This window comes from Psychrobacter sp. PP-21, from assembly GCF_033790785.1.
Lineage (GTDB): Bacteria > Pseudomonadota > Gammaproteobacteria > Pseudomonadales > Moraxellaceae > Psychrobacter.
Map to the genome: position 1 here is coordinate 1 of NZ_JAMYEB010000002.1, position 57,671 is coordinate 57,671.

General features: G+C 44.2%; 48 protein-coding genes and 1 pseudogene. 21 read left to right on the top strand and 28 right to left on the bottom strand.

Annotation, left to right across the window (positions count from 1 at the left end; translation table 11 throughout):
• Window positions 1–235: 235 nt before the first annotated feature.
• The 3 genes from NJD71_RS02865 (at window position 236) to NJD71_RS02875 (ending at window position 2,403) form a co-directional block, all read left to right on the top strand.
• Window positions 236–1,309 (top strand): HNH endonuclease domain-containing protein, encoded by a 1,074-nt coding sequence (locus NJD71_RS02865; RefSeq protein WP_319050446.1) that lies wholly within the window; start codon window positions 236–238, stop codon window positions 1,307–1,309.
• A 23-nt stretch (window positions 1,310–1,332) separates the two neighbouring features.
• Complete coding sequence (locus tag NJD71_RS02870; RefSeq protein ID WP_319050447.1) at window positions 1,333–1,962, top strand: class I SAM-dependent methyltransferase; 630 nt, start codon at window positions 1,333–1,335, stop codon at window positions 1,960–1,962.
• A gap of 129 nt (window positions 1,963–2,091) precedes the next feature.
• Complete coding sequence (locus tag NJD71_RS02875; RefSeq protein WP_319050448.1) at window positions 2,092–2,403, top strand: DUF1244 domain-containing protein; 312 nt, start codon at window positions 2,092–2,094, stop codon at window positions 2,401–2,403.
• A 75-nt stretch (window positions 2,404–2,478) separates the two neighbouring features.
• Here NJD71_RS02875 and NJD71_RS02880 read toward each other — a convergent pair whose 3' ends face one another.
• A complete protein-coding gene (locus NJD71_RS02880; RefSeq protein WP_319050449.1) occupies window positions 2,479–2,922 on the bottom strand; it encodes an SRPBCC family protein in 444 nt (147 codons plus the stop codon).
• A 69-nt stretch (window positions 2,923–2,991) separates the two neighbouring features.
• Complete coding sequence (gene rluF, locus NJD71_RS02885) at window positions 2,992–3,987, bottom strand: 23S rRNA pseudouridine(2604) synthase RluF (protein WP_319050450.1); 996 nt, start codon at window positions 3,985–3,987, stop codon at window positions 2,992–2,994.
• A 444-nt stretch (window positions 3,988–4,431) separates the two neighbouring features.
• On the opposite strand from rluF, the gene NJD71_RS02890 reads away from it, so the two are divergent.
• Window positions 4,432–5,232, top strand: a complete 801-nt coding sequence (locus tag NJD71_RS02890; RefSeq protein ID WP_319050451.1) for an alpha/beta fold hydrolase — start codon at window positions 4,432–4,434, stop codon at window positions 5,230–5,232.
• Between the two features lie 113 nt (window positions 5,233–5,345).
• Here the strand turns inward: NJD71_RS02890 and NJD71_RS02895 are convergent, their stop codons facing one another.
• The 5 genes from NJD71_RS02895 to NJD71_RS02915 form a co-directional block, all read right to left on the bottom strand.
• Window positions 5,346–6,050, bottom strand: a complete 705-nt coding sequence (locus tag NJD71_RS02895; protein ID WP_319050452.1) for a hypothetical protein — start codon at window positions 6,048–6,050, stop codon at window positions 5,346–5,348.
• A gap of 299 nt (window positions 6,051–6,349) precedes the next feature.
• A complete protein-coding gene (locus NJD71_RS02900; RefSeq protein WP_319050453.1) occupies window positions 6,350–7,522 on the bottom strand; it encodes a CaiB/BaiF CoA transferase family protein in 1,173 nt (390 codons plus the stop codon).
• Window positions 7,515–9,716, bottom strand: a complete 2,202-nt coding sequence (locus NJD71_RS02905) for a 3-hydroxyacyl-CoA dehydrogenase NAD-binding domain-containing protein (protein ID WP_319050454.1) — start codon at window positions 9,714–9,716, stop codon at window positions 7,515–7,517. The genes NJD71_RS02900 and NJD71_RS02905 overlap by 8 nt, the downstream gene beginning before the upstream one ends.
• Window positions 9,717–9,787: 71 nt before the next feature.
• Complete coding sequence (locus NJD71_RS02910) at window positions 9,788–10,996, bottom strand: acetyl-CoA C-acetyltransferase (protein ID WP_319050455.1); 1,209 nt, start codon at window positions 10,994–10,996, stop codon at window positions 9,788–9,790.
• 56 nt (window positions 10,997–11,052) lie between these two features.
• Window positions 11,053–12,204, bottom strand: coding sequence for an acyl-CoA dehydrogenase family protein (locus NJD71_RS02915; RefSeq protein ID WP_319050456.1), 1,152 nt, complete (start codon window positions 12,202–12,204; stop codon window positions 11,053–11,055).
• A gap of 355 nt (window positions 12,205–12,559) precedes the next feature.
• On the opposite strand from NJD71_RS02915, the gene NJD71_RS02920 reads away from it, so the two are divergent.
• Complete coding sequence (locus tag NJD71_RS02920) at window positions 12,560–13,198, top strand: TetR/AcrR family transcriptional regulator (protein ID WP_319050457.1); 639 nt, start codon at window positions 12,560–12,562, stop codon at window positions 13,196–13,198.
• Window positions 13,199–13,419: 221 nt separating this feature from the next.
• Here NJD71_RS02920 and NJD71_RS02925 read toward each other — a convergent pair whose 3' ends face one another.
• The 3 genes from NJD71_RS02925 to NJD71_RS02935 all read right to left on the bottom strand — a co-directional run bounded on the left by NJD71_RS02925 (window position 13,420) and on the right by NJD71_RS02935 (window position 15,926).
• On the bottom strand, window positions 13,420–14,055 hold the full coding sequence (locus NJD71_RS02925) for a hypothetical protein (RefSeq protein ID WP_319050458.1): 636 nt from the start codon (window positions 14,053–14,055) through the stop codon (window positions 13,420–13,422).
• A 314-nt stretch (window positions 14,056–14,369) separates the two neighbouring features.
• Complete coding sequence (locus tag NJD71_RS02930; RefSeq protein WP_319050459.1) at window positions 14,370–14,954, bottom strand: alpha/beta hydrolase; 585 nt, start codon at window positions 14,952–14,954, stop codon at window positions 14,370–14,372.
• A 57-nt stretch (window positions 14,955–15,011) separates the two neighbouring features.
• Complete coding sequence (locus tag NJD71_RS02935) at window positions 15,012–15,926, bottom strand: hypothetical protein (protein WP_319050460.1); 915 nt, start codon at window positions 15,924–15,926, stop codon at window positions 15,012–15,014.
• A 749-nt stretch (window positions 15,927–16,675) separates the two neighbouring features.
• Here NJD71_RS02935 and NJD71_RS02940 point away from each other — a divergent pair.
• From NJD71_RS02940 to NJD71_RS02955, 4 genes are all read left to right on the top strand, one after another.
• Window positions 16,676–17,875 (top strand): sugar transporter, encoded by a 1,200-nt coding sequence (locus NJD71_RS02940; protein WP_319050461.1) that lies wholly within the window; start codon window positions 16,676–16,678, stop codon window positions 17,873–17,875.
• A 330-nt stretch (window positions 17,876–18,205) separates the two neighbouring features.
• Entirely contained in the window at window positions 18,206–18,901 is a 696-nt protein-coding gene (locus tag NJD71_RS02945) for an MFS transporter (RefSeq protein ID WP_319050462.1), read from the top strand.
• A gap of 11 nt (window positions 18,902–18,912) precedes the next feature.
• Window positions 18,913–19,467: an MFS transporter gene (locus NJD71_RS02950; RefSeq protein WP_319050661.1), complete on the top strand. Its 555-nt coding sequence runs from the start codon at window positions 18,913–18,915 to the stop codon at window positions 19,465–19,467.
• A gap of 366 nt (window positions 19,468–19,833) precedes the next feature.
• Window positions 19,834–21,717, top strand: a complete 1,884-nt coding sequence (locus NJD71_RS02955) for an autotransporter domain-containing protein (RefSeq protein WP_319050463.1) — start codon at window positions 19,834–19,836, stop codon at window positions 21,715–21,717.
• 170 nt (window positions 21,718–21,887) lie between these two features.
• On the opposite strand, the gene arfB is transcribed toward NJD71_RS02955, so the two are convergent.
• The 6 genes from arfB to NJD71_RS02985 all read right to left on the bottom strand — a co-directional run bounded on the left by arfB (window position 21,888) and on the right by NJD71_RS02985 (window position 28,172).
• On the bottom strand, window positions 21,888–22,301 hold the full coding sequence (gene arfB, locus NJD71_RS02960; protein WP_319050464.1) for an alternative ribosome rescue aminoacyl-tRNA hydrolase ArfB: 414 nt from the start codon (window positions 22,299–22,301) through the stop codon (window positions 21,888–21,890).
• A gap of 61 nt (window positions 22,302–22,362) precedes the next feature.
• The gene (locus NJD71_RS02965) at window positions 22,363–23,217 is read right to left on the bottom strand and encodes an HpcH/HpaI aldolase/citrate lyase family protein (protein WP_319050465.1); all 855 of its coding nucleotides are present in this window, start codon (window positions 23,215–23,217) and stop codon (window positions 22,363–22,365) included.
• A gap of 342 nt (window positions 23,218–23,559) precedes the next feature.
• Complete coding sequence (locus tag NJD71_RS02970) at window positions 23,560–24,324, bottom strand: SDR family oxidoreductase (RefSeq protein ID WP_319050466.1); 765 nt, start codon at window positions 24,322–24,324, stop codon at window positions 23,560–23,562.
• A 214-nt stretch (window positions 24,325–24,538) separates the two neighbouring features.
• Window positions 24,539–25,333, bottom strand: a complete 795-nt coding sequence (locus tag NJD71_RS02975) for an SDR family NAD(P)-dependent oxidoreductase (protein WP_319050467.1) — start codon at window positions 25,331–25,333, stop codon at window positions 24,539–24,541.
• 3 nt (window positions 25,334–25,336) lie between these two features.
• Entirely contained in the window at window positions 25,337–26,344 is a 1,008-nt protein-coding gene (locus tag NJD71_RS02980; RefSeq protein ID WP_319050468.1) for an NADP-dependent oxidoreductase, read from the bottom strand.
• Window positions 26,345–26,366: 22 nt separating this feature from the next.
• Window positions 26,367–28,172 (bottom strand): acyl-CoA dehydrogenase, encoded by a 1,806-nt coding sequence (locus NJD71_RS02985; protein ID WP_319050469.1) that lies wholly within the window; start codon window positions 28,170–28,172, stop codon window positions 26,367–26,369.
• A 182-nt stretch (window positions 28,173–28,354) separates the two neighbouring features.
• On the opposite strand from NJD71_RS02985, the gene NJD71_RS02990 reads away from it, so the two are divergent.
• Window positions 28,355–29,377, top strand: a complete 1,023-nt coding sequence (locus tag NJD71_RS02990) for a GlxA family transcriptional regulator (protein ID WP_319050470.1) — start codon at window positions 28,355–28,357, stop codon at window positions 29,375–29,377.
• Window positions 29,378–29,493: 116 nt separating this feature from the next.
• Here the strand turns inward: NJD71_RS02990 and NJD71_RS02995 are convergent, their stop codons facing one another.
• Window positions 29,494–30,768: an LD-carboxypeptidase gene (locus NJD71_RS02995; RefSeq protein ID WP_319050471.1), complete on the bottom strand. Its 1,275-nt coding sequence runs from the start codon at window positions 30,766–30,768 to the stop codon at window positions 29,494–29,496.
• Window positions 30,769–31,031: 263 nt separating this feature from the next.
• Here NJD71_RS02995 and NJD71_RS03000 point away from each other — a divergent pair, with 263 nt between their 5' ends.
• Window positions 31,032–31,544, top strand: coding sequence for a YkvA family protein (locus NJD71_RS03000; RefSeq protein ID WP_319050472.1), 513 nt, complete (start codon window positions 31,032–31,034; stop codon window positions 31,542–31,544).
• A 155-nt stretch (window positions 31,545–31,699) separates the two neighbouring features.
• Here NJD71_RS03000 and NJD71_RS03005 read toward each other — a convergent pair whose 3' ends face one another.
• Window positions 31,700–32,005 (bottom strand): hypothetical protein, encoded by a 306-nt coding sequence (locus NJD71_RS03005; protein ID WP_319050473.1) that lies wholly within the window; start codon window positions 32,003–32,005, stop codon window positions 31,700–31,702.
• A 100-nt stretch (window positions 32,006–32,105) separates the two neighbouring features.
• On the bottom strand, window positions 32,106–32,651 hold the full coding sequence (locus tag NJD71_RS03010) for a hypothetical protein (RefSeq protein ID WP_319050474.1): 546 nt from the start codon (window positions 32,649–32,651) through the stop codon (window positions 32,106–32,108).
• A 405-nt stretch (window positions 32,652–33,056) separates the two neighbouring features.
• Here NJD71_RS03010 and dnaQ point away from each other — a divergent pair, with 405 nt between their 5' ends.
• From dnaQ to nudC, 3 genes are all read left to right on the top strand, one after another.
• Window positions 33,057–34,667: a DNA polymerase III subunit epsilon gene (gene dnaQ, locus NJD71_RS03015; RefSeq protein ID WP_319050475.1), complete on the top strand. Its 1,611-nt coding sequence runs from the start codon at window positions 33,057–33,059 to the stop codon at window positions 34,665–34,667.
• A 259-nt stretch (window positions 34,668–34,926) separates the two neighbouring features.
• The gene (locus tag NJD71_RS03020) at window positions 34,927–36,609 is read left to right on the top strand and encodes a hypothetical protein (protein WP_319050476.1); all 1,683 of its coding nucleotides are present in this window, start codon (window positions 34,927–34,929) and stop codon (window positions 36,607–36,609) included.
• 136 nt (window positions 36,610–36,745) lie between these two features.
• The gene (gene nudC, locus NJD71_RS03025) at window positions 36,746–37,666 is read left to right on the top strand and encodes an NAD(+) diphosphatase (protein ID WP_319050477.1); all 921 of its coding nucleotides are present in this window, start codon (window positions 36,746–36,748) and stop codon (window positions 37,664–37,666) included.
• Window positions 37,667–37,718: 52 nt separating this feature from the next.
• Here nudC and NJD71_RS03030 read toward each other — a convergent pair whose 3' ends face one another.
• Entirely contained in the window at window positions 37,719–38,648 is a 930-nt protein-coding gene (locus NJD71_RS03030) for a DMT family transporter (RefSeq protein ID WP_319050478.1), read from the bottom strand.
• Between the two features lie 93 nt (window positions 38,649–38,741).
• On the opposite strand from NJD71_RS03030, the gene NJD71_RS03035 reads away from it, so the two are divergent.
• The 7 genes from NJD71_RS03035 (at window position 38,742) to NJD71_RS03065 (ending at window position 44,786) form a co-directional block, all read left to right on the top strand.
• The gene (locus NJD71_RS03035; RefSeq protein WP_319050479.1) at window positions 38,742–39,632 is read left to right on the top strand and encodes a LysR family transcriptional regulator; all 891 of its coding nucleotides are present in this window, start codon (window positions 38,742–38,744) and stop codon (window positions 39,630–39,632) included.
• A gap of 408 nt (window positions 39,633–40,040) precedes the next feature.
• A complete protein-coding gene (locus tag NJD71_RS03040) occupies window positions 40,041–40,928 on the top strand; it encodes an RnfABCDGE type electron transport complex subunit B (protein ID WP_319050480.1) in 888 nt (295 codons plus the stop codon).
• Window positions 40,929–41,019: 91 nt separating this feature from the next.
• Complete coding sequence (gene nth / locus NJD71_RS03045) at window positions 41,020–41,715, top strand: endonuclease III (RefSeq protein ID WP_319050481.1); 696 nt, start codon at window positions 41,020–41,022, stop codon at window positions 41,713–41,715.
• Window positions 41,716–41,869: 154 nt separating this feature from the next.
• Window positions 41,870–42,466: a DJ-1/PfpI family protein gene (locus tag NJD71_RS03050; RefSeq protein ID WP_319050482.1), complete on the top strand. Its 597-nt coding sequence runs from the start codon at window positions 41,870–41,872 to the stop codon at window positions 42,464–42,466.
• Window positions 42,467–42,628: 162 nt separating this feature from the next.
• On the top strand, window positions 42,629–43,795 hold the full coding sequence (gene metK, locus NJD71_RS03055; RefSeq protein ID WP_319050483.1) for a methionine adenosyltransferase: 1,167 nt from the start codon (window positions 42,629–42,631) through the stop codon (window positions 43,793–43,795).
• A 75-nt stretch (window positions 43,796–43,870) separates the two neighbouring features.
• Window positions 43,871–44,230, top strand: coding sequence for a DUF3144 domain-containing protein (locus NJD71_RS03060; RefSeq protein WP_319050484.1), 360 nt, complete (start codon window positions 43,871–43,873; stop codon window positions 44,228–44,230).
• Window positions 44,231–44,441: 211 nt separating this feature from the next.
• Entirely contained in the window at window positions 44,442–44,786 is a 345-nt protein-coding gene (locus NJD71_RS03065) for a hypothetical protein (RefSeq protein WP_319050485.1), read from the top strand.
• Window positions 44,787–44,914: 128 nt separating this feature from the next.
• Here the strand turns inward: NJD71_RS03065 and NJD71_RS03070 are convergent.
• The 8 genes and pseudogenes from NJD71_RS03070 to NJD71_RS03105 all read right to left on the bottom strand — a co-directional run bounded on the left by NJD71_RS03070 (window position 44,915) and on the right by NJD71_RS03105 (window position 57,650).
• Window positions 44,915–46,567, bottom strand: a pseudogene (locus NJD71_RS03070) (BCCT family transporter).
• A 228-nt stretch (window positions 46,568–46,795) separates the two neighbouring features.
• On the bottom strand, window positions 46,796–48,439 hold the full coding sequence (locus tag NJD71_RS03075; protein WP_319050486.1) for a BCCT family transporter: 1,644 nt from the start codon (window positions 48,437–48,439) through the stop codon (window positions 46,796–46,798).
• A 166-nt stretch (window positions 48,440–48,605) separates the two neighbouring features.
• The gene (locus NJD71_RS03080) at window positions 48,606–49,871 is read right to left on the bottom strand and encodes a PQQ-dependent sugar dehydrogenase (protein WP_319050487.1); all 1,266 of its coding nucleotides are present in this window, start codon (window positions 49,869–49,871) and stop codon (window positions 48,606–48,608) included.
• A gap of 203 nt (window positions 49,872–50,074) precedes the next feature.
• On the bottom strand, window positions 50,075–52,672 hold the full coding sequence (gene clpB / locus NJD71_RS03085; RefSeq protein WP_319050488.1) for an ATP-dependent chaperone ClpB: 2,598 nt from the start codon (window positions 52,670–52,672) through the stop codon (window positions 50,075–50,077).
• Between the two features lie 215 nt (window positions 52,673–52,887).
• Window positions 52,888–53,469, bottom strand: a complete 582-nt coding sequence (locus tag NJD71_RS03090; RefSeq protein ID WP_319050489.1) for a L,D-transpeptidase family protein — start codon at window positions 53,467–53,469, stop codon at window positions 52,888–52,890.
• A 111-nt stretch (window positions 53,470–53,580) separates the two neighbouring features.
• Complete coding sequence (locus NJD71_RS03095) at window positions 53,581–54,387, bottom strand: SDR family NAD(P)-dependent oxidoreductase (protein ID WP_319050490.1); 807 nt, start codon at window positions 54,385–54,387, stop codon at window positions 53,581–53,583.
• A 71-nt stretch (window positions 54,388–54,458) separates the two neighbouring features.
• Window positions 54,459–56,174 (bottom strand): AMP-binding protein, encoded by a 1,716-nt coding sequence (locus NJD71_RS03100; RefSeq protein ID WP_319050492.1) that lies wholly within the window; start codon window positions 56,172–56,174, stop codon window positions 54,459–54,461.
• Between the two features lie 345 nt (window positions 56,175–56,519).
• Entirely contained in the window at window positions 56,520–57,650 is a 1,131-nt protein-coding gene (locus NJD71_RS03105) for a DNA topoisomerase IB (protein WP_319050493.1), read from the bottom strand.
• Between the last annotated feature and the right edge of the window lie 21 nt (window positions 57,651–57,671).

Genomic DNA, 57,671 nt, shown 5'->3' on the forward strand with positions numbered 1-57,671 from the left:
GGCTTGTTTTAGGATGTTGACGATTTGGTTGTCGCTAAAGCGTGTCTTTTTCATAGGATTCTCCTGCTGGTGTATTTTAGCAGTTAATCTCTATTTGTAAGTGTTCTTATTTATTGGGGGGATTACCAATCTAACCCTCTAGAGCTAAAAATTCATTTCAACTGTCAAAGTTATAGTACTATTAGAGTTGACTAGGATTACTATCTACTCTAACTAATGACAGATTGAGCCATTCATGAACTTTATAGACGTTGAGCCTACGCTAGAAAATTACTGGCGAGCTATTATTCTGTTTGGTAGAAATACAGCTTCTTATAAATTTGCGCTTGCCAAGACTCTAATCGAGGTCAGCTTAGAAAGAAACTCTGACTTCATTTCACTAGAAGATTTAGCACTTCCCTACGCGATGCATCTGTGTGAACATCTTAAACACAGTCCCAAACAAAGCACCTCTCGTAACGGTAAGTTTATTAATGCTTGTATTCAGTTCAATCAGCAGCAGATTAGCGAAGATAATCTCATTAATGTTACGAATAAAGAAGGTTTTAAATACGTTTTGGACGCTTTCCATGTGGTTAACACCAGAGCAGTACAAGAACGTTTTTATGATGTCATTGATAAAGATTTTTTTATTGATGAGCGCAGACACAACAAAGGAATACGCTTAACGGATAACTTATTCAAGTTATTTAATGTGTTTGATAACTCAGCAGAAAGTTTAAATATTGAGACGGAATCACGCTGGAATTTGGTAGAAAAAGCTTGGGAGCTCAATATTAGCAAAAGTTTAATTGCAGTTGAATTTGACCAAAATACTCATCAGTTATTTACTAAAGACACCAAACATCGCCGCATTGATATCACCAGCTCAAGAGGTGCATTAAACGGTTACCAAAAGAGCAGATGCTTTTACTGCTTTACAGAAATCAGCATAACTCATAATCACTCAATGCTAGCAGATATTGACCATTTTTTTCCGCATACCCTTAAATCTCAAGTAGCGACTGCTGATTGCTGTAGACCTGTCAATGTCGATGGGGTTTGGAACTTAGTACTCGCTTGCTCTGATTGCAACCGCGGTATTGATGGCAAATCTGCTCAAGTACCCAATATCGAATTATTAAAAAGACTGCATACACGCAATGAATATTTGATTGGCAGTCATCACCCATTACGCGAAACCTTAATCAATCAAACCGGTAAAAATGAAAAGTCACGCCAGAATTTTTTGCAAAAGTCTTTCAACTTTTCAAAAGAGCATTTGATTCATGTCTGGCAACCTAGACAACAAGGAAACAGTCTTTTCTAATAATAATCGGCAATATATAATCCATGACAAATCAATTGAAGACCTTAGCCTTCTACAATAGCAACGCAAACTCATTCGTAGAGCAAACTATTGGTGTGGATATGCATCAGCTATATCATCCTTTTATAGCAACCCTACCTGCTAGATCACCAAACCAACAACACATATTAGACTTAGGCTGCGGCTCTGGTCGTGACAGTATCTACTTTGCCACCTTAGGTTTCAATGTTACTGCTATTGATGGTAGCCAAGTACTAATCGACCTTGCACAATCAAAATCTGCTGCCAAGCAAGATACGATTGAGTGGTATTGTGCTACGTTTGAGGATATTGTCCAAGAAAACTGGCAACATAAATTCACTGCTATCTGGTCCTGCGCTTCACTACTCCATGTACCTTATAGAGAGCTGCCTGAGCTAATAGAGAAATTACTACACATGCTGACAGAAGACGGAGGGTTGTACGCTTCATTTAAATATGGCGATAGTGAGCGTATAAAAGATGGTCGCTTTTTCAACGATATGAATGAAGTGCGCTGGGCAGCCACAAAGCAAAAAATTACTTGCGACTGTAAAGAAGAAACTTGGCTCACACTTGACCAGAGAGCAGATAGAAATGAAGCATGGTTTAATATTATGATTAGGAGGGTTTAAGCTGATAAACGGCTGCTATGATTGAGTTTATTTTGCGCGTTTTTGATACACCAACACAGGTTGCGCAATGTTTATATCATTAGTATCATCTAGCTTTAAAATAGCTCAACGACAATTAGGGAAAATCTTATGGCAAAACTAGAATCAAATATCGAATTAGAAGCTGCGGCATTTCGTCGCTTATTGGCGCATTTGGATGAGCGTAAAGATGTACAGAATATCGAGCTGATGAATCTTGCTGATTTTTGTCGTAACTGCTTGTCTAAATGGTATAAAGCTGCAGGTGAAGAGCGTGGTATTGACATCGACTACGAAGATGCGCGCGAGCTCGTTTATGGGATGCCTTACGCTGAGTGGAAAGAGAAGTATCAACAAAAAGCCACGCCAGAGCAGTTAGCGCGCTTTAATGAGATTGAAGCTGCCAAGAACAAAACCAATTAAAGCCAACGGGTAGCGGCTATTTTATTTACTCCACTACCCGTTGGTTACATCAGATGAGCCCATATGGCTACTCGATTAGCGATTTTCTATAGATTTGAGTATGCTACTAAATCCTATGGTTCCTTGTTTTTGCATTTGACGGTCGAATAAGCGACCGACCAATGGCAATGTTACAATCAATCGACCCTCAGATATCCACGTCACATGTGTGGTGCCATCGCCCAAGTCTTTTAAGTCAATAACGCCTTTGTCGTGTCGCATTTTGATAGGTTTAGATTTTTCGATTTTATATTGCATATGAGTAGGACGCTCAAACGCTGTAATTCGCTCCCAAAACTTAACAGGGCCCGTCTTAATGGTGCGTAGAGCGCCAACGCCATTGCGCTCTTCATCACCTTCAGTGACTAACTTAGCTACTCCTACCGCTTTAAATGATCCATAGCTCGCATGGTCACTCAAGGCTTCAAAAACGTCATCAATTGGTTTTTTGACAATGCGCTCTACTTTTATTTTAAACATAATAGTGTCTCGTTAAGGTTAGAACTATTTAGCTTACTGGCATTTCAAAATAAGTAAAGCAATCAGATGTTAACGTGAAGAGCGCTTAGCCCCGCGACCTTTTAAGGGACGCTTACCGTTTGTAGTGGGCTTACCATTGCCGCCAGCATTCTTGCCGCGACCAGTGGGACGTCCATCTCTGCCTTTAGACCCTGCGGGCTTTCTGGCATCATCCTTGGCATGTTTATTACGCCCTTTTGAAGCGCCCGCCGATTTTGAAGATGGTTTTGGCTTGGATGAGGTATCGTTATAAGGCTTTTTTCTTGGTGCTTTACGAGATTTTTTGCCTGAATGATTATCTTGTGACGAAGAGTTTGCTACAGCCTTAAGCAAATCAGTTAACTCCTTTGGCGTGAGGTCTCGCCAATCGCCTACAGGGAGTCCTTTCAGGCTGACATTCATAACTCGTGTACGTTCAAGCTTGACGACGTCATAACCAAAATGCTCACACATACGGCGAATTTGGCGGTTCAGACCTTGAATGAGTGTGATATTGAATATGTTGGGCGCAACCTTAGTTACGGGGCATTTTTTCGTCATTTTGCCTAGCATCGGCACGCCACCTGCTAGCCCTTCAATAAAGCTGTCCGTTATCGGCTTATTGACCGTGACCAGATACTCTTTTTCGTGGTTGTTACCAGCACGCAATACTTTATTGACCAGATCGCCATTATTGGTCAAAAAGATCAGTCCTTGAGAGTCTTTGTCCAGTCGACCAATCGGGAAAATACGAACCCCATGTCTAACAAAATCGACAATATTGTTTTTCTCAGAGCTTTCTGTCGTGCTCACGATACCCACGGGCTTATTCAAAGCGATAAATACAAAATCATCAGGCTCTCGCGGCTCAATCAACTGTCCGTTTACTTTTACGGTATCACCAGCGACCACTTGATCGCCCACCGCAGCACGCTTGCCATTGATGTATACGTTACCCTGCTCCACAAAGCGGTCAGCGTCACGCCGTGAGCAAATACCACTTTCACTGATATATTTATTTAGACGAGTCGAGGAAGCGTTAAACATAAAGCACCGTTTTACCTGATAAGAAGTCTTTTTACTAAAAAAGTCTACATTGAATGGGACGTCTATAACGAGACTGCTGACATTATATAGGAAATCCAGTAACCCTTTGAGCAGAGATGGGCAAAAACCTAGAAATATATACAGAGTCGTGTAATCGTAAATAGCGGTAAGGCGACTTGTTGATGGTAGCGACTCTCAGACAGGCGTATACGGAGTCATTCGTAGTATACCTTTTATAATGACAATGGTACTGATACAACCCATCAACTTTGATGCTTACTTCAGTAAAAGACTTTCTCACCATTCAGTGCTTTCAATGACCAAAGAACTCTGATACAAATAATAAGGTTAAAGGATTAACACAGATATCACACAACGTAGATATGACGCTCTATTTATTGTGCGTGTTATCAGACTCAATAGTGTTCACACAAGGAAAAGATCATGCCAAACATTAATGTCAACGGAACCACCCTATTTTATAACGATGATGGTCCCAAAGATGCGCCAGTATTGGTACTAAGTCACTCGCTATTTTTTGATCACAAAATGTTTGTTCATCAGATAGAACAATTATCTAAAACCATTCGCATTATAAGTTATGACGATCGAGATCAAGGTCGAAGTGCGCGTTCAGAGCTTGTAAGCGTTGATATGGATACCCACACCAACGATGCTATCGCCTTGATTGAAGCACTTGAGCTAGGACCTTGTTTCTTCGCTGGTAACTCTATGGGCGGATTTATTGCGCTACGATTAGCCGCTCGCCGTCCAGATTTATTAAAGGGTTGTATTGTACTTGGATCTAGCGGAGAGCTTGAGTACAAACTAGCCGATTTTTCACCTTTGGTAGAAGGATTAAGTGCACAAGGTACTGAGCCATTTATAGACACACTTATGTACATAATGTTTGGCGATGATTACTTGGCAAATGCCTCTCGAGCAAGCGAGCGTGAGTACTGGCGCGAACATATGCTAAAGCTAGAACCAGACATTGCGCGTAGTGCCGATGGCGTTATTCATCGTACGGGTATACTAGATGAGATTGAGGGCTGTCAGGTACCTATGCTGGTATTGGCAGGTGAGCAAGACCATGCGTATGAAGTACCCCTGTCAGAAAACATTGTTAAAAAGGTAGCAGACGGCAAAATGTTTGTCATTCCAAAGGCCGGTCACTCCGTAGCACTTGAGCAGCCAAAAATCGTCAATAATTTTATTGCCGATTTTATCTCAGCACATTCGTAATGATATGAGAGGCGCTTAGCCATAGCAATCAAAGGGCGCTTTAGATCTATAATCTAGAGAGCCTTTTTATGGTGTGCCAAATGACTACTCATCTTACAAGATAGTGCTTTACCCTACTCGGCATCATCTAAAAGCCTATTTAACTCATCTACCATGGCATCGTCTATGATACTGTTTTCTACATAGCTGACCATTTCATCTATAGTTGTCAGGTCCATTTCTCGAATACCTAACTCAGCCAGTTGCTTGTTGATAGACGCTAAGCTGTCGTTGTCTTCAGCATCATCTAATAAGTCTTCTTCGAATCGACCTCTAACGAACCAGTACATTTTTTCTAGTACCGTGTCTTTTTTGGTCAATGTAGAGTAACCATCGCCGTAGATAAACAGATTGAAATGATAAGCTATCTCTATATCATTAATAAAAAATTTACGCTGGCACTCTAACGTGTAGGCTTGGATCTCTTCACCTTCCACACTATCCACGCTTGTATTGTCTTCGTCGTATTCAATCGCTTCCTCTACCAATCCGCCCAGCAGTTGATAGTCGCCTACTTTGATTTTGTGATTATAAATAATAGCAGAGTCTGCGATTGCATCGAAAATAATAGCACTGACATCTAACGTATGATTATCAATATCATAAAATGCTTTGAGCGCTGGCAGAAACTCTGTCAGCTTATCTTCAGGTACTTGAATAAGGAACTGCTGCTCGTATATTTTGATCATATCTTCAGGAGCATAGGTATTGGCAGTATCGTTCTCATTTCTACCAGTAGGCTGCAAGGGTAGGAAATTATATGGGTTATTTGTGGTCATTCAGAACGGCCTTTTTGCTTGAGTTAATGTGTTAAATAGCGGTAAATATCGAACTGGCTAAACCTTTAAACACGTGATTGTTGAATATCACGGTACCTTAGGTTCTATATGTATATTGTCTCTTATTCAGACGATTTTAGATAGACGATTATCAATTTACACGTTTGATCACTTCACTTTAGACAGGCAGTCTAAATGGCACAGACTAAAGAGACGATACTAGCCAGCAGCGGCTTGGTATCGCCTTCAAGCGCTAATCCAACTTTCACTTTTCGCTAAAGCTACTTACATACTAGTCGTTAATTGATTTGCTGCCATCCAGACGTTGTATGATGCTCGTCTTGATGTGCAAATAATGGGTGCGCTTTAGCTTCATGTAGATTCAAAACAGGGGTCACACAGACATCCGTTGCTGCAAATACGCCCTGCCAATGCTCAAGCGTCTGACTGGCGAATGTCTTCGCCATTGTTCTAGTCGCTGTTTGACTTTCAGGCGTAGTTGGCATGACCCCAAGCTGCCAATGTATGTTTTTAAGGGCAGGCAAATCCAAAACCTCGCATAAACCTTGCCAAAATTTTAGCTCCAATGCACCAATGGCCATATAGCGTAGATCAGCGGTTTGGTACAGTCGGTAACATGGCAATGCGCCACCTAAAAAATCGTGCTGCGGCATAGGCGGCGTTGCTGAAGTATCACCTGACAAACGATTGATTAACTTGCCGGTTACCTTTGGCATGACCATATGATTATAAAGGCTATGCGTCATACTAATAGCAATATGTCGTCCTTTGCCGGTACGATGGGCGGCAAACACAGCAGCCAGTAGCGCAATCACTGCTGTATCACTACCACCTGCCAAGTCCGCAAACTGGATATTGGGCATGGCCTGCCCGCCTGCTGCTGTTTTTAACTGATCAAGCACACCGCTCATAGCCATGAAATTGATATCGTGACCGGCCTTGTCAGACCAATGATGAATTACTTGAGAGTTATCTTTTAAGTGGGCGTCTTCTAAGTAAGCACCTTCTAAGTGCACACCTTCTTTTCCGTGAGATTCTTCTTTTTTGTCATTGCCTGCGACGCCATAGCCAGTGATCGACACCATGACTAGTTTTGGGTTAATAGTATGGAGCGTCTTGGCATCTAGTCCGATGTCCGCAAGGATACCTGGACGAAAGCTGTCTAGCATCATGTCAGCATTTTTAAGGTGCGCTTTTATACTGTCTATCGCTTTAGGATCATGAAAGTCATACTGTTCAGTTGTCTTACCATGGTTTAAAGCCGCAAACAGTTTCCCAAACACGCGCGCAGGATCGCCTTGTTTGGGTTCTATTTTGAGGACGTCTGCCCCTAGATCTGCAAGCAGACGCGTGGCAAAGGGCCCTGGTAGGTTACGAGTCAAATCGACGACTCGTAACCCTTGTAAACAATCTGCCATTTGACCATGATTTGATACATATACATCAGTCATCAGAGAACGCCTCGCCTTTGGCTGCCATGTCTAACAATATCTTGGCAGGCTCGAACCGTTCACCATATTTTGCCGCCAGCTCGCGACTACGCTTGACGAACTCATCGACGCCCATCGCATTGATAAACTGTAGCGTGCCGCCGTGCTGCGGGGCAAATCCCCAGCCAAAGATAGACCCTATATTGGTATCGGCGACCGAGCGCACGACGTTTTCTTCATAGCATCTCGCAGATTCATTAGCTTGAATAAACATTAAGCGATCAACTAGGTCCTGCTGTGAGGGTTGCTCTGACTGTGGTGGATACAAGTTGATAAGCTCAGGCCATAAATGCTTATTACCGTCTCCTGGATAATCATAGAACCCTTTGCCATTTTTCTTGCCTTCGCGCCCATGCTCATTGACCAGCGTCTTTAGTATCTCGTAAGAAGAGCGCACAGCAATAGACTTGCCTTCGGCTGCCATATCCACCTGCTGCTGCTCGCTGACATGTAACGCTAGACTCAGTGACACTTCATCTTGCAATGCCAGGGGCGGCATAGGCATGCCCGTTTTTAATCCAGCAACTTCGATACTACGCGGATGGACACCTTCGCCCAGCATCGCGATGCCCTCTGATACATAGGTGCCAAATACTCTGGAGGTATAAAATCCATGGCTGTCATTTACGACGATAGGCGTTTTGCCGATTTGCAAAACATAATCGAACGCTTTGGCGAGCGTCACATCGTCGGTTTGCGCGCCTACGATGATTTCGACCAGTGGCATCTTGTCTACTGGTGAGAAAAAGTGCAGACCAATAAATTGATTTGGACGAGTGCTGGCTTTTGCCAGTCCTGTAATAGGTAAGGTTGAGGTGTTGGACGCATAAATAGCCGTGCTTGGAATCACTGCCTCACTCTGCTGGGTACACTTGGCTTTGATTTCTCGGTTTTCAAATACTGCTTCGATGATGAGATCACAATCAGCCAAATCATCGTAAGATACGGTTGGCGTGATACGTGTTAAGAGGGTTTGCTTTTTCTCTTCGGTAGCGCGCTTTCGGCTGATGGCTTTATCCAAAATGTTAGCAGAATACGCTTTGCCTTTTTCAGCATTCGCAATATCTGTATCCAATAGCACGACATCTATACCTGCTTTAGCAGTGACATAAGCGATGCCTGCGCCCATCATACCAGCCCCTAAGATACCGACTTTTTTGGTCGGTGTCCGCTCAAACCCTTGAGGGCGAGACTGACCTTTCTTGATATTATTCAGCTGCGTCCATAGGGTGTTGATCATGTTTTTTGATTCAGTCGACAGCACACAAGCGGCAAAATAACGCGACTCAATTTCAAGTCCCGTATCGATATCTACCAAACAGCCCTCAAACACACAAGACATAATATGAGTAATCGCTGGATAGTTGCCGTGAGATTTTTGATTGGCCATGGCTGGGGCGATGGAGAATATAGGCACCACTTTGGGGTGTTTGCTATCACCACCAGGGATTTTAAAGCCTTTCTTATCCCATGGCTGCTGCACGCTTAGATTATTTTGAATCCAGTCCTTAGCCTGCACCAGCATATCTGCATGATCGATAGCTGTCGCATCAATCAGACCGATGTCTTTCGCCGCAGCGACGCGCAACTCTTTGCCTTGCGTCATCAGCTCTAGTGCCACTTGAATACCGACCAATCGCGGCAAGCGCTGCGTACCGCCGCCGCCCGGCAGCAAGCCCAATTTCACCTCAGGTAGACCAAGCTTAGTCTTCGGCGTATCAATGGCAATGCGATAATGACAGGCAAGCGCCAACTCTAAACCACCGCCCAGCGCCGTTCCCGTCATCGCAGCGACCACAGGCTTGCCTGAGGTTTCAAGCTGACGCAAACTCCCTTTGAGCGCTTCAGTTAATGTAAATGCTTGCTCGGCTGTCTCGATCTTATCCAATTGGTCGATATCTGCGCCAACTACAAAGGTGTCTTTGGCAGAAGTGAGAATCAAGCCTTTGGCTGAGTCATCATTGATAACGCTATCGACCATTGTGGCGAACGACTCCGTAAAACCGTCACCGATGACATTCATTTTGCGTTTGCTTTGGTCAATTGTAACGGTAACGATGCCATCGTCATCACGCTGGGCGGAGAAGTTTTCTAATGCTTTAATGACTGTCACGCTATCTGTTGTCTGGTTAGCTGCCTGGTTGTTTGTCATCATTTTTATTCCTTAAATGATTCTTTATCTATTGTTTTTTGCCTACTTGTTTTTCATTTTATTTGAGAAAGAAGTTAAACGCGCTCGATGATGGTGGCAATGCCCATACCACCGCCCACACATAGCGTGATCATGGCGGTCTTGAGGTCACGGCGCTCTAACTCATCGAGGACGGTCGTCATTAGCATCGCACCCGTTGCCCCAAGCGGATGCCCCATAGCGATTGCACCACCATTAACATTGACAATATCAAGCGAGATTCCAAAATCATCAGCGGTATTCATCGGGACAGCAGCGAATGCTTCGTTAATTTCCCACAGGTCTATATCAGAGGCTTGCATGCCCGCTTTATCGAGGGCTTTTTGGCAAGCTGGCGTTGGACCTGTCAGCATGATGGCAGGTTCTGAGCCAATAACTGATGCCATCGTGATTTTGGCGCGTGGTTTTAGACCTGCTTTTTGACCAGCAGCAGCACTACCGACCAAACAAATCGCGGCCCCATCAACGATGCCTGAAGAGTTGCCTGCATGATGTACATGGTTGACGGTTTCAATCGTGGTGTATCGGTCTAATATCACGCTATCAAAACCCATTTTACCCGGCATAATAAAAGAAGGTTTAAGACCCGCTAAAGTCTCGACATTGGTATTAGGGCGGATGGTTTCATCTTTATCCAGTAGCATCATACCGTTGAGATCGGTGACAGGGACGACAGATTTGTCGTAATAGCCCTTCTCCCATGCCTGTGCAGCGCGGCGATGCGACTCGGTGGCAAAGGCATCGACATCACTACGACTAAAGCCTTTGAGCGTCGCGATGGTATCCGCACCCACGCCCTGCGGCACAAAGTGCGTCGCTTCATTGACGCGTGGATCCATGTACCATGCACCGCCATCAGAACCCATTGGCACGCGGCTCATGGACTCAACACCGCCTGCCACTACCATATCCTCCATACCTGACATGACCTTGGCAGCAGCCAAATTGATAGACTCTAGACCAGAGGCACAAAAGCGAGACAAGGTTAACCCAGCCACACTTTGCGCCCAACCAGCATCAATGACGGCAATACGTGCAATATCCGAGCCTTGTTCACCCACTGGCGTCACGCAGCCAAGCACCACATCATCGACCAAACTGGTATCTAAGTTATGTCGTTGTTGCATCTCCTTTAATAGAGTACGCGTTAGCCAAATCGGTGATGCCTGATATAAGGAGCCGTCCTTTTTTCCTTTGCCACGTGGCGTACGGATAGCATCGTAAATATATGCAGTCTCAGTCATAAAAAATCCTTTTTTATTTTTAAACAAACCATCATTTCAATCAATAAGCGACACGTCTACATGAAGCGTGACGCCAGCTCTTTCATAATCTCATTGGTACCGCCATAGATTTTTTGTACGCGGGCATCAGCGTATAGACGTGCGATAGGATATTCTGTCATATAGCCATAGCCACCAAACAGCTGTACACACTCATCCAGCACTTCACATTGTTTTTCGGTAACCCAGTATTTGATCAATGACGCATGCGGTACAGACAGTTTGCCATCTAACATGGCATCTACTGCCGCGTCACACATGCTACTAGCAGCAAGATAATCGGCATAGCACTCTGCCATCTTAAAGCGGGTATTTTGGAACTTCCAGATGGGCTTGCCAAAAGCTTCGCGACCTTTTACATAATCTAGGGTCAAGTTAATCGCCAGCTTCATCGACCCAATACCTGATAACGCAATGATCAGACGCTCACGTGGCAACTCCTGCATCATTTGTATGAAACCCATACCTTCTACCGTACCTAAGAGGTTGGTTTGCGGCACACGTACATTACTAAAGAACAGCTCTGAGGTATCTTGCGACGTCAGACCAATCTTATCAAGATTGCGTCCACGCTCAAACCCTTCTACTTTATCGGTTTCTACGATAATAAGAGAAACTCCTTGTGCGCCTTTTTCACGGTCTGTTTTGCAAGCTAATAAAATCAGATTGGCATGCTGACCGTTGGTAATAAAGGTCTTTGAACCATTAATGATGTAGTCATCACCATCTTTTATCGCATAGGTTTTGATGTTTTGTAAATCAGACCCTGTACCAGGTTCAGTCATAGCGATAGCGCCAATGTATTCGCCTGTTGCCATCTTGGGTAGCCACGCTTGTTTTTGTTCTTCAGTACCGTGGTCTAAAATATAGGGCGCGACGATACCTGAGTGCACCATGCCGCCAAATCCTGACTGATTGGCCTCAGTCTGTGCGTAGATAAGCGCCGCCTCATGACCAAAATCACCACCGCCGCCGCCATACTCGCTTGGTATCGCCGCACACAGAAACCCCATTTCGCCCGCCTCTTCCCACGCATCGCGATCAATCATGCCGTTTTTGCGCCACTGCTCGTCTTTGGAATCCCAAGATTGGAACATTTTTAGGGCACTGTCGTGCACCATCTGATGCTCTTCGGTCATCCAGTTCGGAGTAAATTTTTCGATACTCATAATGTCTATCCTTGACAAGGTTAAGTGAACAACAACGATATCTACGTTATTTTAGTAAAGAGACAAATTACGGTAATTTATATTACCATTAGCTATAGGCTATAAATTCATTGTATTTGCTGATAACTGAGTCTTATACTAGGTGATGAAAAATAAATTCGCAATCAAATGAGTAAAAATGGTAATTATCGTTACTCATTAAATATAAATGAAATATGCTTTTATCAATCCGGCTATATCATCAGATATCTAGCGAGTGATATGCATGAGATAGACCATGACTTAACGTAGTGTTAAATTATCGATGCTGAATAGGCAGTGATAAACAAGCAGTAACAAACAAGGAATGATAAGTATGACCGTCGCCAATCAGTTAGATGATGCCAACCCAACTCGAACTCTAGCCTCTCTATCCGATATGCGGCCTGCAACTTTGGAGAAGATTGAGAAGGCGGTTCGTCAAGATTTTGCAGGATTTGACGCAAATGAGGTAACGATGGCACAGATTGCAAAATCTGCAAATGTCTCATTGCAAACGCTCTACAAGTACTTCGGCGACAAACAAACGCTGTTTTATACCATTATGGATATTGTGCTGGGCAGACTGGCTGCTCGTATCATGGATCACTTGCAGGGTATTGATAGCGTCCAAGATCGCCTGCGAAAAACGCTGTGGGTGTGTTTTGACTTTGTCGACTCGCACCCAGATGCGGTGATGGTGCTCTCATCTGTATCGGCATCACGCATACGTAATATTGCAATTTATGAAAACAAAGAATTAATTGGCGCATTTTTGGCAGTACTAGAAGATGGGCAAAATCGTGGGGTACTCAATGATACCGTTCCCTTACATATACTCTTCGATGTGTTTATGGGCTTTATCAGTCGTCTTGGACTCATGCATACCATTCGCCAAACAGAGACACCCATAAATGCAGAGTTTGATGCACTATTCACTATTTTGTGGCGTGCTATCTCTAAACCTGACGTTTAATATGATACTTGTACAACGATTCTTATGCCTCAATGTTTAGCACAAGAAGGTATTCAACACACTAACCGTAGTTAAAAAAACCAAAAAGCCCCACGACAAAGTGAGGCTTTTTTCTGTCTTTTAAAATTTTTTGTTTTTTGAAACTATTTGTCTTTTAAAATCAATCTGATTATTCAGTCAATATAACTAATCAGTTAAGCTGCTCGTATATTCACAGTATTTCAGATGCTACTAGATTTCGGCAATCCGTACTCTATATGTTCGATCCTGTGATTGGGTTTCTCGATAGTCAGCTGATAACTTTTTATAACCCCATCATATGGCAAATGGCTCTCATACTGCTGATAGTGCTCACAGATACACTCTTCAATCGCTGACTTACGTGCAGCATCGTCTAATTTGGCAAAACCATTGGGCAGATATACTTGCGCAAAACGCGACGCTGCATCGCGAGACATCCAGTTTGTGCTACTGACAAAGGTAAAACCCACATCGGCACGCAAGCTATATTTGGGTAGTGTATTGGAATGGTTCGCTACATCATCCTTAATCTGAGCGATGTCTTCTGCGAATGGCTGATACGGTATCTCAAGCACAGCGAAAAGTGCTACCAAAAATTCATCTGCCGTAAAGTATTTATCCATATAGCTGCCATCGAGTCCGAGGTGCTTGTTCGATAGCACATGGCGCAGGCGGTCATAGGCAGGTATGGTGTGTTTGAGAGGATAGCCCATTTGCTTGACGATATCTTGCGGGCGCAGCTCAAGCGACTCTATTTGATTAATTATATACTGCGCTAGAGAATGGCGTGGATGATAACGACGGGTATATTTAGATGGGTTAGCAATGTGGCTCATGATATTGAACACCTTAGACTCCTGTAACTCCGACAAAAAAGGTTGAGATATGCCAAATAGGCAAAAAATCAGGCACAAATGAGGGTGTCGGAGTACAGGCTCATGCGCTTTACCAGAGTTGTTTTATATCGTGCTGGAAGTTGCAAGGTTTGAATGCTGTCACAAGGTTTGCCTCATGATCAGTCACTCAAAACTGTTAAACCCACGATAGATCGTTCAACGATGATAGCACATCAGATGATAGAAAATAAATACTGATATGTTTACTTATTTTGCAAATATCAGCAGCTGCTTTTTGGGACTACAAATATGTCTTAATCTTCATTGTGGTACGTTGCCTCGTCAATCCAAATGATAGGGTCTTCGCACAGATGAGTTAAGTGATACCAGATATCACTACTACGAGCAATACGGTGATGACCACCGTCAAAATAGTCTACCTCCCAACTGTCAGATAGATTTACTAAGGTTCGGCGAGCCACTGCCACATCGAGACTTTCATCGTCAACTTCTACCATCACTCGTACCATCTCGGTATTGGTTGTGGGAAAAGACAACTTCATATCAGCCGCTACTGGGATACGGTCAGCCACCACCTCACTTGGATAGATACAAGGCGCAATCAACAGCGTGCGCAAGTTGTATTTATGAGCAAAATGATTGGCAAACCAACCCCCAAGCGAATGCCCTGCCAATACCACACGTGAATACTGTGTCATTTTTTCACAAATCAATGCATCGTAAACCTTAAATATTTCTGTAAAATTCTCTCGATAATTGACCGTTTGGCAGTATTTAGGCTCACGCGTGATACAAGTATATTTACTGGTCTCATTGCTTGAATCAAGACCATGAAAAAACAGTAAAAACGTGTCACTGTTTTCAATAGGAAGCATCATAAGGTTCTCCTTTTTTAATTATTATCTGGGTTTATTCTTGATAACTTGGCCTATAAATTAAACTTGTTTTTGGCTAGCAACCTGCGCTTGGTACAAGCTTAAAAGCTCCTTACAAGCCAGCATTGAGATATTTTTTGCAAAACCTTCGTCAAACCAAAAGTCATAAACTGATTGGATAATGGCTTTCACCGCTCCCGCATTTTCTGGGTTTTGTTCTGTTAGTTTCATTGCAATGTCTTGCGCTTGTATATCCGACTCACTATAGGGCGCATTCCAGCCCACGCCATAACGATAGAGCACATCATTGATCGCCAATATGAATATGGCATTGGACACCCCAAATGAACCGATAAGTCTTTCAAGCATTACACAGCGCTCTTCATAAATACTGACTTCTATCGGCATATCCACTCGCTCAAACAGACAATCACAACTCGCTATATGCGAGGGCTTGCTAAAATCCTCCCATAACAATGGATAAGTTTCTCGAATCCCACCCTTTTCCACCACATTAAATTGCCAAATCGCATAATGAGTATCTGGCCCATTGTAAGGCACATGTATAAACCACTGCATCATCGCATCACTGTCATACATGATATGAGTATTACCAATTCGCACACCCTGCTTAGGCAGTACATCCTGATACACGCTATGTATGTCATCACTATAGAACTTTACTTTACGTAAGTTTTCATCACTGGTATCGCCCAACTTCGCTCGTGCTTCGTTTATATTTCGATAGGGTTTAAAGGGTGCTACCCATCTAAGTGTTTCATTAGTATTGTTCACAAAGTAAATGTCATCTTCATAATTGTTTACAGAAACTGTTTCGAGGTAAAACAATGGCTGTTTTCGTACTCGGTCTTTCTCATCATTTGCTAGTGCCGTTATACCAGACAGTTTTGAGCCACTCGACCACTTAAAGTTATCTATACGCTTTTGTTCAAACTGATACGTTAATGTCGTCATCGTTGTATCCTTATTATTTTGATTTTGGTTTGCATGTGGCTTCATTTTTATTGTTTGATCTGAATGCTTATTTCAAGCCAACCGAGTATATTTGCCATTGTTTAAATGACGTCATTATCTATAAAGTTAAGTAAATTAATCGACTTGGTGAGGTAGTATCTTTTTAATATTGATAGACTTTTTAGCCACAATTTTTCGCTGTTACATCGCTTATATTTTTGCAATGTTAACGAGATTTTTTCTGCTAAATTTTTTGTTTATTAATAAATATGATTTTTTGGGTTTGTGCAGGCGCAGAAGTTTAGGATTAAACGTAAATAACATTACTAGAAAGACTTAGCTAAGATAGCGTTTTAAAAACTCAGTTGAGAAGTGAAGCATTGCGCTCCGAGAGTTAACTGATTTTTATCTCATGTTATTCTGCCTTATTCAATAACTATAATATAAACTTATATTAAAATACAGCTGTTTAAAACCGTCTACGACAACTGGTGTCGCTTTTATTTAAACAAATTGTAGTTGAGTCGTTAGCAAGCATTCCAACGCAATAAGTACAATTAGCGACAGTTGCATATTGTTCAAGTATTTTAGTAAATACCCGATTAACAATCCTTATCAGAAAACACCTTAAACACATTTCACGATCCTCTTTGACTTGCTATCTTGCACCGCGACCCTTGTATTACCAAATGTCTACCCCACCTTGAGTTATCACCCGTAGTATTAGCACCTGCTTTATATTGGATCTTATGACACATAACCTTGAGGCCAGCGCAAACGCTCGCCGAACTCAGTATTTTCAAGTATTTTTGATGGGCGTTAGTGCCTTCATTATGAACACCACAGAATTCGTTCCTGTGGCACTGCTCAGTGATATCGCTCAAGACTTCTGTATCACTACGGCGGAGACGGGATGGATGCTGACACTCTATGCTTGGATTGTCGCAGCGATGTCATTACCGCTGATGCTACTGACCAGCCGATTTGAGCGCAAACGATTGCTATTGGGAATTTTTGCGGTATTCATCGCCAGTCATGTGCTGTCTGTATTTGCATGGAGTTTTGACGTGCTGCTCATTAGCCGAGTCGGTATTGCACTATCGCATGCGATATTTTGGTCCATCACAGCAGCTATTGCCATACGCGTGGCTCCTGAAGGCAAAAAAGCGTTGGCACTCAGTGTACTGGCGACTGGCACTTCATTGGCAATGGTATTGGGTGTGCCGCTAGGTCGCTTAGTCGGTCAATGGTTCGGTTGGCGCGCCACCTTTGGCGGTATTGGTATCATTGCGCTGGTGGTATTTATGCTACAGGCGAGGCTGTTGCCCACGCTGCCCAGTATGTTTGAGGGGTCTTTCAGAAAAATTCCAGAACTACTCAAAAACCCACTATTGGTCTGCTTATATTTGCTTATCTTATTGGTCTTTACCGCCCACTATACGGCGTATTCTTATATAGAGCCGTTTATGCGTCAGGTTGGTAACATCAGCGAAAACGCAGCGACTTTTGTGTTGCTGCTGTTTGGCGCGGCAGGTATTTTGGGTAGTATTATATTTAGTCGTTGGGGCGATAGGTTCAATACTCAGTTGATGCTGATGTCGACGATATTGATACTGGTAGCGATGCTGACACTATTGTTTGCCGTAACCTCAGTATGGGCGCTTAGTATCAACGCCATACTGTGGGGCACGGCGCTCATGCTACTGATCATCTCAATGCAGGCCAAAGTCATCATGGTGGATGTCAACGCCCAAGACATGCTCATGTCGATGTTCTCAGGTATCATTAATCTAGGAATCGGAACGGGGGCACTATTCGGCGGTTATGCTGTCACCCACATCTCACTGTCTAGCGTGGGCTATGCGGGTGCTGCGATTGCCAGCCTTGCGCTACTGCTCATGCTATTTATGATAAAACGTTTTCCTGAGCTGAGTTGGCGACTGGGTTAGCCAAAGCCAATATCAAAAGATAGTCATAAAAGAATAGTAGTCAACATGCCAGCCATATAAACGGGCTGGTATTTTTTTATCATTGTCTCTTAGATCATTGCAAGAATTTACTTAAACATTCATTGAACGAACGTTCACGTATCGTTATACTGATTTCTATTGGACAAAAGTATGCTTAATCGATAAGCATACTCAATCAAAGATCGACGAAGATTGAGCACACAAGGATGCGTGTAAAATGAATGATATTAAAAACAAGGACGCTGTTGTCTACGGTCTGCCTTTAACGGCATTGAATATTGCCAATTTTCAGCTTGTTGGAGGTTGGTGATGCCTAACAGATCAATACAACGAGAGAACCAGAACAGCACCGCACCGCTTAGACTAGGCAATGTGCATTATGCTTGGATCGTCGCTATGACTGGGTCTGTGGCAATGTTCTGCGGACTAGGATTGGGGCGATTTGCCTTCGGTATGCTATTGCCCTCTATGTCATCTTCTTTGGGGCTGAATTACACCCAAAGTGGCCTATTGGGATTTACCAACCTAATAGGCTATCTCGTCGCCGTACTTCTGAGTCCATTGGTACTACCGCGACTTGGCACTCGCAATACCGCGACAGCCAGTCTGCTCCTTATTGCAGTTTCTATGCTTGGTATGGCTTTTACGACAGGGTTTCCAGCATTATGCGCACTCTATGTGCTGACAGGTATCGGTAGCGGCGGTGTGGTTTTACCGATGATGAGCGTCATGTCACATTGGTTTTTTCCATCGCATCGCGGACTTGCCTTAGGACTCGTCATGGCAGGCCCGGGATTTGGCATCATACTATCAGGTTTTGTGGTACCCAAACTTGTGCCCCTTTCAGGCCTACTATCTTGGCAGACAGGCTGGCTCATTTTTGCTGTTATCAATGTGGTAGTGGCTTTGCTGACTTTTACTTTGATTCGCAACCATCCAGATGATGTGAGGCAAGACCCTTTTGGGCGTATCCCTACCTCACCTGTCAAAAACAAAAAAAGCTAGAACGCAGCAATATCAAGCTACTTGCACATTTGGGTATCATCTTTGCGATTTATGGTGCCACTTACATGGTTTACGTCACCTTTATCGTCACTAGCATGGTCGGCGCTTATCAACTGAGCGAAGCGACTGCTGGTGGCATTTGGGCATGGATTGGACTGCTTAGCATGTTTTCAGGCATGTTGTTTGGTTGGATCTCTGACCACATTGGCAGACGCCTTGGTCTTGCCTTGGCTTTTTTCTTCTTGGCTATCGCTTATCTGTTGGTCGGACTCACTGATTGGCAGTTAGGGCTGTATTTATCAATTGCCTTGTTTGGCATAGTGGTGTGGAGTGTTCCTGTCATCATGGCTGCCTCTGCAGGCGATTATTTTGGAGCGGCAGCCGCAGCAAGTGCGCTCGCGGCACTGACGTTTGCTTTTTCAGGTGGACAGGCGCTTGGACCTGTGCTGGCAGGTTATCTTGCAGAGATTACTGGGGACTTTAGTATCAGCTATCTACTATCTGGCATCGCAGCTTTTGTGGCACTTGGACTGTCTCTGTTGTTGCGTCCACAAAAATCAACTTGAGACTGCTATACGTACACTGATACTCCTAGCTATACGGGCACTGTTTTTGATAGCGCTTTTTCTGTAATGCCTTATATATCGCACTACTCTCTACGCTATGTATGATTAGAAATGTGTTGGGTTAAATATAGAGATGGCTCAGTTAAAATAGCTGACCTAAAAAGTTGCAATCTCCATATGCATCATATACTTACCGCTTCTCTATAATAGAGGACCGTAATTAATTGCTACAGATTTTTTAAAGCTTTGCAACTGATATTTTGACCGCTATGTTCTTTTATTTTTGCTATCAAAAGGATTGATAGCTTGCCCAAAAGCGGTTACACTCGGCTGACAAACTATTACATTTACGACAAGGAAGTCGCTATGTCTCGTCACACCCTTCTCCCCGCAGTCAGTCAGACTACGCTCAAAACGCTCACCAAAAGCATGTTAGCCATTACGCTATGTACGGCAGGATTTGCTCACGCTAATGATTATAATAGCGTGACTTTTTTTGGTGATAGCTTGACCGATGGCGGCTATTTTAGCCAAGTTGTGCCAGGTCCTGCTCAGTTCACTACTAATCCTGATAATACCTGGGCGACCTCATTTGCTGAACAGCTAGGTACAACCGCTACCCCTGTGGTGTTTGGTAGTCCTCAAACTGGCAATAACTATGCTATTGGCGGTGCAAGAGCAGGTGAAGATGAAGTGTTCCCTGGTGGTGTTCCCATTGCTTCTGCCAATAGCCAAGTCAGTAATTACTTAGCTGATAACAACGTCGATCCTAATGGACTCTATGTGGTGTGGGCAGGGGCAAATGATTTGCTGGCGGCGGGTGAAGACTCTGATAATGCTCAAGCTACCATACTAGGCGCAGTAGCCAGCCAGATCGATACGATTAATACTCTAAAGGATAATGGCGCAAACTACATTTTAGTGCCTAATATTCCTGATGTTGGCCTGACGCCTAGATTTCTTCCAGATCCAAGTTTAGAAGGACAAGAGCTCGCAGACGCTTTAGCCGCCCAAGGGGCTGCAACTGGCGCAACTGGTCTATACAATCAATTTATGCTCAGTGGCGTGGCGGGTACTGGGGCTAATATCATACCCCTAGATATGTTTAGCTTGTCACGAGAAATCATTGCATCACCTGCTCAGTATGGCTTTACCAATGTTACTGATGAAGCCTGCGGTGACAATAATAGCTCTCTAACTTGTGGACCTGATGATCTTGTAGAGGCAAATGCTAATGAAACCTACTTCTTCGCTGATGGTATCCATCCTACAGGGCGCACTCATCAATTGATTGCAGATTATGCAAATGCGGTTGTTACGGCACCAAGTCTAATAGGCGTTTTGCCTCATATTGCGACGACCACTGGACTGGCAACCAATGAGCGCTTGCAGTCACACATTAATCAAGTCCAAAATAGCGTGCAAAAACCTGCCCGTACCCTATGGGCAGTCGGTGAAGTTGCCAATCAAGAGATTGCAGGGTTTGACGGTGACAATAACACTCAGGTATTGCTTGGTGTAGATTTTGCTCATCCAAACTCAGCCAACGCGGTGACAGGTTTATATGGCCATATCACCCAAAAAGACTTTGAAGACTCCGATGTCGGTACTGGTTTGAGCGACATTGATCTTGGAGAGGTTGGTTTTGGTGTCTACCATAGCAACAACCTTGGCGGTTTACAGCTCAATGGTGCTGCAGGGTTTGGCAACATGGATGTCGATGTTACACGTAATGTCACACTTGGTGGCAACCGACAACAGTTTGAGTCAAATGCTGATGGCAAGCGCTTCTATGCCAATGTACAGGCAGGCTACCCTATGCAAGTCAGTCGCATTGCCATCACACCTTATATCGGCGCAACAGCAAGCCGCGTAAAAATCGACGGACTCAAAGAAAAAGAGATGTCTGGCATTGCTATGCAGTTTGATGAACAAAAATACTCTACGACATATGGCAAGCTTGGGCTAAAAGCCAATCATACCTTGATGGAAAACCTCAACGTATTTGGTGATATTCATTACCAAAAGCAGCTGAGTGATAATCGCGATGCGGTAACCGCACGTTTGAATACGCTACCGAACATAAGCTTTGAGACGCCTACGATCGAAACTGATGATGATAACGTTGCTATGACACTTGGCCTGTCTAGAAGCTTTGGCTTGTTGAACGCCAATGCTGGCGTCACGCATTCACAAGGTAATGATGACGACTCAACCAGCTTATTTGTTGGTCTTAGCGGTGCCTTCTAAACAACTAGCGAATCTTTAATAATGGAATACGGTATAGGTGATAACTAATCCCCTATACCGATTTTTATTTTAGAATACCTACAATTGTTCTTACCGCGTAGCACCTTCTACTGCTTATTACCTTCTACTGCAAATATGTCTTAACAACAAAATCTGATATAGCAAACCTTCTAAAAATCTACTTTACCGCGTAAGGCTTTTGTTTTACCACGCTGGGTTTTTTGGTCTACGCGTTTGCGTTTGGCGTTTCTACTAGGTTTGGTCGGTTTTCTGGTTTTATTGACGTAAGTGGCTTTTGTGATAAAGCTCTGCAGTCGCTCAAGTGCATCAATCTTATTACGCTCCTGCGTACGAAACTGCTGCGCTTTTATGATGAGCACACCTTCTTTGGTGATGCGGCTATCTTTGCTGTCTAGCAATCGCCGCTTGTATTCGTCGCTCAGACTTGAGGAATGAATATCAAAACGCAGATGAATGGCAGAGGATACTTTGTTGACATTCTGCCCGCCTGCACCTTGTGCGCGTATCGCACTGATTTCAACCTCGTTGTCATTGAGGCTGATACGGTTGTTGATAAATATCATAGTATGCTTTTGTAGAGTATGGATAGATGTCGTCCATGATATCGTATTATAGATTTGCCTGCTACTTTGCCAGTAGATGGTTCAATAGTTGACGACTGCGTGCAATCACTGGTGCATCCACCATTTCTCCCTCTATTTTGAACACGGCCCGCCCGCTGCGCTCGTACTCATCCAGCACACGCTGAGCAAAGGATAGTGCCTCAGCTGTTGGCTGTAATGTCTGCTGAACGACAGCCACTTGTTTGGGATGAATACATAGCATCCCTGATAGGCCCATCTGTGACCAGAGCTGCACTCGCGCGCTCAGCCCTATTTCATCTTTAAAATCAGGATAAATAGTATCGATAGGCGGTGACAACTGATGTACTGTTGACGTTAGAATGAGTTGATAACGAATCTGATTGGCGATAGTATCCGCAGCAGCTGTCCCTACTTGCACCTGCAGATCATTACACAAATCTAGAAACCCATAGCTGAATGCCACTAGCCCAACTGCCTTTGCCATGCTATCGATTTGGTACAACCCAATAGCACTCTCGATCAATGCGATGACAGGTAAGCTTGTGACCTGATGTACACTATTAATGTCTTCTGCTTTCTCAGCTTTGGCTAATACCACACCTGCTAAGTGTGGCATTTGCTGACACAGTACAATATCTTTGAAGAACGCTTCACTGCCTGCCTTGTTGATACGTACCCAAATCGGCTGATAACCTGCACTATTATGATATTGCTGTAATGATTCACGTGCGAATGCTTTATCCTCTGGAGCTACCGCATCTTCTAAATCTACGATGACCGCATCTGCACCACTAGCAAAGGCCTTGTCTACTCTATCCATTCGAGTCGCTGGTACAAATAGCCATGTTTTATTTTGAGATATTGTATTTATTTTATTTTTGATCACTGAATCCATGTATAACTCCATTATATTATCCAAGCGATTTTTAACGTGTCTATTATGCCACTATATAACTGATGATCATTTGAAATTATTGATTCATTTGACAGCACAAAACTAAGACTACTTAAAAATTAATCGAAAAATAAAAATAAAGAAACCGCATGAAAATCAATCTCATGCGGTCTTTGAGTCTAATGCAGTTTTACACAATTACTTTCTTATCTAACCTATGTCTTATAGTCGATTCAATTTAAAAGTAGTACAAGGCAACCGAGTGCAGATGTATATGTAATACTTCAAGCGAGGTTAACGCTGTAATACTTTTATAGTGGAATGACTATATAGATTATCTAATTAAGCCAGCATACCACCGTCAACAACAATAGTTGCACCAGTCGTATAGCTTGAGGCATCCGATACCAGATACAGTACGGTACCTGCCATCTCATCAGGGTCAGCTACGCGTCCTAGCGGAATCGAGTGTAGTGCCATTTTCAAGACTTTGTCGTTAGTCGTCAAGGCCGAGGCAAATTTGGTATCGGTCAAGCCTGGCAATAACGCATTGACACGAATATTTAGTGGACCACATTCTTTGGCAAATGCTTTGGTCATGCTAATGACGGCAGCTTTGGTGATTGAATAAATCCCTTGCTTGTCCCCTGCTACTAAGCCATTAACCGATGCTGTGTTTAAAATCACACCGCCGCCTTGCTCTTTCATCATTTTGCCAGCGGCAGTAGACATAAAGAAGTAACCACGGATATTTACTTCAACGGTTTTGTCAAAAGCGGCTAAATCTGTGTCTAAAATATGACCATAGTATGGGTTGGCTGCTGCATTATTGACCAAGATATCGATTTGACCAAATTCGCTTTTGATATGTGCAAACGTTGCGTCAATTTGCTCCATATCGCCCACATGACAAGCAAAAGCGCTTGCTTTATAACCATCAGCGACAATGCTGTCAGCAACTGCTTGGCAAGCGTCGATTTTGCGGCTAGAGACGATGACATGTGCGCCTCTTGATGCCAAGAGACGGGCAATAGATTCACCAATGCCTCGGCTAGCACCCGTTACTAGGGCAATCTTGCCCGTTAAATCAAATAAATCTTTCATCATTATTCCTTATATTTTTGGATATTTTATACGTGTGAGATTCACTGTTATACATAACTGTTATATATAGTAGTAGCTAAAGTCATTTAGTTACTGAGCTTTTATGTTTGAGCCTATATATTCAAGCCTCATTCACTGAACGCAGATAATCGCTGTCATAACTAACAGCGATTATCGAGCACTAATAAACTGAACAAAGAGCGCTCAACGATCACGGTTACGCTAGCATACCACCATCTAAGGTGAAGGCATGACCATTCATAAAGCTGCTTTCATCGCTGGCAAGCCATGCAATTGCACTAGAGATTTCACTGACGTTTCCTAGGCGGCGCAGTGGACTGGCCTTAATCGTTGCTTGCTGCGTACGCTCATCCATCGTTGCCATGGTATTGCGTACCATTGGCGTATCGATGAAGCTTGGGCAGACCGCATTAAAACGAATATTGGCGCGAGCGTATTCATGGGCTGCTGATTTGGTGAGACCCATAACTCCGTGTTTGGCAGCACTATAGGCTGAAATCATAGGCGCTGAGCGTAGACCTGCAATAGACGCTACGTTAATCACATGACCACCGCCACTCGGTAACATACACTTGACTGCGGCACGCATACAGTGCCAAACGCCTTTTAAATTCACGGCGATATTGCGATCAAACTCTTCATCACTCAGCTCATGCATCGGTGATGGTTTATGATCGATGCCGGCATTGTTTACCACCACGTCTAGACCGCCCAGCGTTTCCATGGCAAAATCAAATAACGCGCGCACTTCATCACCGCTGGTCACGTCTACTTTTTTGAAGACAATACTGTTACCAGCATCCTGACCTTGCTGCGCAACAGCAGCGCCCATCTCTTCTGCCATATCTCCGATGACCACTTTTGCGCCGCGACTGGCTAACAACAATGCACTTGCGGCACCAATGCCTGAGGCACCACCCGTGATCAAAACTCGCTTGCCAGCTACATTACTAGCTACGTCTGATGCAATTCCATTTGTATTTGATGTCATGATTTATCCCTCTACCTTAAGTACTAGTTTGCCGAAGTTTTCACCGTTAAAGAGCATCATAAGCGTATCAGGGAACGTCTCAATACCCTTAACAATATGATCTTTCACTTTCATGTCGCCTGACTGAATCCAGCCTGCAATTTCTTTCATGGCGATTGGATATTCTTTGATATTATCGAACACCACGATGCCTTCCATCCGAGCACGATTGACAAGTAGTGACAGATAGTTCGATGGACCTTCGACCGCTGTGGTGTTGTTGTATTGACTAATCGCACCGCAGATTACGATACGCGCACGCAGGTTAATTTGCGTAAGTACATCATTCAAGATATCACCGCCAACGTTATCGAAATAGACATCGACGCCGTTTGGACAGGTTTTTTTCAGTGCTTTTTTCACGTCTTCGTTTTTGTAGTCAATCGTTGCATCAAACCCAAGCTCATCGATCAAGAATTTACACTTCTCAGCCCCGCCTGCAATACCGACGACGCGGCAACCTTTGATCTTGGCAATTTGACCGACCAAGCTACCCACAGCACCAGCAGCACCAGAGACAACAACGGTCTCGCCTGCCTTTGGCTGACCTGTTTTTAGCAAACCAAAATACCCTGTCATACCTGGCATACCAAGTACGCCTAGGTAATAGGACAACGGCGCTAGGTTTGGATCGACTTTATGCAACCCAGTACCATCACTTACCGCATACGACTGCACGCCATTGTGTCCTGCCACATAGTCACCGACAGCGAACTTTTCATGTTTACTCTCGATCACTTCACCGACCGTACCACCGCGCATCACATCACCAATCTGTACCGGCTCGATATAGGATTTTGCATCATTTAGCCAGCCGCGCATAGCAGGATCGATAGAGATATAGTCAACTCTAATCAGTAATTGACCGTCACTGATAGTCGGTACTTCTGTTTCGGTATAATCCCAAGTCTCAGCACTTGGTGCACCAACAGGTCTTGCTTTTAGGCGCCATTGTTTGTTTATCGTTGTCATGTCTCTTTCCTTAGAGTTGTACTTAGAACCAATCCGCTTGCATATCAGTACAAACAGCGTTGGTGTTGGTTAATATCTCGATATCGCGCTTGATTAATGGCAGCTCCCAATCGATGAAATACTTAGCCGCTTGTATTTTGCCCTTATAAAAGTTCTGCTGCTCAGTATCTTGGGTAGTGCTTAGTAGCTGCTCGGCTTTACTGGCTTGGCGAATCCAAATCCAGCTCAATACGATTGAGGCAAAGATATTCATCAATGCTTGGGCATTACCAGTAAGCGTTAATGCGTCTTCTGTCTGCAACACTTTGCTTAGATGTACCAGCACTTCGTGTAGATGACCCATATAAGGTGTCAGTTTACCTGCAAGCGCTGCACTCTCAGGCGTGGTGATGCTCTCTAGGTCTTGGGTGATTTCACGCTTTAGGATTTGAATACCCAAACCACCTTTTTGCCACAACTTACGAAATGACAAATCTAAGGCCTGTACACCATTTGTGCCTTCATGAATCGGATTTAGGCGATTGTCACGCCAAAACTGCTCAGCATGATACTCACGCGTATAGCCTGCGCCGCCCAATACTTGAATACCCAAATCATTGGCTTTAGGACCATACTCAGATGGCCATGCTTTTAGTACTGGCGTGAGGAGGTCTAACAGTTCGGTGAGCTCATTTTTTAGTGTTTCATCTTCACAGGTATTGATACGGTCAATCAGATTTGAGCCGTATAGGCATAATGAGATACCGCCTTCAGAATAAGCTTTTTGGGCCAGTAGCATGCGTTTTACATCGCCGTGCTGAATGATAGCAGTCGCATCGTCTTCAGGTTTGTTATTCGGTGCAATTCGACCTTGGGTACGGTCTTTGGCATAATCTAGCGAATACTGATAACCGCGATAGCCGATCATCGATGCACCAAAACCAACAGCAATACGTGCCTCATTCATCATCTTGAACATATAGCGCAGACCAAAGTGCTCATCACCAATCAGATAACCATAGCACTCGCCTTCATCACCGAAGCTCAATGCGGTAGAGGTCGCCCCTCTATACCCAAGCTTGTGAATCAGTCCTGTCAGATGCACATCGTTACGCTCACCAACAGACAAGTCATCGTTCAAGCGATATTTCGGTACGGCAAATAAAGAGATGCCTTTGACCCCACCTGGACCGCCTGGAACTTTGGCCAATACCAAATGCACGATATTGTCAGACAATTCGTGATCGCCGCCTGAGATATAAATTTTGCTACCTTTGACACGGTACGAGCCGTCGTCTTGTTTGACTGCAGTAGTCTTGATATCAGCAAGTGATGAGCCAGCATGTGGCTCGGTCAGCGCCATGGTTCCAGTGAACTCACCTGTTAACATACGCGGCATGAAGGCAGCTTTGATCTCGTCGCTAGCAAAATGCGAGATGACGTTGATTGCGGCAGTTGTCAAAAATGGATAAGCCGTTGTCGACGGGTTGGCTGCCATAAAGTAGCCTGCCACGGCAGTCATGACGGTTTCAGGCAATTGCATGCCGCCATCTTCGAAACTGTAACGACCGGCGATAAAGCCAGATTCGCGAAAGGCGTCAAAAGCAACTTTGACATCGCTGATCATGCTGACTTTTTTGCCATCGAACTGAGGCTCGTCCTTGTCTGCAATATGATTGTGCGGCAAAAATAAATCGGTTGCGATTTTGTTTGCGGTCTCCAATACTGCGTCAAACGTCTCGCGGCTATGTTCTGAAAACTTTGAGTGTTCGGTGAGTGTTTCAGTACCTAGTACATCATACAACTGGAACGGTAACTCAAAGTCATTGAGGAGGGTATCTGCTGCCATAGTATTCTCGCTAACGAATTAAATGTGGTTATCAATTGATATTAATCTAATTTAACCCGCCTCCGTATTGTCATTTATGACATAATTATGGTCAAATAAGACAGATATGGCGTACACAGTTGGACAAAAACACCAACCAAATGGCTGTTTTGGTACATATATCAATGGAGAGTTAGTGGCTGATGCCTTACTTCAAACCTTTTAAAATGATTATCCTTGGCTTCGATGGCGTACTTGGTAGTGTCCTCTCTGGCGCATTGGATTTATTTTCGTTTACAGGCGTCAGCTGGCAACGGTTCTCAAATGAGTCTGTAGAGCCTCGGTTTAACGTGCAGATAGCAAGTCTAGGCGGCGGGGATATCAGATGTAGTAACCGTTTGATCATGCAAGCTCACTGCGATATTCAAGATGTGACAGAGTGCGATTTATTGCTCGTCCCTACTATTGGAGATTCTATTGACAAAGTATTGACGCAAAACAGCGAGCTGCTACCACACCTAGTGCGGCTTGCAAATACCAATGCTGATATTGCGAGTAATTGTAGCGGGGCGTTTTTTTTGGCAAAGGCAGGATTATTGGATCACAAAGTAGCCACTACTCACTGGGGCTACGCCAACAAGTTTAAGACAGATTTCCCACTGGTCGATTTGCAAGAAAACCAGTTTGTCACGCAGTCAAGAAGTCAGTCGAGTACTCAATCAGGCAATATATTCTGTGCGGCAGGTGGTAGTGCTTTTTATGACCTCGGGCTTTTATTAATAGAGCGTTACTGTGGCCGTGAGATGTCTACGCAAGTAGCAAAGACCCAAATTATCGATAGTAAAAGAGGCAGTCAAAACAGCTATACCAATGTGACTTTGCACAAACCACATTCGGATCATTTGATTAAACAAGTCCAAGACTACATAGAAGAAAACTTCCGCCAACCGTTACAGATCAGTAGCCTAGCTGCCATGATAAACATCACACCGCGGACGTTGAACAGACGCTTTCAGTCTTGCGTCGCGATGCGACCGATTGAGTATATTCAGGCTGTCAGAATCGAGCAGGCCAAACGCTTACTAGAGTTGGGCGACGTCTCGATAAAATCACTGGCCTATCAAGTTGGTTATGAGGACATCTCGTCATTTACCCGACTATTTAAACGTGCAACAGAGCTCACTCCTAAAGAGTATCAAGATAAGTTCTCGCGACTGGCGATTTAGTAATGCTAATGACTATTGGTTTAAAGTTAGTAGTTAGAGACTAATGCCCAATGCTTAGTATAAGTACTTAGTGCTTAGTGCTTAGTCCTTAGTCCTTAGTGCTAAGCGCTCAAGGGCTAAGCAGGCTGCCATAAGCCCTCTACATGAATAGCGTCAGCCTTGATAGTTGGATAGTCGCTAAATGCCAACTGATAGCCACCATCTGTAACAGGGCTAAGCTGGCACGTGGCGCCAAGTGGGAAGCTGTGCTTTTGGCCGATATGACCAAAACGCATACCACTATAAACCGGCAATCCTGTTAGTTCATGCAATTGGCGAATGACTGTGGCAACATCATAGCGCTTGTCATAACTGTCCTCGCCTGCACCAGACAACGCCCCAAATACAATCGCTTGTTGATGTTTAAATACACCTGCTAGGTACAAGTCGTATAACATACGCTCAATACGATATGCCTGCTCCCCCACGTCTTCTAAGAACACAATACCACCATCAATGCGAGGCAGATACTCACTACCTGCCAATGCAGATACCACGCTCAAATTACCACCCCAGATAGTACCTGTTATTGATTTTGGCTCACCACTTGCTAAGATACTAGGCAAATTTTGACTGGTCAAAGATGCGTCTTGTATGCTGATGGTTAAGCGAGGATTGATTAGCGCTTCGGCAAACTGCCGACAACTGACATGGTCGGGCGCTGATTTGCCAAACTCACTATAGAGCATGGGGGCCGCCAGCGAGCTCATTGACCCTTTTGCCAGTAATGCACACTGAAGAGCTGTCACATCGCTAAACCCTGCGAGTATCGTGCCGCGCTCTTTTGTGATACGCCCAAGTGTCACCCAATCAACCATGGGCAATAGTCGCATCGCACCGTAACCACCGCGGACACCAAGTAGGAGTTTTGGTGCCGCTATGGCACCAGTGGCAATATTCTGAAAGTCACTTGCCCGCTGGAAGTCCGTACCCGAAAAGCGCAAATACTGACGATTGGTAATTGCAGGATTGTTTACTTTAAACCCCGCACAAGCCATACGATCCAATGCCAATTGATTGCGATCGCTACTGCCGCCCACATTGGAGCTGGCAAAAATCCGTGTCTCAATGGTTGGGGTAATACAGCGCGTTTGGGTTAGTGACGACTGTGAGGGTAATGGTGATTGCGCACCCGATAGTGCCATCGGTAAATCGTCTTTGGTCAGCTGCGATATATTATTGGCATCGGCAGTACTCGCGGCAAGTACTTGAGAGATGCCTTGAGTCGCTAATACTGCTGTGCCTGCACCGATACCCACGTGACGCAAAAACTGCCGGCGGTTTAATCTGGTGCTGATACTAGTCGCTAGTTTTGAGCGCTCACTTTTAGCTAATAGAGTGTTTGAACCCATACGTTACTACTGCCTATATACTTTTATTTTTGTTGTTTATCTATGCTGTGCGATTTTGTACTGATATATATTTATCGCAAGACATACTTATGCCCATACCCGTTACTGTAGTCGTACGCTCATATTGTAACGTATCTCACCAGCAGACAAGTTGCCCAACCTTTACCTATATTTACTTTTTCGCTACCGAGACACACAATATAGGTCGATTGGATTTGTTACTGTAAATACGAATTCATCGAAAATAAAAAAAGGCAAAATTTATGTTTAATAAAAAAACGAACAAAGACAAAGCGCTTGACTCTAATTTGGAATATTTACTTAGTAAAGAAAGCAGGCTGAAAGAAAAGCTAGAAGACAGCGGATACCTTGAACCTTTTAGTGATGATCTGATGCTATTTATGAGTCTTGTCAAAGACTATTACAAAGGTGACTACCGTAAGATTCCTTTTAAAACCATTTCAGCTGGCGTTGTTGGTGCGATATATATGCTAAACCCAATTGATTTGATTCCTGATTCTATCCCATTCATCGGTCATATCGATGATGCACTGGTACTTAGATTTTGCTTAAAACAAGCCAAAAAAGATCTGCAAAAATACAAAGAATGGAAACAAGAACAATCAGATGCCAAAGCTAAGTCAGAAGCCAAAAAAGATGCCGATAAAAATAGTGACGACAAGGCTATTACTGATAAAGAAACTAACAGTGATAAGAAAGATGGCGACAAGAAAGACAGTGATGAAAACAGCGCCGACCTAAAAAAAGCATCATAGCCATTAATTAACTAATCCAAGTAATCAATCAAGTTTTATAGCGCATCAAAACCTGATAAAACTGTATTATCGAACAAGCTGATAAACCAAAGCCACGACCGTTCATTTAAGATTCGGTCGTGGCTTTTTGCTGTCAGCCCATCTACTGGCATGCTTTAATCAGGGACATCGTATCTCGCTTTTTCTGGATTGAGTCCGAACGAATAGACAAAGGTTGCCACCAAACTATTGATAATAATAAAAGGTAAATCAATCAAAGCATGACCAAGTGCATAACGACCAATCAACCACGAAACAATGAGCATAATGATAAAAAACCCACCCAAATATGCCAAAATAGCAGGGTGCTTTAGATTGTAGGGCTGTTCAGGTGTCGGCTGTTTTTCTAATACATAGGTTCTTATCGCCCAGCCCGCTGCATAAGAAAACCCGCCTAACACGACATAACTAAAAAAATTCATATTGCTTAACTCTGATGGTATGACTGTTTATAGCAAAATACGGTTTTAAGATACGATCTAAAAATACTGTCTTTTATCAATAATGCTGATGGACATCGTTTTAGATACTCTCATTGACATTATCGATAATAATATCAGCATGGGGATTACCTAAAATATCCGTATTGATATCATCACACTCTACTCGGTAGATAGTGTTGGCACCTCGGTAAATATAAGACAAGTACTCACTGTCCAACAGCGGGTCAATATTTGCATAGGAGGGCTTGACATGGGCCAGTACCAGCACTCGATCAGGACGACCAATAACTGCATCAACGTTGTCAGGGTCAATAGAGAAGAACTGCGGTATATCACTATTGTCAACCACCTCTAATATCTCAGGATTATCCCAAACACGTTTGGCTGTGGCCGGCTCTTTCATCTGCATCACCCAAGCGCCTTCTTGTTGGCTAACCTTTATCTGGGCGGGTTCGTCTTGGCTCACGGTATAGCAACCCTCAAAGACAGACAGGTCTGTCGCAACCTCACTATCTGCTTGAGTACTGCTATCATTACAAGCACTCAAAAAGAGCGCGCTACTGGCAGTCACACTGAGCATCAGATACGTCAGTCTTTTATAAGAAATGTTTGAGCGTAAGGACATAATAGGGTTACCCTGCAGTTATGTGTTAGAAGCTGTCTTTGAGCGAATCATTATTGCATAATCATCAAAGCGACGTTGTCAAAGCAATATTAAGGAGCCATCTAGAACCAATTACCTATAACTGGTCATCTATAACTAGTTATCTACAACTTAGTTTCGCTACTTTTTGCTACGGCGCTTGTGTGTGATGTTGCTGGCAGTACGCTAACGTTATTTTAACAGAAAACAATCAGGTTACTATTATGTTGTGAGTAGACAGAAGGGTTTTGCGATTTTGTGCGTGGTGATTGCCCCTATTTATTATAGATTTGCTATACTCACAACGTCAGCACTTGGTACATATAGCATGAACAAGATGCTTTAGCACAATGCTATGCCCATCCTTTATCAGGTCAATATTCTTTTATGTCAGACAACGGTAGTAACCCTATGCCATCCATCACAGACAATGCAACCAATCCACTAGCCGCCAAAGCAAATACCACCGTCGCCTATACTGATGGCGCCTGCAAAGGTAATCCTGGCGCTGGCGGTTGGGGCGCGCATCTTATATTCAGTGATGGCAATACACAAGACCTATATGGCGGCGATACCGAAACCACCAACAACCGCATGGAGCTAATGGGTGCGATACAGGCCCTGACGCATAGTCCACATGAACAGAGGCTTGAGATTTGGACAGACTCCAGTTATGTCCAAAAAGGCATCACCGAATGGATTGAAGGTTGGAAGAAAAAAGGCTGGAAAACAGCCAGCAAAAAGCCCGTCGCGAACAAAGACCTATGGCAGCAACTAGATAAACTGTGCCAGATGCGCGATGTGAGCTGGCACTGGGTCAAAGGTCATGCTGGACATGCAGGTAACGAAAAAGCAGATGAGCTGGCAAATTTAGGAGTCACATCAAATAGCGGTCATACAGCAATAACTGAATCGGACAGCACTAAAAAAAAAGACCACGTGACGTCTGATAAGACCCAGAACTCATCTAATGATGATTGGCTGAAGTTCGACCCATTGGGTTTAGATATGGCAGACGATGAGTATGAAGAAGACATATCAGAGGATGAGTCGCCGGTTCATGACTCCCATCAAGCTACTACCACAAATAAAGATGATCGCGCACAGGCTACGCATCATTACAGCAATATCAACACCAATACCCCGACGATTATCAATGATATGCCAGAGGTCAAAACATCTATGACTGATACCACCATAAATAGCGACACAATGAGTATAGATCCTGATGCTCCTAAGTTTGATGGGGATACGAGCCGTGCCAACCCTCATTTCAAACCGCTGCTACCAGAACCAATACATCGTCATGAGGCAGATCGCCAGCTCATTATGGATACGGAGACCACAGGACTTGATGCCCTAAAAGGTGACCGAGTCATTGAGGTGGGTATTGTAGAGATGGTTGGACGTAAATTCACTGGTGAGAAACTACACGTCTACATCAACCCGCAGCGCGGCATGGATGAAGAAGTCATTCGTATTCATGGTATCTCTGAGGCATTCTTGACTGATAAGCCTACTTTTGATCAAGTGGCACAGGCCTTATATGATTTCATGGATGGCGCTGAGATTATCGCTCATAACGCCACGTTTGATATGAACTTCTTAAATATGGAGTTTGCGAAAGTTGGTTTGAATGACTTTGCCAATCGGGTACAAGTCACTGATTCTTTGGTCATGGCAAAGCAGCAATACCCAGGGCAAAAAAACACCCTAGATGCCCTAGTGCGTCGCCTAAACGTTGGCAAGCAAGACCGTACCTTTCACGGCGCCTTACTGGATTCGGAGATTCTAGCCGAAGTGTATTTGGCAATGACAGGTGGACAGGTCACCCTCGCCATTGAAGAGGATACTCAAGCAGATGGTGGACAGACCGCTCATGCGAATTTCGCTGATTTGGCAAATTTATTGCTAGCATCATCTACAGACGAGACCGCCAATCAAAGCTGGTATAGCGCTTTGGCAGAAGACTACCCTGCACTCAACGCCAATCTCTAGCTGATGTCTAGTTGACGTTTGGCAGCTGATGGTCGTTAACTCAGCGCAAACAAATATAGGCAGTCAAGTGCCGAAGCACGATGCATACTGTAAACAAAATTGTCTAATATTCTGTTGCCGTCGACTGACTCCACATCGACAATTGTACAATATAGTCTTGATTATTATTAAATAAAACGTTAAAACATCACTAACAACTATTTTATAATTCAAATTTATACCATTGTTATTCTCATCAGTACATTATGGAAAAATACTTATGGACCAGTCTGCGCAAATGAAATTAACCGCCCCTACGCTTAGTGTTACTGATTTTAATCTACCCTCCCTTCATTTGTTGCATGATGAGGTTGTCGCCACACTTAAGGATACTGAGATTCACTTAAGTGAGTTCAACGACGATAACAGTCAAGCCCCTTTATTATTAGACTCTATTGGTGTCCTAAAACAGCTGTCCCGTATTTTTAAACTGATCTCTTTGGTCGGTGCAGAGCTGTTGAACGATGCCATCGTTGATGGTCTACAGCGTCTTTATGATAGTGGCGATAATAATGATGTCGATTTAATCATGGATCTATCAGAAGCCATCATGACGTTGGATCGCTATATCGAGTTTGTTCTACTAACTGAATCGGTAGAGCCGACTTTATTATTACCCGTGGTCAACAAGCTTAATGCTCACGGGCAGAAACCGCCTATGGTGGTCGAAGACTTTGCTGCCTTTGGCAGCAGTAGCGTCATTATCGCCAATCCGGAACAAAATTTCGAACCGCTCAGCTCACTTAATCTGGATACAGAACTACTCACTGATGCGTATCGCAGTGGTCTTGGAGTAGCGCTACTGAATCAAGATGGCGATATCGATGCCAACGAGCAGCAAAGACTCGATGCGATGAGCGCTGCCTGTGCATTGATAGCGTCACAGACCAATAGTTTATTTTGGCAAGCAGCGACGACTGCTGTTACTGATCTTGCAGCGGTTATGCCATTAAGTTTGAGCCAAAAACATACGTTAATTTATTTAGAGCAGCAATTTCACAGCTATTTACCAGTGATGGACACACGCTTTGCTGATTTGGTTAGCTTTGCCTGCCAGCGTGATAGCGCAGCGGCACAGCACTTGCGTGAGCAGTATGCAAGTAACCATTTAGAAGGTACTCAGCTTGATGAAATGAAGCGTTTCTTGTTTGGTCCCAATCGCGCGCTTACCGATACCTTAAATACTATTATTCAAACGCAGATTGGTTCGATCAAAGAAAATGTGGACAGCTATGCACGTGGTGACTCGATCAATCCAATCGATATGCATACCGCACAGATAATCGAAGCTTTGACTGAGCTTAGCTCAGCGCTACGTCTGCTTGGACTGTCAAATGCTGCCAATAGCCTTAGCACCGCAGCAGACGCTGTCAGTCATTGGCAAGCGCCGTCACCAGATGATTTTGACCATTTATTATTGGCATTGATGCATGCAGAGAACGCAGCCATTGCCATGGCAGAGATGCATACACCAGGGGCGATTTATTTACCGCTAAACAACCCTCACATCTCATTGCATCAGCTCAATACAGCCAACGATACGTTGATACAAGAGAGTCGTACTGCTATCGCGAGTGTCGAACAAGCCATCAATGACTACTTGGCAGAGCCTGAGCGCGATATGTTAAATATCCAAAATGTCCCTGGCATGATGCGTCAAGTCGCAGGTGCAGTACGCTTCTTACAGCTGCCTACTCCTGCTAGTATGCTGAGTCAATTGGCTAACTATATCGAGCAACGTATAGAAAGCGAACGACGCATTGAAGACAGCACATTGGCCTGCATCGCTGATGTCATTATGGCCGTCGATCATCATTTAGATGGCTTTGAGAATAACCGTCCTGTTAGCAAGCAAGCCCTTGATATTGGTCAGCAAAGCCTGAGCCACTTACTTGCTGCGTGATAAAGTGGTCTGAATGTCATGGTTATAACGTTACCGCCATGACATTTATCTTAACTATCATCGATAAGATCATTTACTTTAAATAAGTCTGTATCTAAGCCGATGCAGGTTTATCTCAAACTGTTTGGAAAACTTTATGGCACATGCTTTCGTACTGAGTGGCGACACTGTTCTATGTCGTCAAATGCCAGATGGCTGGTGGCCGTGGCAAATTGAACTGCCCTCAAGTCGCAATAACTCAGATGAGCCTGGTTATCATGTTGGTCATGTCACGCTACACGAAAGCCTGTCGCCGCATCATTGGCTGTCCAACAGTACTGCTGATAACGAAGACGCTCAAACCTTTACTGCGCAAGCAACCACTGCCATGACTTATGATTATGCAGTCGCGCACGGCGTAACGCTGCCTATCATCGCTGAAAGCAGTGATAGTGTATTTGTTCCTTATCGCCAGCTGATGACTCATTTGCCAGTTGCTTTGTCAGATCAGATTAGCCAAGCCATACAATTATTGGGCTGGCAAGCAGATACACAATTTTGTAGTCGCTGCGCTAGCCCTACGGTGCATGCCAACCAAGGCGAACGTGCTATGGTTTGTCCTGTATGTAGGCTGCGCCAGTATCCTCGTGTACAGCCGTGCGTCATTACTGCCATTACTCGCCCAAACCCAGTGACCGGCGAGCTACAAATATTATTGGCTCATCACCATCGCCATGGACAGCAAAAACTGCCACCCATGTATGGTTTGATCGCAGGATTCGTAGAAGTTGGAGAGAGTCTAGAGCATGCAGTCGTCCGCGAAGTGGCAGAAGAGGTGCATATTAGCGTTTCAAACATCCGCTATGTGAGCAGTCAACCATGGCCGTTTCCCTCCAACTTAATGCTAGGGTTTCGCGCGTCTTATGCCGATGGTGATATCATCATTCAAGAAGAAGAGTTATCGCATGCTGACTTTTTTGATCTATCTAATCTACCCAAAATCCCGCCAAAAGGTAGCATCGCTCGAGATTTGATCGATCAAATTGCTACCGAGCAAGGCGTCTTACTATCACATTAGAATGCGCTGATATCAGCGTGATGCTGCATTATATTGAGAGTTCTGTAGTGGATCACGCATTGCGCAAGCCCACACGCTGATACTGCCATTCTACCAGTCTAGGTATTAACAATCCTGCAATCACAATCGCCATGCCTAACAACTGCAAAGCAGTCACTTGCTGACCATAAGCAAACGCGGTGAGCGCGGCAAATACAGGTACAAAATTGAAAAATAGAGAGGCATTGGTAGCGCCTACTTGCTTAACACCAGAAATCCATAGTAGATAGCCACCAACCGTACCAAAGATACCAATGAACATCAGGTCACCAAAGACACTGCGACTGATCGCTAGGCTCTCTTGTATAGGGTGCACATCTGCGCTAAACAGCACCATAAGTGAGATCACTCCAAGCCCTGATAACATACCAACCAAAGTATAAGGAATCATTGGCATCCAGCGACTGATACCTTGGGTCAGATAGGTATATAGACTCCAGCACAGCATGCCCAAAAAGATAATTTGATCACCATGATTGAACTCAAACCCTAATAGTTTGGCAAATGCGCCATCGGTCAGTACCAGTAGTACCCCAGAGAGACAGACCACCAAACTAAACAGTGCGCCTCTCGTAGGGAACTGGCGCTGCGCCACAGAACCAATCAAAGAAGTAACCAACGGACTCAGCGCCATGATCAAGGCGCCATTATTGGCATTAGTCTGCGCCAAGCCTGTGAATAGCCCCAAGTTTAAGCCGCCAACACCGATGATAGAGACGCCAATCGCCCATGCCCATTGTTTTGGTGTGAGCGTTGGCAGTGGCATGTGCTTGTATTTTGCATAGAGGTACAGACATACCGAGGCAATACCAAAACGCCATACGACCAAAGTCAAGGCATTGACCTCATTCAAAGCGTGTTTGCCAACGGGAAAACTTGCACCCCAAAAGAACGTGCACAGTAGCAAACACAATACGGCGGTGGTATTCGCTGAACGGCTCATATGACTTCCAAAAAACTTGCGAAAAGATAAGCACCAGTGTATATATTTTAAATACGGTATAAACAAGCAATAACGAGAGCATAGATTCCGAATATGAAATTTAACTACTCCCTTGACGATATGCGCAGCTTTTGTACGGTTGTACGCTATGGCAGCTTTCGCCAAGCCTCAGTGATGCTTGATATGCCACTATCCACCTTGAGCCGCCGCATTGCCAAATTAGAAACCGATCTGGGACTGAGATTACTCAATCGTGATGCACATCGTGTCCAGCTAACCCATGCAGGGCAACAATATTATAAAAGCAGTGCTCATCTCTTTGACGAGCTAGAAAATGTCGCATCTTGCTTGCTACAAGATAAAGACCAAGCCAAAGGTACTATCAGAATCAGTGCCCCTGTCAATTTTGGTAGTGATATTTTAGCGCCGCATTTCAACGCCTTTTTGAAGCAATATCCAGATATCAACTTAGATTTACGTTTGTCCAATCAAACCATTGATATTGATGCGCAGGCAATTGATATTGCTTTTCGTATTGGTGAGCATAGTGCCGATCACTGGATTGGACGACAGTTGACCCATATTCGTTTTATGATCTGTGCTGCTAGCAATATCGATGTGTCTGATATTCGAGTGCCTAGCGATTTGGCGAAGTATCCTACGGTACTGTGCACTCCTATGTCGACTTGGCATCTACAACATCGTATGACTGGAGAAGTATACACCTACCAGCCCATGAACGATGTACGTCTAAGGGTTGATAATATCAGCCTATTAACTGGAGCTATTGCTGATGGTATCGGTCTAGGCTTTATTCCTGATTATGATGCAAATCCTTTGATCAACTCAGGCAGTTTGCAATGGGTACTGCCTGAATGGAATAATCAGCCAAGAGGCTGCCAGATGCTCTATCGTGACCGTGATAACATGCCTCATCGTATGCATTTATTAATTGATTTTATCCTCAAACGTTTTGGCAAATAAGTGCTACGCAAACACTCGTTTTGTAATACCTATTAGCATTATTGGGTTTGAGCCGATGGCATTAAATTGTCATCGTTAGGTTTGGGCTTATACTTTTTGAGGATGCTGTGGCTTTAAGGCAGTGCTGTTTTTTTGGTAATGCTGTCTTTTTAATGTTGCTATCTTGGTATTTGATCATGATGTTTTACGACTGCAAATATGTTAATCTTTTGCGGCGCAAGACAAGAGCGATTATTATAGATTGTGTAGATAAACCGTATAGATAGACTGGTTAGCTATTAAACGTATGATACTGCTAGTTAGACCTGTGATATGTCTATAGCACATCCGGCAAGTCGTTACTTATCTAACTATTGATCCCTATCAATGACACTACTGACAATGACTGACATTAAGGCCAGTAATACCATGTCTCAGACCGACGACTATCCACAAGCAGCATCACGTGTCACTAAAAATGCCGAGCAGACACGTTTGACAGACTTACCGATTTTGTTTAAATCACTACATATCGATACCCTGCCCGCTGATATACAGACAAGAATTGCACGCGTGGATGCTTGTCTACCGCAAACACAATGCGGACTTTGTGAGCATCCAGACGGATGCCTGCCGTATGCAGCTGCTATCGTATTGGAGGGAGAGGCGTACAACAAATGCGTGCCTGGTGGTCAGCCAGTGACTGACGCGATTGCTCAGACGATTGGGATAGACACTCAGAGCCATACCCTGAGCGCTGCGCCCTCACAGTGGCCGATAGATATGACATCTGGTCGTCCAACAGAGGTTCGTGCGGTCATCCGTGAGGACGACTGTATTGGCTGCACCAAGTGTATCCCAGCGTGCCCGGTCGACGCTATTGTCGGTACTGGCAAACACATGCATACGATTTTTACCGATTTATGCACGGGCTGCGAGCTGTGTATCGCACCCTGCCCTGTCGACTGCATCGATTTGGTCACTATTGATCGCAAAATCTCTGAACCTGAAAGGCTCGCCGAACAAGAAGATTTAAGACAGCGCTACCACACGCATCTCAAGCGTGTGACAAAGCAACTGGCTGATACCAGCAATAGCAGACCTGTGGTGAGTATGGTCGAAGCCAAACTGAATAATGCAGCGAGCCAGTCTCTAAACATTAGCGAAGCGCAAGCAAAAAATACCATTGCAGCTGCCAAACTACGTACCAAAATCAAAAAGTTAGAGAAACAGCTTAGCGTCCGTGCTAATGACAAAAAGCAAGTAGAGCTTGAGGCGCTACAAGCAGAACTCGACTCACTGCAAGTAGCCCTATGATTACGTGATTGATACCTTAATAAGCAATATAACTGGTCTCACTATCATATAATTTTGCATACTCACTTCATTAGATAATAGCCATAACACCATGAGTAAAACGGTCAAACATAAGACAGCTGATACCCCACCTTCACGGCGAATGCCCAACCGCGATGTGCGTCCATTCTTCGAAAAGTTAGAAGCGGCCATCGATGAGCCCGTCACGGAACTGCATTATAAAAGTAACTTTGAGCTGCTGATTGCGGTCATTTTATCCGCACAGGCCACCGATGTGAGCGTTAATATTGCCACTCAGCAACTATATCCTGTGGCAAATACACCTGAGGCGATACTCGCGCTAGGTGAAGAGGGTCTCAAATCTTATATCAAAAATATTGGTTTATATAATGCCAAGGCTAAAAACGTCATCAAAACCTGCCGCGATTTGATTGAGAAATTCAATAGCACCGTCCCTGATAATCGCAAAGATTTAGAATCACTAGCCGGCGTTGGACGTAAAACCGCCAATGTGGTGTTGAACACCGCTTTTGGTCAACCTACTATGGCGGTTGATACGCATATTTTTCGGGTGGGTAATCGTACTGGTCTTGCTACTGGTAAAAACGTGCTAATCGTCGAAAATAAACTGGTTGAACGTATACCCGATGACTTCATAGTTGACGCCCATCATTATCTTATTTTGCATGGGCGCTATACCTGTCAAGCACGCACACCCAAATGCGGTGCTTGCCCTGTCTATGAGGAGTGCATGTTCAAAGACAAAGCTAAATTTTTAGAACTATAATGACTATTGATTGTTTGCCGTTTGATCACTGTGTTTTACTTTTATGGGCCGATAAAGTATTGATGGTGTGATGACATGTCATGATATGGTGTGACAAGCTGCCATAATACGATGGCTTATCTTTATAAAAGATACTTTCAAATAAGGGTGCCATATGTATACGATTACCGCGCTAGTGTTCGATGATTTTGAGACCTTGGATTTATTCGGACCCGTTGAGATGTTTGGGAGCTTGCCTGAGCATTATCGTATCCAATTTACCTCAATGGCTGGTGGCATCATCCGCAGTAAGCATGACGTACCTATGCAAACAGTCGCTGTCAGCGAATTAGCCTGTCAGACGGATATTGTTTTGGTACCAGGCGGGTTTGGTACACGCCAGCTAGTCTACGATTCATCCTTTTTGCAAACGCTAACAACTCTCACTGATGAGGCTGATTGGGTACTGAGCGTCTGTACTGGTAGCGCCTTATTGGCAAAAAGCGGTGTGTTAAATGGCAAGCGAGCAACCTCTAATAAAATGGCATGGCAATGGGTGACTTGTCAGTCGGATCAAGTGAATTGGATCAAGCAAGCACGCTGGGTCATTGATGGTAAGTTTTATACCTCATCAGGGGTTAGCGCAGGCATAGATATGGCACTTGGTTTTATCGCTGATAGACATGGCGTCGAGAAAGCCTACCAAGTGGCGCAACATACTGAATTTCGTTGGCAAGAAAATAGCGACATTGATGACTTTTACCGCCCTTAATCCATCACCAGTTACCTCACAACACCATACATTGCTAGAGTTTTACCTCGATACACGGTAAAATATGCTAATTTTTTGATTCGTTTTCGTCTTTCATTTTTCTATACATTTAATAATGACTGAGTTTGTCGACTACAGTCCCTGCAATTAAGCGACCCCATTATGCGTGAATACAACTTATTTACCTCAGAATCTGTGAGCGAAGGTCATCCTGATAAAATGGCTGACCAAATATCAGACGCTATCCTCGATGCTATCTTACGTGAAGACCTACATGCCCGCGTAGCTTGCGAAACTTTAGTAAAAACAGGCGCGGTCATCCTTGCTGGCGAAATCACCACAACAGCAAACATCGATTTAGAGCGTCTGGTTCGTGATACGGTTAATGGTATTGGCTATCATCATTCAGATTTAGGGTTTGATGGCGAGACTTGTGCCGTCATCAACATGCTGGGCAAGCAGTCTCCTGAGATCGCTCAAGGTGTCGATCGTAGCGATCCTGAAGAGCAAGGTGCAGGCGATCAGGGCTTAATGTTCGGTTATGCCAGTAATGAAACTGACGTATTGATGCCCGCCCCTATCGAATACGCTCACCGTCTGATGGAGCGTCAGTCTGAGCTGCGCCGTGCAGGCGATCTGCCTTGGTTGCGCCCCGATGCCAAAGCACAGGTCACTCTAAAATACGATGGCAATCGTCCTGTCGCTATCGATGCAGTCGTTCTATCGACACAGCATGACCCAAGTATCTCGCAATCAGATCTACAAGAAGCGGTGATGGAGTCTATTATCAAGCAAGTACTACCAGCCGATCTGTTACATGCTGGTACACGCTATCATATCAACCCAACAGGCAAATTTGTGATTGGTGGTCCTGTGGGTGATGCGGGTCTAACGGGTCGTAAAATCATTGTTGATACATACGGCGGTATGGCACGTCATGGTGGCGGTGCATTCAGTGGTAAAGATCCTTCAAAAGTAGATCGCAGCGCCGCTTATGCGGTACGTTATGTGGCGAAAAACATCGTCGCCGCTGGTCTTGCTGATCGCTGTGAGATACAAGTCAGTTACGCCATTGGTGTGGCTGAGCCAACCTCTATCTCAGTCAATACTTTTGGTACGAATAAAATCAGCAACGATGAGATCATCCGCCTGATTCGTACCCATTTTGACTTGCGCCCATATGGCATCACTCGTATGTTGAACTTACTACAACCTATGTATCAGCAAACGTCTACCTTTGGACATTTTGGTCGTCAAGGCTCAGAGACTGCCTTTACGTGGGAAAAAACAGACAAAGCTGACATCTTAAAAGCTGACGCTGGATTATAAGCGTCACTGCTTTAGAGTCTTTATAACCCATTTTATATACTAAAAATTACCGACACTTATTACTAGGAGCAGCTTATGTCTCAAGACAATATTCAAGATGGTAACACTCAAGACAGCAATGTCGAAATCACTCCTGAAATGCAGGCGTTTTATCAGCGTGCTGACGCCATTATCGGCATCGCAAACAGTCAATTAGGCCCTGATGCTCATTCAGGACAAGTAGGCGCTTCTCTATTGTATGCAGCTGCTCGCTATAGCGCATCAGTTGCTTCTATTGGCTTTGTCAAAGGCGATGATTTTGCCAAAGAAAAAGACGATATTGTTGAGTTTTATGTCAAACAGTATCGCCAGATGCTAAGCGACAACTTGACAGATTATGCGCAAAACTTCGATAAGTATGTGCAGTTAAACCAAGATGATAAGCCAACTGAATAAGTAGGTCTTATCCTCTTAGGAACTTATATCTAAGCATGGCAGTAACCATCTTTATCAAATAAAAACCCAAGCTCATTAGGCTTGGGTTTTTTGTGAAAGATTATTGAGTAGATAACTATAGATTGGCTATTATATGATTTAGCAGTCTCACTATATAGCTCATAGGCGATAACAGGACGCTATTGGACGACATAAACAAGGAATTAGCCTCATGCAACATAACCTACCTCAATTACCACTATCAGCATTCGTTAACCCGTTTAAGTCATCATGGCTTATTTTGTCCCTCGCTCTTACATCGGTACTAATACTAACAGGTTGTAGCTATACTCCTGATAGCGTTACCCCTATTCAGTCAGGCACGAATAATATTGAAAATACGCTTACCCAGTGCCCAGCTTCTCCCTCTAACAACACCATGTGCACCATGCAATATGAGCCTGTCTGCGTGAAAACTCAAACCGGTTCAGTGATAAACTACCGTACTGCGGGCAATGCTTGTTCGGCATGCAACCTACCTGAAGCCATCGGTTATACAGAAGGCGAGTGTCATTAACCATTAGGGCATTATTAGTAGCAACATCTACTCAAGCACACATAAAAATACCCAACTGTCATAAGCTGGGTATTTTATGGCGGCGAAGACTAATGGCACCATTAACATTAAAACATTCGATCTAAGAATTAAACTTCTTTTTCAATGGCTGGTGGTCCTTTTAACAACTCTTCGTCACGGAACTCATTGGCAGAGTTGTGCTCTGCTGACTCTTCGGTAGTGAACCACTGCTGATTGCGATACAGTATCAAACGATCTCGGCTCAGGCCACGTAATAAAGAATACATCATCACGACGATTACAATAGCGAATGGGAAACCTGAGACAATAGAGGCAGCTTGTAGTGCACTCAAACCCCCTGCTGCTAATAATACTGCAGCGATAACGCCCTCAGAGCCTGCCCAAAATAAACGCTGGATTTTTGGCGGGTTGGTATCGCCACCTGAGGTCAACATATCGATAACGAAACTGGCTGAATCTGATGATGTAACAAACCATAATACAATCATTATTACGATAAGCAAATTGACCGCGTTAGTGACTGGGTAAGACTCCATCAACTTAAAGATAGCACTACCTGTATCTGCTTGTACCGCCTCGATAAGTCCTGGACTAGCAATACTGGGATCTGCTGCTGCCATAAGTTCCATATTTACTGCAGAACCACCAAATGCGGTAAACCATAAAAATAAAATCGTGACAGGGATGAACAACACTCCTAACATGAACTCACGAATGGTGCGTCCTCGAGAGATACGGGCAATAAATACCCCAACGAATGGTGACCAGCTGATCCACCATGCCCAATAAAATATCGTCCAAGAGGACTGCCAGTTTTCTTCGCCCTTATAAGACTCTGTCCAAAGACCTAACGGCACAATTTGATGCAAATAATTACCAATATTCTCTATTAGACTATTAAAAATAAATTGAGTTGGCCCAAAAATAATCACAAAACTCAGTAATATGATAGTGAATAATATATTGATATCACTTAGGCGTTTGATACCTTTATCAAGTCCTACAAACAGAGACAACCCTGCTAGCATCGTGATAATACCTATCAAGATAATCTGCACCGTAATACTATTAGGAATACCAAATAACGTCTCAAGACCTGAATTGATCTGTAAGACGCCAAGACCTAACGTCGTGACTACCCCAAACATCGTACCGAATACCGCTAATGTATCTACCGTATGACCCCAACCACCGTAGATCTTTTTACCCAACATTGGATACAAGGTTGAGCGTATCGCCAGTGGTAAGCCTACCCGGTAATGGAAATATGCCAGTGATAGCGCGACCATGCCATAAAGCCCCCATACATGAAAACAGTAATGAAGGAACGAGATGTTCATCGCTTGTTTTGCTGCAGCAACGGTTTCTGGTTCTCCTAATGGCGGTGCCATAAAGTGATACAGTGGCTCAGCGGTACCCTAATAGAGCAGACCAATACCAATACCTGCCGAAAACAACATACCAACCCAAGAAACAAGATTGTATGCAGGTCTCTCATTTTGATGACCAAGCCTGATATCGCCGTAGCGGCTAAATATCATATAAATACTCATGGCCAATGTTAAATTGACCACGACAATAAAGAACCAGCCAAAGCGCAAAGAGACAAATGCTTTTGCTTGATTAAATACTATCTCTGCTTGCTCGTTGAATAACGCGCCAAAGATAATAAAAGCAAGTATCAATATTGCTGACGTCAAAAATACAGGTTTGCTTACCCGCGGAAAAGGGCCTACTCGGCCAACTTTTACATGATCCATAGGTATTCCCCAAAAAAAAGTGCGTAACCATACCAAGGTATAAGCCAATTATCAAATATAACACTCAAAAAACAGTCGCTAATGTATAGGTATGGTATCGACACTTTGACAGCTGTTTTGACTAACGTTCATTTATTCTAAATAGTCCTCATTTATAGAGCCCAATAAAGAAGCCCCAACTGAATAAATTGGGGCTTCTTTTAACAAACTGAATAACAACTTTAGTGCTTAGTCACCTTTTACGATCTTAGGTGGACCTTTTAGTAAATGCTCATCGACGAACTCGTTAGCAGAGTTATGATCTGCTGACTCATCTGTGATAAATCGCTGCTGCGCACGGTACAAAATCAAACGATCTCGGCTAAGTCCGCGCAATAGCGCATACATAATGACAAATATCACTAGAGCAAACGGTAAGCCTGCGACAATAGCCGCCGCCTGTAGGGCAGAAAGTCCACCAGCTGCTAACAATATAGCAGCAATAATGCCTTCTGTCGTTGCCCAAAACAAGCGCTGGATTTTTGGTGGATTGGTATCACCACCAGCCGTCAGCATATCGATAACAAAACTGGCCGAATCCGATGATGTCACAAACCATAGCATGATCATAACCACAATCAATAGCGTGATAGGTTTTGCCAACGGATAGTACTCAACCAACTTAAAGATGGCACTACCACTGTCTGCTTGTACCGCTTCAACCAACCCTGGGCTAATACCTGTCACAGCAGAAGCAAGTTCCATGTGAATAGCAACGCCGCCAAAAGTCGTAAACCAGAAGAACAAGATAAGCATTGGGATTAACAATACCCCAAGCGTAAACTCACGAATGGTACGACCACGAGAAATACGGGCGATAAAGATACCAACAAATGGTGCCCAGCTAACCCACCATGCCCAGTAGAATACTGTCCAGCCGCTCTGCCAATCAGTTTCGCTATAAGACTCGCCCCATGTACCTAGTGGTACAATCGCAGTCAGATAGTTACCGATGTTTTCGATGAAGCTATCGAAGATAAAGAGCGTTGGTCCTAAAATGACCATAAACGCGAGCAATACAACTGTAAAACCGATGTTGATGTCACTAAGGCGCTTGATACCTTTGTCCAGTCCCATCATAACGGAAGCCGCTGCTAGCGCTGTGATGAAAGCGATCAGACCAAACTGTACTGTCAGACTATTTGGCGTACCAAATAGCTTTTCTAGTCCAGAGTTGATCTGCATGACGCCAAGTCCGAGTGAGGTAACCACCCCAAACATCGTACCGAACACGGCCAAGATATCAACAGTATGACCCCATCGACCATAAATTCTTTTGCCCAGTAAAGGATATAAAGTAGAGCGAATCGATAACGGTAGACCGCGGCGGAAATGGAAATATGCCAACGATAGCGCTACGATTGTATAGATCGCCCAAGCATGTAGCCCCCAATGCATGAACGAGATATTCATCGCTTGCTTGGCTGCTTCTACTGTCTCAGCCTCACCCAGTGGCGGTGCCATAAAGTGATATAGCGGCTCCGCTGTACCCCAATATACTAGTCCAATACCAATACCTGCGGAGAACAACATACCAATCCAAGAAAACAGATTGTACTGTGGTCGCTCCGTTTGGTTACCAAGCCTAATGTCACCATAACGACTCATCGCCAAGTAAATACAAAGTATAAGCGCGACGTTGACCAATATAATAAATAGCCAACCGAACTTATCAGTAATAAAGTTCTGTAAAAAACTAAAGACAGCCCCTGCTGTTTCGGTGAAAAGCGCACCGAAAATAATAAATCCAACAATCAACAGTGACGATGTAATAAACACAGGTTTGCTCACCCGTGGAAAAGGCCCTAATCTACCTACTTTTACTTCTTCCATGTGCAAGTCTCAAAATTCAAGGAATATTACCTTAACAAAATAGGCTTTAACTATCAATCAATTACAAAATAAAACTTGATAAAGCCTCTCGTTTATCCTAAATGATTTTATGCTTATTTTAGAATAACTACATAAAATTATGATAATAAGTCATCTGGTTCAGTGACTATTTCGGCATTAATCTGAGTAATTGCCCGCCATCACCATCCTCCAGCGCCCACACTTGCCCATCGACTGCCATCACACTACGAATACGCTCGCCCATATCATAACGATAACGCTCAGTAGCACTATTATCTTCATCGACACTCACTACGATGAGCGCTTTTGAGGACAAACCACTGATTAAGAAATTACCTTGCAATGCTGGGAAGTCATTATGGTTACCAGCGGTATATAGACTTAGTGAAGATGGTGAGATAACAGGCGTCCATGTGATTTTAGGCATCTCGAACTCAGGACGAGTATCATGGTCTGGGATTGGTGTCCCTGAATAATTGCGACCATTTGAGACAATAGGCCAGCCGTAATTCTTCCCTTTTTCAATCAGATTAAATTCATCACCACCCTTTGGTCCCATCTCGTTAGCCCAAAGCCTGCCATTTTCATCGAATCTGATGCCGAGCACATTGCGATTGCCCATTGTCCAGAACTGAGAGGCAATATCATTGCTGTCACTGACAAATGGATTGTCCTTTGGTACAGAACCATCAGCATAAAGCCTAATGATTTTACCCAAATTCATACTCATATCTTGTGCTGGTTCTTTGTCTTGGCGTTCGCCTGAGCTGATATATAGATAGCGTCCATCTGGTGAAAATAGCAATCGATGACTATAATGCCCTTGTCCTGTCACTTTTGGAAACTGCTCCCAAATGGGCGTGATGGATTGCAGCATGGGTGCGTTAGTACCTAGTCCTGCGAGCGTCGCCTTGATAACTTTTGCGCCAAATGTATTGCTCTCGCTTCCCATCCCCGCTTCTGCATAGCTCAAATACACCGCATTAGAAGTCGCAAAATCTGGTGCTAGTATAATGTCTCCTAAACCACCTTGCCCACCATAAGCAACTTCAGGCACGCCGTCGACTTTTGTTTTGCTGCCCGTTGCGGTATCCACAATGAACAACTCACCTGTTTTTTGGGTGACCAGTAGTTGTGGCGATTTGTTGGTGGTACTGGGTAGTGCGGTCATGGCCCAAGGCTCATCAAAGGTGGCCACTGACTTTGTTGTAAACTCAGGTTTTTCTAGACTGACCTGAGCATCGCTTACCTGCATATCCGCTTTGGGCACTTGCACTTCTTTATACTCTGTCACTTTGTTGCTGGTGTTTACTGTGGAAGAGTTAGAGCAAGCTGCAGTGCTGAACAGTAAAGCTGCGATTACCAGTGGTAATGCTAAAGGTTTATTAATACGCTCGATATGAGTTGTCATTGTTTTTCCTCTTTATTCAGTTTGCACTTATATTGTGAGTCATTTATTTATAGCACAGTCCTGATAGTTAAGAGAGATTTAAAACGTAAAAGAATCGTAGCGCAACATGATTATCTAAACGAAAAACCCCTTACCTACGATTGTAGATAAGGGGTTGATTTAGTGTATATAGTAAGGTCAAACAGACATTAACGATAAAGTGGTTAGCTCATTCTTAGCTTATCAAAAGTTAATTTGTCATCGGCACCAACATCAACTTTGATAATATCGCCCGCGACGAAATCGCCCGCCAGTAGCTTCAATGATAAAGGGTTTTCGATCTCTTGTTGAATGGCACGTTTGAGTGGGCGCGCGCCATAAACAGGATCGTAACCGACTGCCACGAGCTTATTCATGGCATCTGCTGACAGCTCAATATCCATCTCACGCTCTTGGATACGCTGGCGCAAACGGTCTAATTGAATGTCGGCAATACCTGCCATCTGCGACATACCAAGCGGATGGAAGACGACGATCTCATCGATACGGTTGACGAACTCTGGACGGAAATGCTGCCCAACCGAATCCATCACTTCTGCCTTGATATCATCGTAGCTCTCACCTACCATCTCTTGAATCTTGTGTGACCCTAAGTTACTGGTCATAATAATCACGGTGTTTTTGAAGTCTATCACCCGTCCTTGTGAGTCAGTCAAGCGACCATCATCCAGCACTTGCAGTAAGATATTAAACACATCAGGATGGGCTTTTTCGACTTCATCGAAGAGTATGACGCTATACGGCTTACGGCGTACCGCTTCCGTCAATGTGCCCCCTTCTTCATAACCGACATAACCTGGAGGTGCGCCAACGAGACGACTGACGCTGTGTTTTTCCATATATTCACTCATATCGATACGGACGATCGCATCCTCAGAGTCAAATAGGAAGTTTGCCAGTGACTTGGTTAGCTCAGTCTTACCAACGCCCGTAGGTCCCAAAAACAAAAACGAACCAGAAGGACGATTGGGGTCAGACAAGCCTGCACGGCTACGACGTACCGCATTAGCCACCGCTTCGACCGCTTCGTTTTGACCGATGACTCGCTCATGGAGCTTTTCTTCCATGGCTATCATCTTGTCACGCTCGCCTTGCATCATTTTGCTGACTGGAATACCAGTTGCCGCTGCCACTACTTCTGCAATTTCGTTGTCTGTTACCTTATTCCGTAGTAATTTGACACCGCTACCTTCACCTGTCTGCTCTTTTTGCTCCGCCAAGTCAGACTCATGGATCCGGCGCTCAAGCTGCGGAATGGTCTCGTATTGCAGCTTACTCATGATCTCGTAGTCGCCTTCGCGGCTAGCTTTATCATAGGCAATACGGGCTTTATCCAGCTCGTCTTTGAGCTGTTGACTGCCTTTGACCAGTGCTTTTTCTGCTTGCCACACTTCATTAAGATCCGCGTATTCTTTTTCCAATTCAGCTATTTGTGCATCGAGCACTTTACGCTCGGCTTGCGCGCCAGCATCTTCCTCGTTTTTGAGTACTTCGCGCTGCATTTTTAACTGAATGAGGCGGCTATCAAGCTTACCTAGTGACTCAGGTTTGCTATCCATCTCCATACGCAAGCGGCTGGCTGCTTCATCAATTAAATCAATCGCTTTATCCGGTAGCTTGCGATCCGTAATATAGCGATGACTCATACGTGCCGCCGCGATAATGGCACTGTCTTGAATATCGACGCCATGATGCAGCTCATAACGCTCTTTTAGACCACGCAATATCGCGATGGTATCTTCGACCGTTGGCTCATCGACCAAAACCTTTTGAAAACGACGCTCAAGGGCAGCATCTTTTTCGATGTACTTGCGGTACTCGTCCAGCGTCGTGGCTCCAACACAATGCAGCTCACCGCGTGCTAGTGCAGGTTTTAGCATATTACCTGCATCCATCGCACCGTCAGACTTGCCTGCACCGACCATGGTATGCAGCTCATCGATAAATAAGATGACGTTGCCTTCTTGCTTCGCCAAGTCACTCAATACGCTTTTGAGGCGCTCTTCGAATTCGCCGCGGAATTTTGCCCCTGCAATGAGCGCACCTAGATCTAACGACAGCACTTCTTTACGGCGCAGACCCTCTGGCACATCGCCATTAATGATTTTTTGTGCCAATCCTTCTACGATAGCCGTTTTACCAACGCCTGGCTCACCGATAAGTACAGGATTGTTTTTGGTACGGCGCGACAGTACCTGAATGGTACGGCGAATCTCTTCATCGCGGCCAATCACTGGATCAAGTTTACCCAGCTCTGCTTGTTCAGTCAGATTGATCGTATATTTATTGAGTGCATCGCGCTGATCTTCTGCGTTTTGGTTATTGACCGTATCATCGCCGCGCAACTGCTCAATGACCGCTTTTAGTTTGCTAGCCGTTACGCCCGCACTTTCAAATATCTTTTTGGTTTCGCCTTGCTCAGCGAGTGCCAACATCACCCATTCAGTAGCAATGAAATCATCGCCTTCTTTTTGTGCCTGACGATCTGCCAAGTTCAAGATTTTAACCGAGTTTGGGTTTAGATTGACGTCACCTGTTGGTTCCGAAATAGTCGCCTGATTGTCTAATGCTTTAGCAACACCGTTTTTTAGCGCTGGAATAGAAGCACCTGCTTGCTGACAGATGGATAAATTAGACTCATCTTGAAGTAGTACGCCAAGCAAATGCACAGGATCGATACCCGTATGATCACGACCTAACGCTAGGCTTTGTGCTTCTTGAATCGCCGATTGCAGTTTTTGAGTGAATTTCTCAAATCTCATGTGTATATCCTTTTATAATTCGTATTATCAGAGGTCGTTTTAGACGCTAGCGCCCTCTGTTATCTGTCATTTATATAAGGTATATATACAATTATTTCAAGACAGTTACGTCATAAAACCTTACTAAAAACAATGATATTTAAAATAGGAAAAAACATCCTTTGTAAAGCACCAACTTATACTTACATCTTATAATTATCATAAACTTAAACCGTTTATTCAACGATTTCAATCATCGTACCAACCTTAACGGCTGCCATAATGGTGTCCATCTCGTCATTGGTAACCGCGATACAGCCATCGGTCCAATCGCGGCTTTGGTTCAACCAGCTCAAATGTCCAAAGCCATTCATTTGTCCATGAATCATGATATCGCCGCCTGGGCTAACGCCTAGCGACTTTGCGTGTGCTTTGTCCACCGCATTTGGATAGCTAATATGAATGGAACGATACGCGATAGAATTCTCGTTTTTGTAATCTAAGGTATAAATACCTGTCGGCGTACGCTGATCGCCTTCCTGCTGTTTATGACCAACTGGGCTGTCGCCAAGCGCGATACGGTATGACCGTATGACATTGCCCCGCTCTATAAGCTGTAAGACACGATCTGATTTATCGACAAAAACTTTATCAATAACTGTCGAGGTTGGAATCGGATCATTGGGTGTTGAGGTGCTGTCACTATAGGCTATAGCGCTAGTGCTCGCAAAGGAAATGAGGCTAATACTGATAAGTATTAGCAACGAGCGCGGATATGATTCGCTTAATTGGTAAGATTTTTTGCAAAGAAATGACATGAAACTTGATCCTTATCATCAACTCTCAAGAGTAATTAATAATACTGTATCAAAGAATCATGCCATATTATGTAGATCAATTTTGTGTGAAAATAATGAAAGCAACAAGAGCTAGACCATACGAATGGCACCATCTAAGCGAATGACTTCACCATTTAGATAGGCATTATCAATAATATGGGTCACCAATTTGGCAAACTCATTGGGAGCGCCCAAACGTTTAGGATAAGGTACGCCCGCCTCCAACTGTTCGCGGGCTTTTTCTGGAATAGATTCCATCATCGGCGTAGCGAAGACACCCGGTGCGATAGTCATCACGCGTATACCGTGACGAGCCAGCTCGCGAGCAAGTGGTAAAGTTAATCCAACCACGCCTGCCTTGGACGATGAGTAACTGGCTTGGCCCACTTGACCATCAAAGGCGGCGATAGATGCCGTATTGATAATAATACCTTGATCCGCATTTTTTCCTACATGGTTCTTTTCTGCATTGGCATCTGTAGCGCTGTCACTGGCCAAACGCTTGGCGATACTCGCTGCGACCAAACGGGCAACATTGAATGAACCGACCAAATTAATGTTGACCCCGCGGCTAAATGCTTCAAGGTCTGCCGGATTGTTGTCACGATCTAGCAGCTTTTGTACGACTACGATGCCCGCACAGTTGATTGAGCCTTGTAAGCCGCCGAAAGCTGACTCTGCCATCTCAACCGCTAATTGCACTTCATCACCGTTGGTGATATCACAACGCACAAAACGTGCGCTATCACCTAGCTCAGTGACCAATGCTTGCCCTGCTGACTCATTTAGATCAGCGATGACAACGTTACCACCTTGATCTACAATCGCCCGAGCCACTGACTCTCCCAAACCTGATGCACCGCCGGTGACCAAAAAGCTTTTTTGTTTAACTTGCATGATTATTCCTTTAAATTTTGCTTCTCATTAGATATTTTTCTATTAAATTTATGGACGCTTTATCAACTTATTTATGCAGCAGACAGACTACGTAGTAAAAAGCGTTGAATCTTGCCACTTGGCGTTTTAGGTAATTCTGTCACAAACTCGACCTCACGCGGATACGCATGAGTAGATAAACGTTTGCGTACCAACTCTTGGATTTCTTTGGCAATCTCATCACTGCCTTCAATGCCATCTTTTAGCACCACGTAAGACTTAATGGTATGACCACGCACTTCATCCGGCACGCCTACCGCCGCAGACTCTGCAACGGCGTCATGCTCTAATACGGTGTTTTCGACATCAGTAGGTCCGACACGGTAACCTGCGGTAATAATGATGTCATCATCACGGCCTGAGAACCAGTAGCTGCCATCACTATGACGCTCGACCACATCGCCTGTTAGATAATAGTCATCTACAAAGGCTTGCTTTTCATTCCAGCTATAACCACGGAAATAGAACGCAGGCGACTGACTGACCACGACTGCTAACTGTCCTTGCTCACCATCTGGCAGTACAGTCATATCATCACCTAATACCACCAGTGTATGACCTGGTAGTGCCATTCCCATTGACCCCACTGGAGACTCGTGTGTTAACGCATGATGCGCACAGCAAGTCATGCCTGTTTTTGTTTGCCCATATTGATCTTTTACTTGGCAGTCTAGATAGGTTTCGACCCAGTTGACGACTTCGGTATTCAGCGTCTCACCTGCCGAGTTGGCACAGCGCAAAGACAGCTTGGCATTATCATCTCTATAAGCACCTTCATCAACATTATCGAAAACGCCGCTGGATTTCATCATACGAAATGCGGTGGGTGAAGACGCCAAGTTTGTAATTTTATGACGCACCATAAAGTCACGAGTATTGGTCGCGTCAAACCCTGCTTCGTTAAAATAAGTGGTGATGCCCAGTAGAAGAGGCCCTGTGATGGCGTAGTACAAGCCGTATGCCCAGCCGGGATCTGCCATGTTCCAGTACTGATCATCTTCGCGCAGATCGATGGCGTAACGCATATATAGATAAAAAGCAGGCAGTGCCGCTAACGGAACACTAACGCCTTTTGATTTACCGACTGTACCTGAGGTGAACATTTGCAAAAATGGCGCATCCGTATCGAGCGTGACTGCCTCTATCATCTGCGGTTGTGCTGCCATAGACTGGCTATAGTGATCATCACCCCATGTCTGAGCGTCCTCAGTACCACCAACCAATACCATTTTGGTTTGCGCGGCTAAGCCTTCAAACTTGCTGCGGTTCTCTAGATTAGTAAAAACAACTTTGGTGTCAGCCTTATCCATGCGGTATTTGATTGAGTCATAACCAAAAGCGGTGAATAATGGCTGATATACCGCGCCGATGCGCCATGTTGCCAATACAACGGTTAGCAGCTCAGGTGTACGCGGTAGCATCGTCGCTACCTTGTCGCCCGCTTTTACGCCATAGGACTGTAGTAAGTTAGCGACTTGAGCACTTGCTTTGTCAAGCTCACCAAAAGTCATACGTGTGACATTGCCTGCGGTATCTTCGTGTACTAGCGCAGCATGGTCAGCGCGGCCATCTCGTACGTGGCGACCACAGCACGCCATATAAGCATTTAGACGATCGTCTATGTGCTCACCAAAAATTTCTGACAGCAGCGCATTCATATCAAAATTATTATAGTAATCAGTATAATTTTTTGGCGTGAAATTGGTGTCTGTATCAATATTCGTCGGAGTTTGAGTGGCGGTGTTCATAAGCTAATCCTTTAGCAATAGCAGGTAACTGTTAAAATAGTGTGTATGATTGCAAAATGGTCACATCCTATAGACCGTTTTATACGTTCGTATTTATCATGCTCTATTAGTAACGCATTTTTACGCTTATTTCAATACATAACGTATCATTTTTATTTTATATAGATAAAATTTAACCATAACTCATTATTATTAATGAGCTATGGTCTAGCGCTAAATACCTCAATAGTTATAGGTTATAGCTATTTTTGAACCCTTTAGCTCGAAGCCTTCACAAAGACATTAATACTATAATATTAAGGATTGAGCCCCCGTATCTAAACACCTATGTATAAATGGCAATACTTAAACGGTGGCACTCAGAAAACCTAACAATGCTTTTTCTTCGCAGCTTTGGTACTTTTTCGTTCGGCCGCGGCGCGCTTGCTTATAACTCTCAAAGAACTCTCCTGCCAAGAAATGCTGAATGACAATAGGATGAATATAAGAGGCGCGGCATACGGTCGGCGTGTTGCCCAGCTCTGCTGCCACACTTTTTACCATATCAACGACTAACTGCTGACGCTCAGCACTTTCTGGAGCACTTGCCAATATGCTCGCGCCTGCGGACGTTTGCAGCTCGTCATATAGGTAGCTTGCTGCAAGCACACTTGCCATCCACGTGCGAAAATCCTTTGCACTGTATAGCTTACTCTCACAATCTGTACCGCACGTATGCATGCGCAGATATTCGTTGATGTCGCTACTATCAACGACTTGTTTATGTCCGTCATCATCTAAGTATTTGAATATCTGATAACCCGGCAACTCTGAGCAGGCTTGTACGATATCAATCAATCGCTCATCTTGTAGCTCAATGTGATGCTCTTTTGCGCTCTTTCCTACAAAATCAAACGCGAGTCCAGTATCCGTTTCGCTCACATGCTTGCTACGTAGCGTACTCAGACCATAGCTTTTATTTTGCTTGGCATAGCGGCTATTACCGATACGAATCAGTGTCGTCTCAAGTAGTTTGACGATGGCTGCCAGCACATTGGTGCGTGACAGCGACTCGGCCTCTAGATCTATCTCAACTTGTGCACGTAGGTTAGGCAGCACTTCTGCAAATCCTATCATCGCGTCAAATTTGGCTTGGTCACGGATATTATTCCATGAGGGATGATACAAGTATTGCTTGCGTGATTTTTCGTCTCGTCCTGTTGATTGCAGATGTCCTTTTTCGTCTTGGCAGATCCACACCTCCGACCACATGGGCGGTATCACTAACGCATCAAAACGTTGACGTAGCGCTTTGTCTTTGACGGTTTTGCCTGTGGCATCACGATAAGTAAAACCGCGACCCCAGCGTCTACGCTCGTAGCCTGGTTCATCGTCACTCACATAGCGCAAATTAGCACGGCGTGCTAGATGCTCATAATCGTGGCGCGCATCTTTTGTAATCGTCTGCTGACTCGCCTTTTCTGTTGCCTTTGTCATAACACTATATACCTTCGAGAA

What these genes read in the sequence shown, in the direction of transcription:
- rluF (WP_319050450.1), bottom strand. Translation starts at nt 3,987, where the DNA reads ATGTTTAACGCTTCCTCGACTCGTCTAAATAAATATATCAGTGAAAGT.
- NJD71_RS03105 (WP_319050493.1), bottom strand. Translation starts at nt 57,650, where the DNA reads ATGACAAAGGCAACAGAAAAGGCGAGTCAGCAGACGATTACAAAAGAT.
- NJD71_RS02990 (WP_319050470.1), top strand. Translation starts at nt 28,355, where the DNA reads ATGCCTTACTTCAAACCTTTTAAAATGATTATCCTTGGCTTCGATGGC.
- NJD71_RS02940 (WP_319050461.1), top strand. Translation starts at nt 16,676, where the DNA reads ATGACACATAACCTTGAGGCCAGCGCAAACGCTCGCCGAACTCAGTAT.
- nth (WP_319050481.1), top strand. Translation starts at nt 41,020, where the DNA reads ATGAGTAAAACGGTCAAACATAAGACAGCTGATACCCCACCTTCACGG.
- arfB (WP_319050464.1), bottom strand. Translation starts at nt 22,301, where the DNA reads ATGATATTTATCAACAACCGTATCAGCCTCAATGACAACGAGGTTGAA.
- NJD71_RS03050 (WP_319050482.1), top strand. Translation starts at nt 41,870, where the DNA reads ATGTATACGATTACCGCGCTAGTGTTCGATGATTTTGAGACCTTGGAT.
- NJD71_RS02870 (WP_319050447.1), top strand. Translation starts at nt 1,333, where the DNA reads ATGACAAATCAATTGAAGACCTTAGCCTTCTACAATAGCAACGCAAAC.
- NJD71_RS02930 (WP_319050459.1), bottom strand. Translation starts at nt 14,954, where the DNA reads ATGATGCTTCCTATTGAAAACAGTGACACGTTTTTACTGTTTTTTCAT.
- NJD71_RS02905 (WP_319050454.1), bottom strand. Translation starts at nt 9,716, where the DNA reads ATGATGACAAACAACCAGGCAGCTAACCAGACAACAGATAGCGTGACA.
- NJD71_RS03100 (WP_319050492.1), bottom strand. Translation starts at nt 56,174, where the DNA reads ATGAACACCGCCACTCAAACTCCGACGAATATTGATACAGACACCAAT.
- NJD71_RS03040 (WP_319050480.1), top strand. Translation starts at nt 40,041, where the DNA reads ATGTCTCAGACCGACGACTATCCACAAGCAGCATCACGTGTCACTAAA.
- NJD71_RS02890 (WP_319050451.1), top strand. Translation starts at nt 4,432, where the DNA reads ATGCCAAACATTAATGTCAACGGAACCACCCTATTTTATAACGATGAT.
- nudC (WP_319050477.1), top strand. Translation starts at nt 36,746, where the DNA reads ATGGCACATGCTTTCGTACTGAGTGGCGACACTGTTCTATGTCGTCAA.
- NJD71_RS03065 (WP_319050485.1), top strand. Translation starts at nt 44,442, where the DNA reads ATGCAACATAACCTACCTCAATTACCACTATCAGCATTCGTTAACCCG.
- NJD71_RS03090 (WP_319050489.1), bottom strand. Translation starts at nt 53,469, where the DNA reads ATGTCATTTCTTTGCAAAAAATCTTACCAATTAAGCGAATCATATCCG.
- NJD71_RS02925 (WP_319050458.1), bottom strand. Translation starts at nt 14,055, where the DNA reads ATGAGCCACATTGCTAACCCATCTAAATATACCCGTCGTTATCATCCA.
- NJD71_RS02965 (WP_319050465.1), bottom strand. Translation starts at nt 23,217, where the DNA reads ATGGATTCAGTGATCAAAAATAAAATAAATACAATATCTCAAAATAAA.
- NJD71_RS02955 (WP_319050463.1), top strand. Translation starts at nt 19,834, where the DNA reads ATGTCTCGTCACACCCTTCTCCCCGCAGTCAGTCAGACTACGCTCAAA.
- metK (WP_319050483.1), top strand. Translation starts at nt 42,629, where the DNA reads ATGCGTGAATACAACTTATTTACCTCAGAATCTGTGAGCGAAGGTCAT.
- NJD71_RS02975 (WP_319050467.1), bottom strand. Translation starts at nt 25,333, where the DNA reads ATGACATCAAATACAAATGGAATTGCATCAGACGTAGCTAGTAATGTA.
- NJD71_RS03060 (WP_319050484.1), top strand. Translation starts at nt 43,871, where the DNA reads ATGTCTCAAGACAATATTCAAGATGGTAACACTCAAGACAGCAATGTC.
- NJD71_RS02910 (WP_319050455.1), bottom strand. Translation starts at nt 10,996, where the DNA reads ATGACTGAGACTGCATATATTTACGATGCTATCCGTACGCCACGTGGC.
- dnaQ (WP_319050475.1), top strand. Translation starts at nt 33,057, where the DNA reads ATGTCAGACAACGGTAGTAACCCTATGCCATCCATCACAGACAATGCA.
- NJD71_RS03000 (WP_319050472.1), top strand. Translation starts at nt 31,032, where the DNA reads ATGTTTAATAAAAAAACGAACAAAGACAAAGCGCTTGACTCTAATTTG.
- NJD71_RS02935 (WP_319050460.1), bottom strand. Translation starts at nt 15,926, where the DNA reads ATGACGACATTAACGTATCAGTTTGAACAAAAGCGTATAGATAACTTT.
- NJD71_RS03035 (WP_319050479.1), top strand. Translation starts at nt 38,742, where the DNA reads ATGAAATTTAACTACTCCCTTGACGATATGCGCAGCTTTTGTACGGTT.
- NJD71_RS03080 (WP_319050487.1), bottom strand. Translation starts at nt 49,871, where the DNA reads ATGACAACTCATATCGAGCGTATTAATAAACCTTTAGCATTACCACTG.
- NJD71_RS03005 (WP_319050473.1), bottom strand. Translation starts at nt 32,005, where the DNA reads ATGAATTTTTTTAGTTATGTCGTGTTAGGCGGGTTTTCTTATGCAGCG.
- NJD71_RS02920 (WP_319050457.1), top strand. Translation starts at nt 12,560, where the DNA reads ATGACCGTCGCCAATCAGTTAGATGATGCCAACCCAACTCGAACTCTA.
- NJD71_RS02945 (WP_319050462.1), top strand. Translation starts at nt 18,206, where the DNA reads ATGCCTAACAGATCAATACAACGAGAGAACCAGAACAGCACCGCACCG.
- NJD71_RS03075 (WP_319050486.1), bottom strand. Translation starts at nt 48,439, where the DNA reads ATGGAAGAAGTAAAAGTAGGTAGATTAGGGCCTTTTCCACGGGTGAGC.
- NJD71_RS02895 (WP_319050452.1), bottom strand. Translation starts at nt 6,050, where the DNA reads ATGACCACAAATAACCCATATAATTTCCTACCCTTGCAGCCTACTGGT.
- NJD71_RS03020 (WP_319050476.1), top strand. Translation starts at nt 34,927, where the DNA reads ATGGACCAGTCTGCGCAAATGAAATTAACCGCCCCTACGCTTAGTGTT.
- NJD71_RS03030 (WP_319050478.1), bottom strand. Translation starts at nt 38,648, where the DNA reads ATGAGCCGTTCAGCGAATACCACCGCCGTATTGTGTTTGCTACTGTGC.
- NJD71_RS02875 (WP_319050448.1), top strand. Translation starts at nt 2,092, where the DNA reads ATGGCAAAACTAGAATCAAATATCGAATTAGAAGCTGCGGCATTTCGT.
- clpB (WP_319050488.1), bottom strand. Translation starts at nt 52,672, where the DNA reads ATGAGATTTGAGAAATTCACTCAAAAACTGCAATCGGCGATTCAAGAA.
- NJD71_RS02985 (WP_319050469.1), bottom strand. Translation starts at nt 28,172, where the DNA reads ATGGCAGCAGATACCCTCCTCAATGACTTTGAGTTACCGTTCCAGTTG.
- NJD71_RS02980 (WP_319050468.1), bottom strand. Translation starts at nt 26,344, where the DNA reads ATGACAACGATAAACAAACAATGGCGCCTAAAAGCAAGACCTGTTGGT.
- NJD71_RS02995 (WP_319050471.1), bottom strand. Translation starts at nt 30,768, where the DNA reads ATGGGTTCAAACACTCTATTAGCTAAAAGTGAGCGCTCAAAACTAGCG.
- NJD71_RS02865 (WP_319050446.1), top strand. Translation starts at nt 236, where the DNA reads ATGAACTTTATAGACGTTGAGCCTACGCTAGAAAATTACTGGCGAGCT.
- NJD71_RS03010 (WP_319050474.1), bottom strand. Translation starts at nt 32,651, where the DNA reads ATGTCCTTACGCTCAAACATTTCTTATAAAAGACTGACGTATCTGATG.
- NJD71_RS02915 (WP_319050456.1), bottom strand. Translation starts at nt 12,204, where the DNA reads ATGAGTATCGAAAAATTTACTCCGAACTGGATGACCGAAGAGCATCAG.
- NJD71_RS03095 (WP_319050490.1), bottom strand. Translation starts at nt 54,387, where the DNA reads ATGCAAGTTAAACAAAAAAGCTTTTTGGTCACCGGCGGTGCATCAGGT.
- NJD71_RS02900 (WP_319050453.1), bottom strand. Translation starts at nt 7,522, where the DNA reads ATGACTGATGTATATGTATCAAATCATGGTCAAATGGCAGATTGTTTA.
- NJD71_RS02970 (WP_319050466.1), bottom strand. Translation starts at nt 24,324, where the DNA reads ATGATGAAAGATTTATTTGATTTAACGGGCAAGATTGCCCTAGTAACG.
- NJD71_RS02880 (WP_319050449.1), bottom strand. Translation starts at nt 2,922, where the DNA reads ATGTTTAAAATAAAAGTAGAGCGCATTGTCAAAAAACCAATTGATGAC.